58 protein-coding genes are annotated in these 52,493 nt (G+C 64.3%); 19 read left to right on the top strand and 39 right to left on the bottom strand.

Annotation, left to right across the window (positions count from 1 at the left end):
• The 4 genes from IVB47_RS18130 to hemH form a co-directional block, all read right to left on the bottom strand.
• Positions 1–699 (bottom strand): SPFH domain-containing protein (locus tag IVB47_RS18130; RefSeq protein ID WP_247462952.1); only part of this gene is annotated, 699 nt, incomplete at its 3' end.
• A gap of 187 nt (positions 700–886) precedes the next feature.
• Complete coding sequence (locus IVB47_RS18125) at positions 887–1,336, bottom strand: hypothetical protein (RefSeq protein ID WP_247427927.1); 450 nt, start codon at positions 1,334–1,336, stop codon at positions 887–889.
• Between the two features lie 194 nt (positions 1,337–1,530).
• Positions 1,531–2,505: an ABC transporter substrate-binding protein gene (locus IVB47_RS18120; protein ID WP_247427923.1), complete on the bottom strand. Its 975-nt coding sequence runs from the start codon at positions 2,503–2,505 to the stop codon at positions 1,531–1,533.
• A 25-nt stretch (positions 2,506–2,530) separates the two neighbouring features.
• Positions 2,531–3,568, bottom strand: a complete 1,038-nt coding sequence (gene hemH, locus IVB47_RS18115; protein ID WP_247462950.1) for a ferrochelatase — start codon at positions 3,566–3,568, stop codon at positions 2,531–2,533.
• A gap of 79 nt (positions 3,569–3,647) precedes the next feature.
• Between hemH and IVB47_RS18110 the strand changes: the two genes are divergently transcribed.
• Positions 3,648–4,046 carry an MAPEG family protein gene (locus IVB47_RS18110; protein ID WP_027565541.1) on the top strand — a complete coding sequence of 133 codons (399 nt, stop codon included), beginning with the start codon at positions 3,648–3,650 and terminating at the stop codon, positions 4,044–4,046.
• Between the two features lie 46 nt (positions 4,047–4,092).
• Here the strand turns inward: IVB47_RS18110 and IVB47_RS18105 are convergent, their stop codons facing one another.
• Genes IVB47_RS18105 through IVB47_RS18095 form a run of 3 tightly spaced genes read right to left on the bottom strand, consistent with a single transcriptional unit; the run spans position 4,093 to position 7,908 of the window.
• A complete protein-coding gene (locus IVB47_RS18105) occupies positions 4,093–5,193 on the bottom strand; it encodes a nickel/cobalt transporter (RefSeq protein WP_247462948.1) in 1,101 nt (366 codons plus the stop codon).
• Positions 5,190–5,822, bottom strand: a complete 633-nt coding sequence (locus IVB47_RS18100; protein WP_027565543.1) for a DUF1007 family protein — start codon at positions 5,820–5,822, stop codon at positions 5,190–5,192. The genes IVB47_RS18105 and IVB47_RS18100 overlap by 4 nt, the downstream gene beginning before the upstream one ends.
• Before the next feature lie 4 nt (positions 5,823–5,826).
• Positions 5,827–7,908, bottom strand: a complete 2,082-nt coding sequence (locus IVB47_RS18095) for a M3 family metallopeptidase (protein ID WP_247462946.1) — start codon at positions 7,906–7,908, stop codon at positions 5,827–5,829.
• Positions 7,909–8,042: 134 nt separating this feature from the next.
• Between IVB47_RS18095 and IVB47_RS18090 the strand changes: the two genes are divergently transcribed.
• From IVB47_RS18090 to IVB47_RS18070, 5 genes are all read left to right on the top strand, one after another.
• On the top strand, positions 8,043–8,297 hold the full coding sequence (locus IVB47_RS18090) for a hypothetical protein (protein ID WP_007597166.1): 255 nt from the start codon (positions 8,043–8,045) through the stop codon (positions 8,295–8,297).
• Positions 8,298–8,966: 669 nt separating this feature from the next.
• Complete coding sequence (locus IVB47_RS18085) at positions 8,967–10,109, top strand: type III PLP-dependent enzyme (protein WP_027565545.1); 1,143 nt, start codon at positions 8,967–8,969, stop codon at positions 10,107–10,109.
• Positions 10,110–10,241: 132 nt separating this feature from the next.
• Entirely contained in the window at positions 10,242–10,829 is a 588-nt protein-coding gene (locus IVB47_RS18080; protein ID WP_247462944.1) for an N-acetyltransferase, read from the top strand.
• A gap of 149 nt (positions 10,830–10,978) precedes the next feature.
• Entirely contained in the window at positions 10,979–11,368 is a 390-nt protein-coding gene (locus IVB47_RS18075; RefSeq protein ID WP_027565547.1) for a RidA family protein, read from the top strand.
• A 48-nt stretch (positions 11,369–11,416) separates the two neighbouring features.
• A complete protein-coding gene (locus IVB47_RS18070; protein ID WP_247404200.1) occupies positions 11,417–12,859 on the top strand; it encodes a homospermidine synthase in 1,443 nt (480 codons plus the stop codon).
• Positions 12,860–12,971: 112 nt separating this feature from the next.
• Here the strand turns inward: IVB47_RS18070 and IVB47_RS18065 are convergent, their stop codons facing one another.
• From IVB47_RS18065 to IVB47_RS18015, 11 genes are all read right to left on the bottom strand, one after another.
• Entirely contained in the window at positions 12,972–13,307 is a 336-nt protein-coding gene (locus tag IVB47_RS18065) for a hypothetical protein (protein ID WP_007597175.1), read from the bottom strand.
• A gap of 101 nt (positions 13,308–13,408) precedes the next feature.
• A complete protein-coding gene (locus IVB47_RS18060) occupies positions 13,409–14,125 on the bottom strand; it encodes an MgtC/SapB family protein (protein WP_247462942.1) in 717 nt (238 codons plus the stop codon).
• A 30-nt stretch (positions 14,126–14,155) separates the two neighbouring features.
• Positions 14,156–15,175: a WD40 repeat domain-containing protein gene (locus tag IVB47_RS18055; RefSeq protein WP_247463211.1), complete on the bottom strand. Its 1,020-nt coding sequence runs from the start codon at positions 15,173–15,175 to the stop codon at positions 14,156–14,158.
• Positions 15,175–16,224 (bottom strand): GTP-binding protein, encoded by a 1,050-nt coding sequence (locus IVB47_RS18050; RefSeq protein ID WP_007615189.1) that lies wholly within the window; start codon positions 16,222–16,224, stop codon positions 15,175–15,177. The genes IVB47_RS18055 and IVB47_RS18050 overlap by 1 nt, the downstream gene beginning before the upstream one ends.
• Positions 16,225–16,278: 54 nt before the next feature.
• Complete coding sequence (locus tag IVB47_RS18045; RefSeq protein WP_247462941.1) at positions 16,279–17,142, bottom strand: metal ABC transporter substrate-binding protein; 864 nt, start codon at positions 17,140–17,142, stop codon at positions 16,279–16,281.
• A gap of 5 nt (positions 17,143–17,147) precedes the next feature.
• Positions 17,148–18,017 (bottom strand): metal ABC transporter permease, encoded by an 870-nt coding sequence (locus tag IVB47_RS18040; RefSeq protein WP_007597190.1) that lies wholly within the window; start codon positions 18,015–18,017, stop codon positions 17,148–17,150.
• A gap of 6 nt (positions 18,018–18,023) precedes the next feature.
• On the bottom strand, positions 18,024–18,779 hold the full coding sequence (locus IVB47_RS18035; RefSeq protein ID WP_247284733.1) for an ABC transporter ATP-binding protein: 756 nt from the start codon (positions 18,777–18,779) through the stop codon (positions 18,024–18,026).
• Positions 18,780–18,781: 2 nt separating this feature from the next.
• Positions 18,782–19,033 carry a hypothetical protein gene (locus IVB47_RS18030; protein WP_247462939.1) on the bottom strand — a complete coding sequence of 84 codons (252 nt, stop codon included), beginning with the start codon at positions 19,031–19,033 and terminating at the stop codon, positions 18,782–18,784.
• 43 nt (positions 19,034–19,076) lie between these two features.
• The gene (locus IVB47_RS18025; RefSeq protein WP_027514082.1) at positions 19,077–19,577 is read right to left on the bottom strand and encodes a hypothetical protein; all 501 of its coding nucleotides are present in this window, start codon (positions 19,575–19,577) and stop codon (positions 19,077–19,079) included.
• The gene (locus IVB47_RS18020; protein WP_247462937.1) at positions 19,574–20,185 is read right to left on the bottom strand and encodes a permease; all 612 of its coding nucleotides are present in this window, start codon (positions 20,183–20,185) and stop codon (positions 19,574–19,576) included. Before IVB47_RS18020 ends, IVB47_RS18025 begins: the two co-directional genes overlap by 4 nt.
• A gap of 229 nt (positions 20,186–20,414) precedes the next feature.
• Positions 20,415–21,011 (bottom strand): superoxide dismutase, encoded by a 597-nt coding sequence (locus IVB47_RS18015; RefSeq protein WP_007615200.1) that lies wholly within the window; start codon positions 21,009–21,011, stop codon positions 20,415–20,417.
• A 237-nt stretch (positions 21,012–21,248) separates the two neighbouring features.
• Here IVB47_RS18015 and IVB47_RS18010 point away from each other — a divergent pair, with 237 nt between their 5' ends.
• From IVB47_RS18010 to IVB47_RS18000, 3 genes are all read left to right on the top strand, one after another.
• The gene (locus IVB47_RS18010; RefSeq protein WP_247284736.1) at positions 21,249–21,776 is read left to right on the top strand and encodes a GNAT family N-acetyltransferase; all 528 of its coding nucleotides are present in this window, start codon (positions 21,249–21,251) and stop codon (positions 21,774–21,776) included.
• A gap of 82 nt (positions 21,777–21,858) precedes the next feature.
• Positions 21,859–23,244, top strand: a complete 1,386-nt coding sequence (locus tag IVB47_RS18005) for an MATE family efflux transporter (protein ID WP_247462935.1) — start codon at positions 21,859–21,861, stop codon at positions 23,242–23,244.
• Between the two features lie 105 nt (positions 23,245–23,349).
• Positions 23,350–23,784 carry a DUF2147 domain-containing protein gene (locus IVB47_RS18000; protein WP_247462933.1) on the top strand — a complete coding sequence of 145 codons (435 nt, stop codon included), beginning with the start codon at positions 23,350–23,352 and terminating at the stop codon, positions 23,782–23,784.
• A 4-nt stretch (positions 23,785–23,788) separates the two neighbouring features.
• Here the strand turns inward: IVB47_RS18000 and IVB47_RS17995 are convergent, their stop codons facing one another.
• Positions 23,789–24,928 carry a DUF3095 domain-containing protein gene (locus tag IVB47_RS17995; protein WP_247462931.1) on the bottom strand — a complete coding sequence of 380 codons (1,140 nt, stop codon included), beginning with the start codon at positions 24,926–24,928 and terminating at the stop codon, positions 23,789–23,791.
• Positions 24,929–25,153: 225 nt separating this feature from the next.
• Between IVB47_RS17995 and IVB47_RS17990 the strand changes: the two genes are divergently transcribed.
• Positions 25,154–25,531: a ribbon-helix-helix domain-containing protein gene (locus tag IVB47_RS17990; protein WP_247462929.1), complete on the top strand. Its 378-nt coding sequence runs from the start codon at positions 25,154–25,156 to the stop codon at positions 25,529–25,531.
• Between the two features lie 4 nt (positions 25,532–25,535).
• Here the strand turns inward: IVB47_RS17990 and IVB47_RS17985 are convergent, their stop codons facing one another.
• The 5 genes from IVB47_RS17985 to IVB47_RS17965 form a co-directional block, all read right to left on the bottom strand.
• Positions 25,536–25,751 (bottom strand): hypothetical protein, encoded by a 216-nt coding sequence (locus IVB47_RS17985; RefSeq protein WP_247290104.1) that lies wholly within the window; start codon positions 25,749–25,751, stop codon positions 25,536–25,538.
• Positions 25,752–25,876: 125 nt separating this feature from the next.
• Positions 25,877–26,599: an SDR family NAD(P)-dependent oxidoreductase gene (locus IVB47_RS17980; protein ID WP_247462927.1), complete on the bottom strand. Its 723-nt coding sequence runs from the start codon at positions 26,597–26,599 to the stop codon at positions 25,877–25,879.
• Positions 26,592–27,974 (bottom strand): fatty acid--CoA ligase family protein, encoded by a 1,383-nt coding sequence (locus IVB47_RS17975; protein WP_247462925.1) that lies wholly within the window; start codon positions 27,972–27,974, stop codon positions 26,592–26,594. The genes IVB47_RS17980 and IVB47_RS17975 overlap by 8 nt, the downstream gene beginning before the upstream one ends.
• Positions 27,961–28,206 (bottom strand): acyl carrier protein, encoded by a 246-nt coding sequence (locus tag IVB47_RS17970; RefSeq protein WP_007597226.1) that lies wholly within the window; start codon positions 28,204–28,206, stop codon positions 27,961–27,963. Before IVB47_RS17970 ends, IVB47_RS17975 begins: the two co-directional genes overlap by 14 nt.
• Before the next feature lie 140 nt (positions 28,207–28,346).
• Complete coding sequence (locus IVB47_RS17965) at positions 28,347–30,161, bottom strand: long-chain-acyl-CoA synthetase (RefSeq protein ID WP_247462923.1); 1,815 nt, start codon at positions 30,159–30,161, stop codon at positions 28,347–28,349.
• 261 nt (positions 30,162–30,422) lie between these two features.
• Here IVB47_RS17965 and IVB47_RS17960 point away from each other — a divergent pair, with 261 nt between their 5' ends.
• Both IVB47_RS17960 and IVB47_RS17955 read left to right on the top strand, forming a co-directional pair.
• Positions 30,423–30,671 (top strand): hypothetical protein, encoded by a 249-nt coding sequence (locus IVB47_RS17960; RefSeq protein ID WP_247462921.1) that lies wholly within the window; start codon positions 30,423–30,425, stop codon positions 30,669–30,671.
• Positions 30,605–31,129: an SGNH/GDSL hydrolase family protein gene (locus IVB47_RS17955; protein WP_247463209.1), complete on the top strand. Its 525-nt coding sequence runs from the start codon at positions 30,605–30,607 to the stop codon at positions 31,127–31,129. Before IVB47_RS17960 ends, IVB47_RS17955 begins: the two co-directional genes overlap by 67 nt.
• A 44-nt stretch (positions 31,130–31,173) precedes the next feature.
• Here IVB47_RS17955 and IVB47_RS17950 read toward each other — a convergent pair whose 3' ends face one another.
• The 6 genes from IVB47_RS17950 to IVB47_RS17925 form a co-directional block, all read right to left on the bottom strand.
• Positions 31,174–31,443 carry a DUF3551 domain-containing protein gene (locus IVB47_RS17950; protein WP_247404245.1) on the bottom strand — a complete coding sequence of 90 codons (270 nt, stop codon included), beginning with the start codon at positions 31,441–31,443 and terminating at the stop codon, positions 31,174–31,176.
• Between the two features lie 33 nt (positions 31,444–31,476).
• Positions 31,477–31,758 carry a DUF3551 domain-containing protein gene (locus tag IVB47_RS17945; protein WP_247462919.1) on the bottom strand — a complete coding sequence of 94 codons (282 nt, stop codon included), beginning with the start codon at positions 31,756–31,758 and terminating at the stop codon, positions 31,477–31,479.
• 128 nt (positions 31,759–31,886) lie between these two features.
• A complete protein-coding gene (htpG, locus tag IVB47_RS17940) occupies positions 31,887–33,764 on the bottom strand; it encodes a molecular chaperone HtpG (protein WP_247462917.1) in 1,878 nt (625 codons plus the stop codon).
• A gap of 122 nt (positions 33,765–33,886) precedes the next feature.
• Entirely contained in the window at positions 33,887–34,300 is a 414-nt protein-coding gene (locus IVB47_RS17935; protein ID WP_027514096.1) for a hypothetical protein, read from the bottom strand.
• Between the two features lie 262 nt (positions 34,301–34,562).
• Positions 34,563–35,162, bottom strand: a complete 600-nt coding sequence (locus IVB47_RS17930; protein WP_247462915.1) for a nuclear transport factor 2 family protein — start codon at positions 35,160–35,162, stop codon at positions 34,563–34,565.
• 163 nt (positions 35,163–35,325) lie between these two features.
• The gene (locus IVB47_RS17925) at positions 35,326–36,132 is read right to left on the bottom strand and encodes a response regulator (protein ID WP_027565571.1); all 807 of its coding nucleotides are present in this window, start codon (positions 36,130–36,132) and stop codon (positions 35,326–35,328) included.
• Positions 36,133–36,353: 221 nt separating this feature from the next.
• Between IVB47_RS17925 and IVB47_RS17920 the strand changes: the two genes are divergently transcribed.
• Together IVB47_RS17920 and IVB47_RS17915 are read left to right on the top strand one after the other, a co-directional pair.
• The gene (locus tag IVB47_RS17920; protein ID WP_027565572.1) at positions 36,354–36,584 is read left to right on the top strand and encodes a NepR family anti-sigma factor; all 231 of its coding nucleotides are present in this window, start codon (positions 36,354–36,356) and stop codon (positions 36,582–36,584) included.
• Positions 36,584–37,132, top strand: coding sequence for a sigma-70 family RNA polymerase sigma factor (locus IVB47_RS17915; protein WP_007597240.1), 549 nt, complete (start codon positions 36,584–36,586; stop codon positions 37,130–37,132). The genes IVB47_RS17920 and IVB47_RS17915 overlap by 1 nt, the downstream gene beginning before the upstream one ends.
• A 118-nt stretch (positions 37,133–37,250) precedes the next feature.
• Here the strand turns inward: IVB47_RS17915 and IVB47_RS17910 are convergent, their stop codons facing one another.
• The 8 genes from IVB47_RS17910 to IVB47_RS17875 all read right to left on the bottom strand — a co-directional run bounded on the left by IVB47_RS17910 (position 37,251) and on the right by IVB47_RS17875 (position 46,220).
• Positions 37,251–37,949 carry a nitroreductase gene (locus IVB47_RS17910; RefSeq protein WP_247462913.1) on the bottom strand — a complete coding sequence of 233 codons (699 nt, stop codon included), beginning with the start codon at positions 37,947–37,949 and terminating at the stop codon, positions 37,251–37,253.
• 139 nt (positions 37,950–38,088) lie between these two features.
• Positions 38,089–39,333 (bottom strand): acyl-CoA dehydrogenase, encoded by a 1,245-nt coding sequence (locus IVB47_RS17905; RefSeq protein ID WP_247462911.1) that lies wholly within the window; start codon positions 39,331–39,333, stop codon positions 38,089–38,091.
• Between the two features lie 137 nt (positions 39,334–39,470).
• Positions 39,471–40,715, bottom strand: a complete 1,245-nt coding sequence (locus IVB47_RS17900; RefSeq protein ID WP_027565575.1) for an acyl-CoA dehydrogenase — start codon at positions 40,713–40,715, stop codon at positions 39,471–39,473.
• 14 nt (positions 40,716–40,729) lie between these two features.
• Positions 40,730–41,857: an acyl-CoA dehydrogenase family protein gene (locus tag IVB47_RS17895; protein ID WP_027565576.1), complete on the bottom strand. Its 1,128-nt coding sequence runs from the start codon at positions 41,855–41,857 to the stop codon at positions 40,730–40,732.
• 27 nt (positions 41,858–41,884) lie between these two features.
• Positions 41,885–43,756, bottom strand: a complete 1,872-nt coding sequence (locus IVB47_RS17890) for an AMP-binding protein (RefSeq protein WP_027565577.1) — start codon at positions 43,754–43,756, stop codon at positions 41,885–41,887.
• Between the two features lie 43 nt (positions 43,757–43,799).
• Positions 43,800–44,606 carry an enoyl-CoA hydratase/isomerase family protein gene (locus tag IVB47_RS17885; RefSeq protein ID WP_027565578.1) on the bottom strand — a complete coding sequence of 269 codons (807 nt, stop codon included), beginning with the start codon at positions 44,604–44,606 and terminating at the stop codon, positions 43,800–43,802.
• 186 nt (positions 44,607–44,792) lie between these two features.
• On the bottom strand, positions 44,793–45,551 hold the full coding sequence (locus IVB47_RS17880) for an SDR family NAD(P)-dependent oxidoreductase (protein WP_007615252.1): 759 nt from the start codon (positions 45,549–45,551) through the stop codon (positions 44,793–44,795).
• A 66-nt stretch (positions 45,552–45,617) separates the two neighbouring features.
• A complete protein-coding gene (locus IVB47_RS17875) occupies positions 45,618–46,220 on the bottom strand; it encodes a TetR family transcriptional regulator (protein WP_018453285.1) in 603 nt (200 codons plus the stop codon).
• Between the two features lie 208 nt (positions 46,221–46,428).
• On the opposite strand from IVB47_RS17875, the gene IVB47_RS17870 reads away from it, so the two are divergent.
• Positions 46,429–47,601 carry an acetyl-CoA C-acetyltransferase gene (locus IVB47_RS17870; RefSeq protein ID WP_247290133.1) on the top strand — a complete coding sequence of 391 codons (1,173 nt, stop codon included), beginning with the start codon at positions 46,429–46,431 and terminating at the stop codon, positions 47,599–47,601.
• 147 nt (positions 47,602–47,748) lie between these two features.
• Positions 47,749–49,293 (top strand): acyl-CoA synthetase, encoded by a 1,545-nt coding sequence (locus IVB47_RS17865; protein ID WP_247462909.1) that lies wholly within the window; start codon positions 47,749–47,751, stop codon positions 49,291–49,293.
• Between the two features lie 17 nt (positions 49,294–49,310).
• Here the strand turns inward: IVB47_RS17865 and IVB47_RS17860 are convergent, their stop codons facing one another.
• A complete protein-coding gene (locus tag IVB47_RS17860) occupies positions 49,311–49,853 on the bottom strand; it encodes a methylated-DNA--[protein]-cysteine S-methyltransferase (protein ID WP_247462906.1) in 543 nt (180 codons plus the stop codon).
• 137 nt (positions 49,854–49,990) lie between these two features.
• Here IVB47_RS17860 and IVB47_RS17855 point away from each other — a divergent pair, with 137 nt between their 5' ends.
• From IVB47_RS17855 to IVB47_RS17845, 3 genes are all read left to right on the top strand, one after another.
• A complete protein-coding gene (locus IVB47_RS17855; protein ID WP_247462904.1) occupies positions 49,991–50,809 on the top strand; it encodes an alpha/beta hydrolase in 819 nt (272 codons plus the stop codon).
• A gap of 2 nt (positions 50,810–50,811) precedes the next feature.
• Positions 50,812–51,624, top strand: coding sequence for an alpha/beta hydrolase (locus tag IVB47_RS17850; protein WP_247462902.1), 813 nt, complete (start codon positions 50,812–50,814; stop codon positions 51,622–51,624).
• 190 nt (positions 51,625–51,814) lie between these two features.
• On the top strand, positions 51,815–52,492 hold the full coding sequence (locus tag IVB47_RS17845; protein WP_027565584.1) for a GntR family transcriptional regulator: 678 nt from the start codon (positions 51,815–51,817) through the stop codon (positions 52,490–52,492).
• Position 52,493: the final 1 nt, after the last annotated feature.

The raw sequence follows: 52,493 nt of genomic DNA, 5'->3' as shown, positions 1-52,493 counted from the left end.
TTCCGCCGACCGCTCACGCGCTTCGGCGTCGCGGAAGGCGGCCTCGCGGCGACCTTCCGCCTGGAGGATCTGGCCCTGCTTGGCACCCTCTGCGCGCAGGATCTCGGACTGGCGCGCACCTTCAGCCTGAAGGATGTCGGCGCGTTTGACGCGCTCGGCCTTCATCTGTCGGCCCATGGCCTCGACGAGGTCTGCCGGCGGCACGATGTCCTTGATCTCGATACGATTGACCTTGAGGCCCCAGGGCGAGACAGCGGCATCGACCACACGCAGCAGGCGCTCGTTGATTTCGTCACGGTGCGACAACACCTGGTCGAGATCCATCGAACCCATCACCGAACGGATGTTGGTCATGGTCAGCACGGTAACGGCCTGCGTCAGGTTGGAAACCTCGTAGCTCGCCTTGGCGGCATCGAACACCTGAAAGAAGGCGACGCCGTCGACCGTCACGGTGGCGTTGTCCTTGGTGATCACCTCCTGCTCGGGGATGTCGATCACCTGCTCCATCATGTTGATCTTGCGCCCGACGCGATCGAAATAGGGCACGATCAGATTGAGCCCGGGGCTCAGCGTCTGGGTGTATTTGCCGAATCGCTCGATGGTCCAGTCATAGCCCTGCGGTACCGTTTTCACGCCGGCAATCAGCGTGACGATGACCAGCAAAACCAGCACAATCGCGAAAATGTCGAAACCGCTCATATTTCCTCCAAGGCGGGAAAAAGCCCTTTCCCGCGCTGTCATTGGTCGGGATCACGACCCTACCGGTTCAGCGGTCGCGATTCACGTCGGTATGTTGCTATAGTTCCGCAAGGAGAACGGCGAGTGTATTTATTTGGCCCGGCCGGAATCCGGCCATTGAAGAACGACGCAGACTCACCAGCGGCGACTAGTTGGACCAGCCGAAATTGACCGGCTTCAGCCCGGCGAGCTCCGGGCGCTCCTTTCGCAGCTTCGCCAGTTGGACGGCCGTCGGCCTTGTCTCGAAACTACGTTGCTGCCCCGGAAAGACGGTCGCCACATAATACAGCCCAGGCGAGGTGATATCGACCTTGGGCGTATGCACCGGAACGAATCCCATCGACGCCCCATTCGGCAGATAGGTACCCGGGCGCCCCGTCGTCGTGTAGTTTTGCAGCTCGAGCCCAGTCGTTCCGACAGCAACGGGGATGGCGACAAACCCGTCCGGGGCAAGGCTGATCCCACGCGCATTGATCGCAGGAAATCCGCTGTGAACGAACTGGAGGTAATTGATGGTTTCGCTGCCGCCGTTTCCGACCAGCACGATGGCCGCATCGCCCTTGACGGCGCTGCCGGCCCGCACCGCGTCCGGATACATCGTGGACGCAACATCCGCGGTCGTGTTGCAGCCCGCGAGCGCACAGGCCGCCACAATGACAAATACCCAAGCACGCATAGACTGAAGCCCGCCACTTGATGCCGCCCGTCGCCATCAACCTAGGGCGACAGACCCCGCCAGCATTATGTCAGACCATTGCGAACTTCTCCAGAAGGAGGGTAGCGCCGGCGATATTATTCAACCACCGAGTTGGCGATCGCCAGCAACGCCGGCGAAATCACCAGATCGAGCGCCTTGGCCGTCTTGAGGTTGATCGTGAGCTCGAAACTGGTGGGGTTCTGGACCGGCAAATCGGCCGCTCGCGCACCCTTCAGGATGCGATCGATATAGGAGGCGGCGCGGCGGAGCTGCTCGGCGCTGTCGGTGCTGTAGGACATCAAGCCACCCTCGTCGACGAAGGTGCGGCTCCAGAACACCGCCGGCACGCGCGCTTCATTGATCGCCGCCAGCAGAAGCGCACGGTTGGACATGGTGAAGAAGTCCGGCAGCACCAGTAGGCCGCCGTCTTTCCGTAGGGCTAGGGCGGCGATCGAGGCGGTGTCATGGACCGGCACGGGCTCCACCGTCACATCGAGCGCGTGGCCAGCGTCCTCGATCGTACGCAGCATCAGCGGCGCGAACGGCGCGGTGGCGGGATTGTATACGACCAAGACACGGGACGGTTTTGGCGTGACCTGCGTCAGCATCTCCAGCCATTTGCCGGCCAGCGGGCCGTCGTAATCGGTGAAGCCGGTGAGATTGCCGCCGGGATGGGCGAGATTCTGGACAAAGCCCTGGCTGACGGGATCGGTGACGACGGCGAAAACGATCGGGATGGTCGTCGTGCGCCGGCGCAGCTCCTCGACCGAGGGCGTGCCGACCGCAAGCAGGATGTCGGGCTTGAGCGCCACGAGTTCGTCGGCGAATTGCGCGATCCGTGCGCGGTCGCCGCCGCCGTTGCGCCAATCAATCTTGAGGCCGTCGTGCTCCTTCCAGCCATGGCCGGCAAGCGCCTCGACCAGGACCGCGCTACGCGTCTGACCGATCGCATCGTCGGCCGCAGTGACCGAGAGCACGCCGAGCCGGCGCGTCGCATTCGTTTGCGCCAGCACCGAGGCCGGCAGCGCCGCAGTCACCCCAAGAAGCGCCAGAACCTCGCGGCGGTTCATGGGGCGCTCCTCGGATCCAGGCTCACTATATCCAGCCCTGGAGCTCGCGCAGCACCAGCGTTCGGATCACATCCATGCCCGGGTCGCTGTCGTTGAGGCAGGGGATCGCGGAAAACTGCTCGCCGCCATTGTGCTCGAAGATCTCGGCATTCTCCTGCGCGATCTCCTCCAGCGTCTCGAGGCAGTCGGCGGAAAAACCCGGCGTGATCACCGCGATGCGGCGCACGCCCTCTTTCGCCAGACGCTCCATGGTCTTGTCCGTGTAGGGCTGCAGCCACTCGTCGAATCCGAACCGCGACTGGAACGTCAGCAGCAGCTTTGTCTCGTCCATGCCGAGCCGGCGGCGCAGCGCCTCTGTGGTCGCGACGCATTGGCCCTGATAGGGATCGCCCTTGTCGACATAGGCCTTCGGCATGCCGTGGAATGAGGCGACGATCAGCTCCGGCTTGAAGGGCAGGCTCGCCAGATGCGTCTCGATCGAGGTGGCGAGCGCCTCGATATAGGCTTCATCCTCGTAGTAAGGCGGCGTCACCCGCAGCGTCGGCTGCGCGCGCATGCGGGCAAGCACGCGGAACACCTCGTCGCAGACGGTGGCGGATGTCGCAGCCGAATATTGCGGATAGAGCGGTACGGCAAGGATGCGATCGCAGCCCTTCGCAATCAGGGCATCGATGCCCGACTTGATCGAAGGATTACCATAGCGCATCGCCCACTCCACCGTGACCTGGTCGCGGTCCGAAAGCATGGCCGCGAGCCTGTCGCTCTGCGAGCGCGTGATGGTCTTGAGCGGCGACTCGTTCTTCTCGGTGTTCCAGATCTTGAGATAGTCGCGCGCCTTGGCGCGGGGGCGGGTGCGCAGGATGATGCCGTTCAGCACCACCTTCCAGATCAAGCCTTGATTCTCGATGACGCGGGCGTCCGAGAGGAACTCCTTCAGATAGACCCGCACGCCGCGCGCGTCGGCGGTATCGGGCGTGCCGAGATTGACCAGGAGCACACCGACGCGCGAGGGGACGGGCTGCGTGGCCGGCATCGCGGCCTGGCTGGGGGCGATTGTCATCATGATCCGTTGCGTCGCGCGTTGTTCCGAACTTGTCAAGATTGGGGCGGTTTCGCTAGGGTCAGTACACAGGGGGAGAACCATGACGCTGGCGGAATGGTGCGTTTTCGGGGCGCTACTGCTCTATCTCTTAACGATCGTCTCGATCAAATGGATCAGATTTCGCGGCTTCGACAATTCGCGGCCGCGCGATCCAGCTTTCTTCGAGGACGCCATCGCTCAGCGCGCGCTCGGCGCGCATCAGAACGGGATCGAGACCTTTCCGTTCTTCGCCTTTGCGGTGCTGCTCGCCGAATACAGGGATTCGCCGCAGCGCCTGATCGACGAGCTCGCGGTGCTGTTCCTGATCGTACGGATCGCCTATGTGCTGACCTATCTCGGCAACCGCCCGACGCTGCGCTCCATTCTCTGGAGCATCGGCTTTGCGATCAATCTCGGGATCTTCTTCATGCCAGCGTTGAAGCAGTTCTTGCCGGTGTGACACCTTTCCTTCCTTCTCCCCTTGCGGGAGAAGGTGAGGGAAAAACTCAGAAACACGTCGTCCGTTCGGCCGCGACGTAGCCCAACAACAGACCCGCGCCGAACAGCAGCACGACGCCGGCGGCGGCGAATTCGATGCCGCGCATGAACAGTGCGCCGCCGCCGTCGCGTCCGGCGCTCAGGCGGGCGGCGATGTCCTTGGCGGAGACGGCGACCACAGCGATGGCCGCGACCGTGATCGCGGTGCCGAGCCCCATCAGCAGGGTCGCGGCAATGCCGGCCCAGAACAGGCCCTGGGCCAGCGCGAACACCAGCACCAGGATCGCGCCCGAACAGGGGCGGATGCCGACGGTCAGGATCGCGGCAAAGCCGCGTCCCCAGCCACCGGGGCCGGCGAGTTCGCTCGGCGTGGGGCCGTGGGAATGGCCGCAATGCTCGTCGTGAACGTGGTCATGCTGGTGGTGATGATGGGCCTGGGCGTGATCGTGGCCATGATGATCGTGCGCATCGTGATGGTGGTGACCGAGATCATGATGGTCATGCGGCACGCCCGCGATCGCCGGCACCGCCTGAACCGCCTGCAGCGCGCGGATGAAGGTGCGTCCCTTGACCCAGACCAGCCGCAGGCCGAACAGCGCGATCAGCGCGTAGCTTGCGATCTCGATCGCGCCTTCCGCCTTGCACATGGTCTTGGCGGTCGCATTCAGCACCCAGGCCGAGATGCCGACGATCAGGATGGCCACCAGCGACTGCATCAACGCGGAGGCAAACGACAGCATGATGCCGCGCCGGGCGGTCTCGCGATTGGCGACGAGATAGGAGGCGATCACCGCCTTGCCGTGCCCGGGACCAGCCGCGTGGAAGATGCCATAGGCAAACGAGATGAAGAGCAGCGTCCACACCGCGGAGCCATCGGACTTCGCGGCGCGGATGGTCGCCGACATCTGCCGATAGAATTCCGACTGTTTTGCCAACAGCCAGCCGATCAAGCCGCCGGCCTCGGGCTGGGCAGCTTGTGTCGAACGCGGCGCGCCGAACGGGTTCTGCGCGAGGAGATCGTGGAGCGCCGCATCGGTCACGCCCACGACGAGAAGAACGCCGGCGCAGACAGCGAGCCCGCGCGCCATGGGCGTGAGTTGCGGCTTCAAGGGCAATCCACCGTGATCTTGTTGGCGAACATCATGCCGAAACTGGAATTCTCGCCGTTCATAAAAGTCTGCTCATTGAGCTTCTGCGCGGTCGCGGTGCCGTCGCTCGGCCGGTCAAGTTTCATCTGGCAGCCGGCGGGCGCGCCGACCAGCTTGACCGGATTGTCCTTGGCCATCTGGAAGTCGATGAAGAAGGAGCGGTCGAACACTTCGAGCACCAATTGCCTGGGCTTGACCGGGTTCTTCAGGGGCAGCGTGAAGTGCAGGGTCAGGACCGTATCCTTGTAGTCGAGGAAGTAGTCGACCGGCTCCTGGAATCGCTCCTTCTTGCCGTCGGCTCGCGCGAAGGTGAAGTAGGCATATTCCTTCAGCGACTCGACATTGGTCTGCGCCAGTGAACTCAGCTCCTCGCGCGTATAGGCACCCTTGGCCTTGCTCTCCAACCCCTGCACGGCATAGGCCGAGAACATGTCGTCAAACGTCCAGGCGTGGCGCACGCCGGTGATGGTGCCGTCCTCGGCGTAGAGCAGTTCACTGGTCGCGGTGATCCAGACATGCGGATGCGCCTGCGCCGCGCCTGCCGCGAGCGACAGGGCGACAGCGAGCAGCAGCCCGAACAGGGCGCGCATGCCCTCAGGCCGCCTTCGGAGCGTCGAGCAGGCCGCGGCGGCGCAGCAGCGCGTCCGGCTCCGGCGGCCGGCCGCGGAAGGCCTCATAGGCGGCTTCCGGATCAACCGATCCACCGCTCGAGTAGATGTCGTCGTGCAGACGTTTTGCGACGGCGGGATCGAAGATGTCGCCGGCTTCCTCGAATGCACCGAAGGCGTCGGCGTCCATCACCTCAGACCACATGTAGCTGTAATAGCCGGCGGCATAATGATCGCCGGTGAAGATGTGACCGAATTGCGTCGGCCGATGACGCAGCGAGATCTCCTCGGGCATGCCGATCTTTTCCAGCTCGCGTCTCTCGAAGGCGCGGACATCCTGCGCGGCGGAGGCCGGCTGGGTGTGGAATTCGAGATCGATCAGCGCCGAGGAGACGAACTCGACGGTGGCGAAACCCTGGTTGAATTTTCGCGCGGCCAGGAACCGTTGCAGCAGATCGTCCGGCAGCGGCTCGCCGGTCTGGTAGTGGCGGGCGAACTGCTGCAGCACCTCCGGTCGCTCCTGCCAGTGCTCGTAGAGCTGCGAGGGCAATTCGACGAAGTCGGTGAATACGGAGGTGCCCGACAGCGACGGATAGGTCACGTTGGAGAGCATGCCGTGCAGGCCGTGGCCGAACTCGTGGAACAGGGTGCGGGCGTCGTCGGGCGATAGCAGCGAGGGTTCCCCATCCGCGCCCTTAGAGAAGTTGCAGATGTTGAGGATCAGCGGCGCGACCTCGCCGTCGAGCTTCTGCTGGTCGCGCAACGAGGTCATCCACGCGCCAGAGCGTTTCGACGGCCGGGCGAAGTAGTCGCCATAGAACAGCGCTTTGTGCTTGCCGTCCCGCCCCTTCATCTCCCAAACCCGGACGTCCGGATGCCAGACCGGCACATCCTTGCGCTCCTCGAAGGTGACGCCGAACAGGCGCGTGGCGCAGTCGAAGGCGGCGGCGATCATGTGGTCGAGCGCGAGATACGGCTTGATCGCGGCGTCGTCGAAATTGGCGCGCTGAAGGCGCAGCTTTTCGGCATAGAAGCGCCAGTCCCAGGGGGCGAGCTTGAAATTGCCGCCCTCCTCGGTGATCAGCGCCTGCATGTCGTCGCGGTCGGCGAGCGCCCGCGCCCGGGCGGGCTTCCAGACCCGCTCCAGAAGGCCGCGCACCGCTTCGGGCGTCTTGGCCATGGAATCCTCGAGCCGGTAGGCCGCGAAGGTCGGGTAACCCAGGAGATTGGCGCTTTCCTCGCGCAGCTTCAGGACCTCGACGATGGTCGCGTTGTTGTCGTTGGAATTGCCGTTGTCGCCGCGCGCGGTGAAGGCCTTGTAGACCTTCTCGCGCAGGTCACGCCGGGCCGAGCTCTTCAGGAACTGTTCGACCGAGGAGCGCGACAGAGTGACGATGGCCTTGCCGGCCATGCCGCGTTCTTCTGCCGCAGCCTTGGCGCTGGCGACAAAACTCTCCGGCAGGCCCTGGCGGTCGGCTTCGCCGAGCTCCATGAACCATTCCTGCTCGTCGCCGAGCAGATGATGACTGAAGCTGGTCCCGAGCTGGGCGAGTCTCTCGTTGATCTCCGCCATCCGCGTCTTGGCCTCCTCGGAGAGGCCGGCGCCGGAGCGGTGGAAGCGGGTGTAGGTGCGCTCGAGCAGGCGGAGCTGTTCCGGCGTCAGACCGAGATTGGCGCGGTTCTCGTGCAGCTGGGCGATGCGGCCAAACAGCACGGCGTTCATCATGATCGGATTCCAGTGCCGCGCCATCCGCAAGGAAACCTCCTTGTCGATCTCCAGGATGGCCGGGTTGGAATCCGCCGAGACGAGGTCGTAGAAGACCGACGCGACCTTGCTGAGCAGCTTGCCCGAGCGCTCCAGCGCCGTGATGGTGTTGGCGAAGTCGGCCGCGGTCGGGTCGTTGGTGATCGCTGCGATCTCGGCGGAGTGGTCGGCGAAGGCCTGCTCGAAGGCCGGGAGGAAGTGCTCCGGCTTGATCTCGTCGAAGGGCGGGGTCGCAAACGGCGTCACCCACGCCTTCAGCAGCGGGTTGGTCTCGGAGTCCGTAGTTTGGCGGGGTTCTGACATTACAAGTCCCGATTTGTGCTCGATTGTTGCGGCCAGCTATAGCACGCGATGGGGCTTTTTTGGGCCATTTGCCCTTGCTCCCGGCTGCCTTTTCGGGGAGATTGCGGCCCTCCAAGCCTAGGACCCCTGAGCTCATGAACGCGACCTCCTCGTCTTCCCGTCGGATCGTCTGGCCGAGCGTCATCACCGTCATCAGCGCCGCCATCCTGATCGGCGCCGAGGTGTTCGGCGCGGCGTTTGCCGGCGGCTGGGCGCTCGCGATCCTGTTCGGGCTGGGCGAGCAGGGCACGCACATCCTTCAGGCCGCGCTGTTTGCACTCGGCGTGCTCGTGATGACTGCCTTCATCCGCGCCGCTCAGCGCGTCGAGCCATTCACGAAGCGCGGCTGACACTTCCTCGCGTGCGAGAGACACGCGCGCAGAAAACTTAACGCGCGTTCATCTTCCGCGTCGCTCGCGCAACACTGCGCAAGCAGATGTTAGGCAATTCTGTTCGCAGTCTAAAAAATCTCTTGCGAAGCAGAGTCAAAACACTTATGTGCGGATTGCCCAATTTCGCACGTGCCTGTGGTCGTGTGTCAGTCGGTAGGTATCCGGACAAGAGGCCGGACAGCCGCCAAGGGGTGAAGAAGCCGAGGGGCTCTTCGGAAGTGTGGAAGTCGGAAGGCTCATAGCCGGAAGACGAAAGCAAACCCGGAGCGTCCAGCATCTCTCTCAAAGAGATGCCTTGTCGAAGGTGACTTTGCTCTTTGCAACCGTGACTGGCAGCCGGAGGCGAACCGGCGCACCCCGCTCTCAACGGGGGACGCGACTTAAAGCAACGACGGATCGGGCTTTTTTGGTCTCTACCGGCAGTCCAACGCCGGCGCGGGCTACTGAAAAGGCTTGTCCTTCATTGCCAGGTGTGCGGGCGGGAACATTCCCAACCAATCCACGGCAGCACAGTCTGATGTGAGTCTTTGGCTCGTCGCGCCTCCATCGCGCGATCTGGCCGGAGCGCTCTTATCCGACGTCATTTTTTGAACGGATCCCCGTCGCTGGGCCGTTTGGGAGAGTGCTATGACCGACCGTATCCAGGAATTCCTGCGCAACCGCCGCAGCGAGGGCCTCGACACCGAACCGTGCCTCGTCGTCGACCTCGAAGTCGTGCGCGACAATTACCAGACCTTTGCCAAGGCGCTGCCCGACAGCCGCGTGTTCTATGCCGTCAAGGCGAACCCGGCGCCGGAAGTGCTGACTTTGCTCGCCTCCATGGGCTCCTGCTTCGACACCGCGACGGTCGCCGAGATCGAGATGGCGCTGGCCGCCGGTGCGACGCCCGACCGCATCTCCTTCGGCAACACGATCAAGAAGGAGCGCGACATCGCTCGCGCCTTCGCGCTCGGCATTCGGCTGTTCGCGGTCGATTGCACCGCCGAGGTCGAGAAGATCGCCCGTGCCGCGCCCGGCGCAAAGGTGTTCTGCCGCATCCTCTACGACTGCGCCGGCGCCGAATGGCCGCTGTCGCGCAAGTTCGGCTGCGACCCGGAGATGGCCGTCGACGTACTCGACGTTGCCAAGCGTCTGGGCCTGGAGCCGTGCGGCATCTCCTTCCATGTCGGCTCGCAGCAGCGCAAGGTGAAGGCGTGGGACCGTGCGCTGGCGATGGCCTCGCAGGTGTTCCGCGACTGCGCCGAGCGCGGCATCAACCTGACCATGGTCAACATGGGCGGCGGTTTCCCGACCAAATACCTGAAGGACGTGCCGCCGGTGGTGACCTACGGGCGCTCGATCTTCCGCGCGCTGCGCAAGCACTTCGGCAACCAGATTCCGGAGACCATCATCGAGCCGGGCCGCGGCATGGTGGGCAACGCCGGCATCATCGAGTCCGAAGTCGTGCTCATCTCGAAGAAGAGCGACGAAGACGAGGTGCGCTGGGTCTATCTGGACATCGGCAAGTTCGGCGGTCTCGCCGAGACCATGGACGAGTCGATCCGTTACGCCATCCGCACCCCGCATGACGGTGCGGACATGACGCCGTGCGTGCTCGCTGGGCCAACCTGCGATAGCGCCGACGTGCTGTACGAGAAGAACCCGTATCCGCTTCCGGTGACGCTCGAGATCGGCGACAAGCTGCTGATCGAAGGCACCGGGGCCTATACGTCGACCTACTCGGCGGTGGCGTTCAACGGCATCCCGCCGCTGAAGACCTACCATATCTGATCGCCTCTCTTTCCGAGGCCTGACGAACCCGGGAGCCGGCTTGCCGGCTCCCTCCCTGACATTTCGATTTCTGACGACGCCTTGGACCGGCGTGCTTTGGGCACGTCCGTTTCAAGCGGGGACTGACGCGCCATGACTGCTCTTCGGAAGACACAGGTTGATCCCACCTCGAAAGCCGCTCCGTTCGCGATCCGTGCGGAGCGTGCGGCCGACGTTGCGATGCGTGAAGCGCTGCTCGATGCGTCCTTTGGCGAGAACCGCCATGGCCGCACCTGCCAGCGCCTGCGTGACGGACGCGCACCCGCAGCCGGCCTCGCGCTGACCGCGATGCGCGAGGGGAAGCTCGTGGGAACCGTGCGGCTGTGGCACGTCAGCGCCGGAGGCAGGCCCGCTCTGGTCCTCGGACCGCTGGCGGTGGACCCTGCCTGCCGCGAGCTCGGGATCGGCGCCGCGCTGATGCAACAAGCGCTGGCTGCCGCCCGGGCGCGCGGGCATGCCGCCGTGATCCTGCTCGGCGATGCCCCTTATTACGCCCGCTTCGGCTTCTCCGCGGCCAACACCGGCGAGCTGTCGCTGCCCGGTCCGTTCGAACGCGACCGCCTGCTGGCGATCGAATTCACGACAGGCGCGCTGGAGGGCGCCGCCGGGATGATCGTCCCGACTGGGACGGCCTTGCCCAAACGGAGGGTGGTTCGCGCCCTCCAGGCGCGCGCGGCCTAAGGATCGCCATGATGGCGACGACCCCGCCGCGTTAAGCGGCAACGACCGGCTGTGCCTGCGTTAGGCTCCGTTCCTTTGGGGTTGCGCAGGCCGGCAAATTGCCCGTAAACCCCACGAAATTCCTCCTCTTCAGTCGAGGCCCACGACCAATGTCCCGCCGCCTGATTTCCACCGGCTCCCCGTTCGAGAAGACCGCCGGCTACAGCCGCGCCGTGATCGACGGCGAGTTCGCCTTCGTCGCGGGGACCACCGGTTACGACTACACCACGATGACAATGCCGGCCGATGTCACGAACCAGTCACGCAACTGCTTCAAGACCATCGAAGCTGCCCTGAAGGAGGGTGGCTTCGAGATGGCCGACATCGTCCGCGTGACCTACTACCTCACCGACATCAAGGATGCGGACGCGCATTTCGCGGTCTGCGGCGAAGTCCTCGGCGAGATCCGCCCGGCCGCCACGCTTCTCGTCGTCTCGGCGCTCTACAAGCCCGAGATGAAGGTCGAAATCGAAGCCACTGCCAAGCGCCGCAGCGCCTGAGCCATCCCTCACCATTTGTTCGCCAGCACGTTCCGGAGAAACCATCCCATGAGCCCCGCCTCGCAGATCTACGCGAAGATCACTGGTCCCATCGTCATGGTCGGCTTCGGCTCCATCGGCAAAGGCACGTTGCCGCTGATCGAGCGGCATCTCGATTACGACAAGTCGCGCGTTACAGTGATCGATCCGAAGGACGAGGGTCGCAAGGCTCATTGCGAGAAGCACAATGTGCGCTTCATCCAGAAGGGCGTGACCAAGGACAATTATCGGGAGTTGCTGACCCCGCTGCTCACTGAGGGCGGCGGCCAGGGCTTTTGCGTCAATCTCTCGGTCGACACCGGCTCCACCGACATCATGGAGCTCTGCAACGAGCTCGGCGCGCTCTACATCGACACCGTCAACGAGCCCTGGCTCGGCTTCTATTTCGATTCGTCGAAGGGCCCGGAGGCGCGCTCCAACTACGCCCTTCGCGAAGCGACGCTGGCTGCCAAGAAGGCGCGCCCCGCGGGCTCGACCACGGCCGTCTCCTGCTGTGGCGCCAATCCCGGCATGGTCTCGTTTTTCGTCAAGCAGGCGCTGCTCAACGTCGCCGCTGACCTGAAGCTCAATGCGCCCAAGCCGAAGACCAAAGCCGAATGGGCGGACTTGATGCGACAGGCCGGCATCAAGGGCATCCACATCGCCGAACGCGACACCCAGCGCTCCAAGAAGCCGAAAGAGCCCGATGTCTTCGTCAACACCTGGTCGGTGGAAGGTTTCCTGTCGGAAGGCGTGCAGCCATCAGAACTCGGCTGGGGCACCCACGAAAAATGGATGCCCGAGAATGCGCGCACCCACGAATCCGGCTGCGGCGCCGCCATCTATCTGATGCAGCCCGGCGCCAATACCCGCGTGCGCACCTGGTGCCCGACCCGCGGCGCGCAGTATGGCTTCCTTGTCACCCACAACGAGTCGATCTCGATCGCGGACTATTTCACCGTGCGCGACGCATCGGGCACGGCGGTCTACCGGCCGACCTGCCACTATGCCTATCATCCGGCTGACGATGCCGTGCTGTCGCTGCATGAAATGTTCGGCCGCGCCGCGAAGATGCAGGAAAAGCACCACATCCTCGACGAGAACGAAATCGTCGACGGCATCGACGAACTCGGCGTGCTGCTGTTCGGCCATGACAACAATGCCTATTGGTTCGGCTCGCAGCTCTCCATCGAGGAGACCCGCAAGCTCGCGCCCTATCAGAACGCCACCGGCCTGCAGGTGACCTCCGCCGTGCTCGGCGGCATGGTGTGGGCGCTGGAAAACCCGAACGAGGGCATCGTCGAAGCCGACGAGATGGATTTCGACCGTCTGCTGGAAATCCAGCTGCCCTATCTCGGCCCGGTGAAGGGTTTTTATACCGACTGGACGCCGCTGACGGATCGTCCGGGACTGTTTCCGGAAGACATCGACACCAGCGATCCCTGGCAGTTCCGGAACGTTCTGGTGCGGTGATTATGTCGTCATGCCAGGACTTGTCCCGGGCATCCACGCACTTTCTTTCTCGCGACTCCAAGAACGTGGATGGCCGGGACAAGCCCGGCCATGACGCCACAACTGCAGTGAGCTACTTCCTCTCGATCGGAGGCGCGATCTTCTCGGCTGGCGCCGGCGGCAATGCTGGTTTAGCCGCGCCCGCAGCGCCCTGCGTCTGCGGGTCGGGCCGCGCGGGCTCTGGGGCGGGCGTGGTCGGCCGGTCGCCGCCGGGCTTGGCCTCCGCAGGCTTGTTCTGATCGTCGGACGGCGTGCCCTGAAGGGGTTGCGTCGCCTGGGCCGTCTGCATCCGGGTCTCAGCGCGGATTTGCGCCAGCGACATGCCTGAGACCACAACTCCTGCTGCGAACAGCGAGCAGGCAACCATCAGGTCGAGCTTCAGTCTGCGCTTGTCATATTGGCCGGGCATGTCGATCACCGCCTTTGTCCGTGGGATCAACGAAATCGCCGGTCCGCGGTTCCCTGCCCGCGGTGGCGGGAACTCGGCGGCTGCGCGCCCAATTGCCGCGCTCAGTCCGTGGTGCTGACTTCCCAGGTGGCGTGGCGGACGCCGGGCAGGTGCTGGAGATCGGTCGCCACTGCATTCAGCTCGTTTGGATCGACGGCGCTCGCGACCAGCTTTGCCACGATCTCGATCAGATCATCCCCGGTTTCGACCATTTCGATATCGGCCACCAGATATTTTGCGCCCTCGAGCTTCTCGACGAGCCGGTCGCGCATGTCGGGCAAGGCGTCCGGTGCGACCGCGAGTTTGAAGTAATAGGTCGCCTCGGAGGTCTTCTCGTTGAGAGGGATGCGGTTGATGGCGTTGACCAGCGGCCGCAGCATGGTGTTGCCGGCAATGACGAAGACGGTGAGCGCCGCGGCCTGCGCGACCATGTCGGCGCCGGCGCAGGAGCCGACCGCGGCCGAAGCCCACAGCGTCGCCGCGGTATTGAGCCCGCGCACGTCCATGCCCTGCTTCATGATGACGCCGGCGCCGAGGAAGCCGATGCCCGAGACAACGTAGGAGATCACCCGCACCGCGCCGTCGGCGCCGGTCAGGTGCATGGCGAGATCGACGAAGGCGGCGGCGCCGACCGCGACCAGCACGTTGGTACGCAGGCCCGCGGTGCGCTGCCGGTATTGCCGCTCGGCACCGATCAGCGTGCCCAGCACGAAGGCCGTGAACAGGCTGACCAGCGTGTCCGCGAAGTCAGCGAGCTGGAAGGTCGTCAGAAACCGCATGGCCCCATCTACGGTCGGAACGATGACAGATTAAAGCTCGAGCAGGCCGCCGTCGCCATTTTCGTCGGCAAACGCCAGCAGCGTCCCCTTGGCATTCCAGGCGAGCGCGGCCACCGACGGGGTGCCATTGCGGCGGACGAGGATCTCGGCGCCGTCCTCCAGACGCACCATGAGCACGGTGCCGTCGCTGTAGCCGGCGGCGAAGATATCGTTCCTGGGATGGCAGGCAACGACCGACACGCGCGCCTGGAGCGGCGCGAGCATCGCAGGCTCCTTGCCCATCGGGCCGTCCTTGCTGGCGAACGGCCATATGATGACGGTGTCGGCGCCCGAAGTCGCGAGCCCCTTGCCGCCCGCGCTCCACGACATCGAGCGGACGCGGCCGGGATAGCCGGTCATGCGCATGTGCCTGTTGTCGGCAAGCCGCCAGCCGTGCAGCGCCGATTCGTGCATCGTGGTGACCAGAAATTTGTTGTCCGGGCTGAAGGTGACGCCGAGATGCGAGCCGGCCCAGGGCAGGAATTCCGCCGATCCCGCCATGTTGGGAAACCACAGCGTCGCGCCGTTGTAATGAGCAATCGCGAGACGCTGGCCCTTCGGCGCAAACGCGAGGCCGCCGACGGTCGAGGGCACCTCGAGCGACTTCTCCTCGCTCTTGCCGCTCTTGAAGAAAGCAGTCTTGCCGGCCGACCAGGCGTAGGCACCGTCCGGATGCAGCGCTACCGCATCGATCCAGCGCCGCTTCGGGTCGGTGGCAAGCAGCGTCACTTCGCCCTTGGCGTCGAGCGATACGACTTTTCCAACGTCGCCGCCCATCATGAGGCGCTTGCCGTCGGAGGCGGCCGAGAGAATGCCGCCGCTGTGCACGGCGACCTTGCTGATCTCGCCCTGGCCATCCACGAACGCGACGTTCTCCTCGCCGCCGACGAAGGCAGCGCGGGGCCCAAGGAAATGCACGGAGGTCACGACCATCCCGAGCGCGAGCGGTTTGACGCGCTCGGTGACGGAGACGATCGAGGCGGAATCGGCGGGCGGCGTAAACTCTTTCATCACGAGACGATGCAGCTCTCAAAACCCTGGCGAATGAGATCTTGCGGCAATTCGCGGCCGATGAAGACGAGGCGGCTCTCGCGCGGTTCGCCGTCCTTCCACTTCCGCTGGTGGTTGCCCTCCAGCATCATGTGGACGCCCTGGAAGACGTAGCGGTCGTCGTCGTCGTGGAAAGCGAGGATGCCCTTGGAGCGCAGGATCTTGCCGCCCTCGACCTGCACCAGGTTCTGGAGCCAGGGCATGAACACGTTCGGATCAAGCGGCTTGTCGGTCTTGAGCGACAGCGATTGCATGTCCTCGTCGTGATAGTGCTTCAGGCCGTGGCCGTGATCATGATCGTGATGATGGTCGTGACCGTGGTGATGATGATCATGGTCGTGGTCGTGATCCTCGGCATTCAGGAAGTCCGGCTCGATGTCGAGGATGCGGTCGAGATCGAAGGCGCCGCGGTCGAGCACGTCCGCCAAAGCCACCGAGCAGCGCTCGGTGCGGTGCAGCTTCGCATAGGGGTTGATGGCGCGGATGCGGGCCTCGACCTCGGCAAGCTCGCCCTTGGTGACGAGATCGGTCTTGTTCAGCACGATGACGTCGGCAAAGGCGATCTGGTTCTTGGCCTCGGGCGCGTCCTTGAGACGGTCGGACAGCCACTTGGCATCCGCGACCGTGACGACCGCGTCAAGGCGCGCGTTCTTCTGCACGTCCTCGTCGACGAAGAAGGTCTGGGCCACCGGTGCCGGATCGGCAAGACCGGTGGTCTCGACGATGATGGCGTCGAACTTGCCCTTGCGCTTCATCAGGCCTTCCATGATGCGCACGAGATCGCCGCGCACGGTGCAGCAGATGCAGCCGTTGTTCATCTCGAACACTTCCTCATCGGCGCCGATGATGAGGTCGTTGTCGATGCCGATCTCGCCGAACTCGTTGACGATGACGGCGTACTTCTTGCCGTGGTTTTCCGACAGGATGCGGTTCAACAGCGTGGTCTTGCCGGCACCGAGATAGCCGGTCAGGACGGTCACGGGAATTTTTGGGGCGGTCGCTTCAGACATAACAACTCCGGACTTCGGGCTTTTCGCGCGACGCGAGGCGGGGTGGCCCCTGCCCTAGTGGTCAAGCGCGCTGGTCAGGGCCTTTATATTGTGCCTGACCATATCAATGTAAGTGGGTGCAGGCCCCTTTTCGCCGGTCAAACCGTCCGAAATCAGGGTCCCACCGACTTTTGAGCCGGTCTCCGCCGCGATCCGCCGGATCAGCCGGTCGTCGCTGATATTTTCCAGGAACACGGCCGGGATTTTTTGGGCCTTGATCTGGCCGATGATGGTGGCGATGTCCCGCGCGCTGGGCTCGGTTTCCGTCGAGACGCCCAAGGGCGCGATGAACCTGACGCCGTATTCGGCGGCGAAATACCCGAAGGCGTCATGGGTCGAGATCACCTTGCGCCGCTCCTGCGGGATTTTGGCCACGGCTTCGCGGACCTCGCGGTCGAGCGTTTCGAGCTTTTCCAGATAGGCCTTGGCCTGGGCGCGGAAGAACTCCGCATCATCTGGGTCGGCCGTAGCCAGCGCATCGGCGATGTCGGTGACGTAGATTTTGGCGTTGGGGACGGACTGCCAGCCATGCGGGTCTGCGGCAGAGCCGAGCTTGAGCGGCGCGATGCCCGCGCTCGCGGTGACCACCTGCGCCTTGCTTCCCGAGGACTGCACGAGGCGCGACAGCCAACCCTCGAGACCAAGCCCGTTGACGACGACGAGCTTTGCGTCCGCGATCCGCTTCGCATCGCTTGGCGCGGGCGTGTAGACGTGGACGTCGCTGTCGGCCCCGACCAGCGTCGTCAGATTGATCCGGTCGCCGCCGACATTGCGGACGAAATCGGCGAGGATCGAGAAGCTCGCGACGACCTTCAGTTGCTCCGCGGCGTGCAGCGGCGAGGCAATCAGCAAAAGCACACAAAGCAGGATGCGCCGCATCGCTATCACGCTTCCAGATGCCGGCCGGGAAACAGCTGCCTGACGACGCCGCCGACCCGGCCGAACAGGACGGAGACGGTGTAAAGCGCGCTCGCCACCAGAATGATCGCAGGGCCCGAGGGCACACGGGTCTGGAACGACAGCACGAGACCTGCATAGCCGGAGACTGCGGCAGCGACGACCGCGATGCAGATCATGACGGTGAGATCGCGCGACCAGAACCGCGCGATGCCGGCCGGCAGGATCATCAGACCGACCGCGAGCAGCGTGCCGAGCGCCTGAAAGCCGTTGACGAGGTTGATCACGACCAGCGCGAGGAAAGCGAGATGCGCAGGCCCGCCAGCCCGGCTCACTGTGCGCAAGAACAAGGGGTCGACACTTTCGATCACCAGCGGCCGGTAGATCACCGCGAGCACCAGCAGCGTCACCGTGGCGTTGAAGGCGACGACCAGCAGCGTCTGGTCGTCCATCGCGAGAATATTGCCGAACAGCACGTGCAGCAGGTCGATATTGGTGCCCTTGATCGAGACGATCGTCACGCCCAGCGCCAGCGATGCCAGATAGAAGGTCGCGAGCGAGGCATCTTCCTTCAACCCGGTCGACCGCGCGACGAGGCCTGCGAGGATCGCGACGGCAAAACCTGCGATCAGGCCTCCGGCCGTCATCGCGAACAGATTGAGACCTGAGAGCAGAAAACCGACAGCGGCGCCGGGAAGTATTGCATGTGCCATGGCGTCGCCGACCAGGCTCATCCGCCGCAACATCAGGAACACGCCGATCGGCGCACCCGCGAGCGACAGCGCGATGACGGCCGCAAGCGCACGTCGCATGAACTCGAATTCGGTGAACGGGCCGATCAGCGCGTCATAGAGCATCGAATATCAAGCCGCCCGTGAGCGGGCATCATCGGCCGAGCAGGCGGCGGCGCTGTCGTCGAAGGCTTCGCACATCCGCATCGCGACCATCAGGTTTTCCGGCGTCAGCACCTCCGCCGTCGGCCCCCACGCCACGGGACCGCGCGCCAGCACCAGCGTCTCGCTGAAATGGGTGCGCACCATCTCCATGTCGTGCAGCGCGGCGAGTACTGTGCGGCCCTCGCCATGCCAGTGCTTCACCAGCGTCAGCAGATCAGCCGTGGTCTTGCTGTCGATGGCGTTGAAGGGCTCGTCCAGCACGATCAGCCGCGCGTCCTGGAGCAGTACGCGCGCGAACAGCACGCGCTGCATCTGGCCGCCCGAGAGTGTGCCGATCGGGCGGTTTTCGAAGCCGTTGAGGCCAACGGAAGCGATGGCGCGGAGGATCTTTTCCCGCGCCGCCTTGCCGATGCCGCCGAACAGCCCGGTCCCACGCCACAGCCCGGTGGCAACGAAGTCCAGCACCGAGATCGGGAAGCTGCGGTCGATCTCCGCGCTCTGCGGCAGATAGGCGATATCGCGGCTGTCGAGCCCGCCGAGATGGATGCTGCCGTCGAGCGGCCTGAGGATGCCGACGATGCCGCGCAGCAGCGTCGACTTGCCGGCGCCGTTCGGGCCGATCACGGCCAGCAACGCACCCGGCGCGACCTCACCATTGAGATGGTGCACGGCCGGATGGCGGTCATAGCCGAGCGTAACGTTGTGAAAATGCAGCGCCGCCATGGTCACCTCATTGCCAGGAAGACCACGCCCCAGAGCACGGCGCAGACCGCGAGCGCGGCCGCGAGGCGGGCGGCCATCGTCATGCGCAGGATCGACCAGTGCGCCGCCTGAGCCGGATGCGGAGAGGCCGCATCGTGGACATGGGCGTGGGTGTTAAGCGGGCGGCTGTGATCGTGTCCGTGCGAATGCCCGTGATCATGGGAATTGCCATGAGCATGGTCGTGATGATGGGCTGGGGACGCGGCGGGAACCATGCCGAAACGTTATATTATAACATTACTCCTGTCCACGCCGGGCTCAGGGCTTGCCGATCACCATGGCGATGGCGGCGGCGACGAACGGGAACGGCAGCGAGACCGCACAGCGGAACCAGACGAAACGGGCCGGCATGAACGGAATTTCCCACAAAATCACCCGCTGGAAGGCAAACAGCGCCCAGGCGACGACATAGGCCACCACCTGCGGCACCCCACCGCCCGATTTCAGCGCCACCGTACCGATAGAGAACCCGATCACCGGGCCGCCGGGCGTCGCGGCCCCGGCGACCACGGCAGTCGCGACCCCGAGCCAGCCGCTGTCCGGGCCGAGCCAGCCGCTGATCACTTCCTGCGGGATGATGGCGGCGATGTAGCCGGAGCCGATCACCCCCAGCGCGATCCGCGGCACGATGTTGATGAAGTCCATCGAGCCTTCGCGCAGCGAGGCCTTAAACACCGGTGGGCCGCGGCGAAAGGCGATCAGGCCAACGCCGAACACCGAGCCCCACAACAGGATGTCGATCAGGAGCGCGGCGCTCAATTCTCATCGTCCTTCAGGACCGGCTTCGGATAGAGCCGGACATAGACGAAGCGGCCGAGCGCGCCTGCGAGCACCGGCAACGGCAGCGAGATGACAATGCGCCACAGCGTGAAGTCGGTGCCCATGATCGGGATTTCCCAGGCCACCGCCCGGCCATAGCCGATCAAGGTCCAGCTCACGACCATGGCGATGGTGGCACCGAAATCGGCGCCGACCGCGAGCAGCGCACTCGCCACGGGATAGGCGGTGAAGGGACCGCCGGGCAGAATCGCGCCGAAGGCGGTGCCGATCAGAAGGCCTTTCAGGCCCGATTTCGGCCCGAGCGCGCGCGAGACTTTTTCGTGCGGCAGGATCTCGGAGATGAACGCGCCGAGCAGGCAGCCGGCGAGCACGCGCGGCAGGATGCCGCCGAACAGCGAGAGATCATGGATCAGTATGTCGAGAACACCGTCGGTGCCGTCGCGCCGCCAGACCAGACCCGCGCTCACCGCCACCAGCGCTGCGATGATGATGGTCGACCAGCCGATCGGCTTGCGCACGCGACCCGGCCGCGGCTCGGATTCCGCGTCCTCGGCGGGCGCCGGGTCTTTCGGGGAGGGTTCTGACAACGGGCGCGTTCGGCTCGAGGGTGATGCCCGTCCTGATTAAGGGCGCCGCGGATGCGATGCAAACAGTACGATGACGGGAGCGATGCGCACCTCGCGCAGAGCCATGCGAGGCGAAGTGCGAATTCCGCACAGCAAAAAGGCGGCCGCGCCTGCGACCGCCTTTTCGATTCCGTCATTCCGGAGCGGCAAAGCCGACCCCGGAATGCGTGAAGCCCAGGCCTTGTCGAGCTCAGGCCTTGTCGAACAGGGACTCGACGTATTCCCAGTTCACGAGGTTCTCGACAAACGCCTTCAGATAATCGGGACGGCGGTTGCGATAGTCGATGTAGTAGGAGTGCTCCCAGACGTCGCAGCCGAGGATCGGGGTGGCGCCGTGCACCAGCGGATTCTCGCCGTTCGGGGTCTTGGCAATCTCGAGCTTGCCGTTCTTGACCTGGAGCCAGCACCAGCCGGAGCCGAACTGGCCGACGCCGGCCGCCTGGAAGTCCGTCTTGAACTTCTCGAAGCCGCCGAGGTCCTCGTTGATCTTCTTCTCGATCTTGCCCGGCAGCTTGGTGCCGCCGCCATTGGGCTTCATCCAGCTCCAGAAATGGATGTGGTTGTAGTGCTGGCCGGCATTGTTGAAGACCGCGGGATTCTTGCCGAACGAGCCCTTGACGATCTCCTCAAGGGACTTGCCTTCCCATTCGGTGCCCTTGAGCGCGTTGTTGCCGTTGGTGACATAGGCCTGATGATGCTTGTCGTGGTGGAATTCGAGCGTTTCCTTCGACATGAATTGTCCGAGGGCGTCATAGGCGTAGGGGAGTGGGGGCAGCGTAAAGGTCATGGGTGTTGTCCGCGACTGATGGGGGAACGAGACTTAACGGTCACCCCTTATAGAAGGTTCCGTGGCCGTTAAATACCGCGAATTTTTCCAAAAGGCGTGGTGCGGCGGCTTGGCCGGATTGCATAAAATCGTCGCAAGGATGTCGGCGTTTCAACCAGGCGTAAAATATCATTGCCTTTGAGGTGCTTATGGCAGAACGAAACGCACCGGCGGCGCGGAGATGCGAAAGAGAGAGCAATGAGCATCGAGATCGACATTTTGAACGGCGACGCCTCCTGGCGGATGGCGGAGCCGCTGCATCGGGCGGTCTTCGGGCCTGATATCGTCGGGAAGCAGCCTTGGGCTCACGTCAAATGGGCCAATGCTGACCTGCGCGTGCTGATCGAGACGCCCGAGGATGGTCTCGTCTGCCACGTCGGCATCTACTTCCGCACCGTCACCTGGAATGGGCAGAAGGTTCACATCGGCGGCATCGGCGGCGTCTGCACGCGGGAGGACCGGCGCGGCCGCGGCTATGCGACCATGGCGATCGACGCCGCGCTGCACACCATGCGCGCCAACGAGGCGGTCCGCTTCGCGCTGCTGTTCTGCGAGCCGCACAATGTCGGCTTCTACGAGGCCCGCAGCTGGCTCCCCTTCAAGGGCGAGGTCTATTGCGAGCAGCCGGAGGGGCGGATCCGCTTCACTCACATGGCGCCCTATGTCTGCAACATCGTCAGCGCGCCGACACTCGGCACTATCGACCTCTGCGGCCTGCCCTGGTGAGCCCTGCGTGAGGCGCGGCTGGTGCCGGGGGTGCGCGCCATATAATATGTCGATCATCATCTAATATTCCGCGCGGTGACACATGACGATCGACGCCTCCCTGGACGCCGTGCCGCCGCCTGCCCCGGCCGCCTCCCCCATCGCCAGTCTTTTGACGGCACCGATCCTGCCGACGCTGCTGCGGCTTGCGATCCCCAACATGATCGCGATGGTCGGCAGCACGCTGGTTGCGATCGCCGAGACCTCCTATATCGGCCGGCTCGGCACCATCCCGCTCGCAGCGATCGCGCTAGTGTTTCCGTTCGCCATGCTGACGCAGATGATGAGCGCGGGCGCGATGGGCGGCGGCGTCTCGTCTGCGATCAGCCGCGCGCTCGGCGCAGGCGATCGGACCCGTGCGGCGACACTGGCGCTGCATGCCGCCATCATCGGCCTCTGCGGCGGACTTTTCTTCACGGTGACGATGCTCGTCTTCGGGCGCTCGTTCTTCACGCTGCTGGGCGGGCGCGAGCGCGTGCTCGAGGAAGCCAGCGGCTATTCGCAAATGCTGTTCTCCGGCGCGGTCGCGATCTGGCTCGTCAACACGCTGGCATCGGTGATCCGCGGCACTGGCGACATGCGTCTGCCCTCGATGGCGCTGATCGGGACGAGCGTGCTCCAGATCGCGCTCGGCGGCACGCTGGGGCTCGGCCTGTTCGGTGTGCCGCAATTCGGCATGCCCGGTGTCGCCGCCGGTCAGTTGATCGCATTCACCTGTGCTGCGATCTTTCTCCTCTGGTATCTCTGGTCCGGCCGCAGCCGGCTGCCGCTGGATTTCCGTGCCTTCCATTTCGATCGCGCGTTGTTCTTCGACATCCTCAAGGTCGGCGCGGTGGCCTGCCTGTCGCCGCTCCAGACGGTACTCACCATTTTGATCTTCACCAAGATCCTGGCGACCTTCGGCACCGAGATGCTGGCCGGTTATGGCATCGGCTCGCGACTGGAATTCTTGCTGATCCCGATCACCTTCGCCTTCGGCATCGCCTCGGTGCCGATGGTCGGCATGGCGATGGGCGCCGGACAGGTGAAGCGCGCGCGGCGCGTGGCCTGGACCGCGGCCGCGGCCTCGGGAATCACGGTCGGCCTGATCGGTGTCGTCATCGCGCTCGATCCGTCACTGTGGGTTTCGCTCTTCACCAGGGATCCCGGCGTTGCCGCCGCCGCGCACAGCTATTTCCATTGGGCCGGCCCGACCTTCGTGTTCTTCGGCATGGGCGTGTCGCTTTATTTCTCCTCGCAAGGCGCGGCGCGCGTCGGCGGTCCCGTGCTCGCCTCCACCGCGCGGCTTCTGATCGTTGCGATCGGTGGCGGCGGCCTCATGATGGCGCAGGCTCCGGCCTGGACCCTGTTCGCGCTGGTTGGCGGCGCCATGGCGGTGTTCGGGCTATCGACCGCGGCCTCGGTCGCCTTGGTGCGCTGGGGCAAATGAGCACAGGTCAATGCACGCAGGCAAATAAACGCGGGAATGTGATTCCATCCAGCGTTGCACTATCCTGCTAGGCTGCTATGGAGGCGCTCCACTTTGGGGCTCTCCATGACTTCCAGATTCGCTGCTCTCATCGTCCTTCTGGCTGCGCTCCTTGGCGCGACTGCCGCCCATGCGCAGAGCGCCGACGGGACCTGGCTGACCCAGGCCGGCGACGCCCGCGTCAAGATCAGCAAATGCGGCGGCGGCATCTGCGGCAATGTCGTCTGGCTGCGCGAACCCCACGACACCGCGACCGGCCAGCCCGCCACCGACAGCAAGAATCCCAATCCCGCCCTCGCCAGGCGCCCGATGATCGGCTTGCCCTTGTTCAGCGGCATGCAGCCTTCCGGGCCGAACAAATGGTCGGGCCAGATCTACAATGCCGACGACGGCAGCACCTATGCGAGCAGCGTTACCGTGACCTCAGCGGATTCGCTGCGGGTTGAGGGTTGCGTTGGCGCGCTCTGCGGCGGCGAAACGTGGACGCGCGCGGGGCGCTAGCGCTTCACGCCGTCATCGCCTTCAGCGCCGTCGCCGCCGAAGCGTAGCCGCCCCGCGCACCGTCGATAAAATGGACGTGGTCACTGCGCAGCGCGGACGGGGTGAAGCAGGTCATCATCGCTGCGTCCTGCTGGTGCAGGCCGTAACGCACGATGCCGTCGCGCGCGGCAGTCGCGAGGCGATCGCTGAGGGCGCGTTCGAGCTCCGGCGTACAGTCGAGGATCATGCGCAGGCCGTCGTCATATTTGCGGAAGTCGGAGTTCTCCACGACCTGCCGCTTATAAAGCTTCGGCACGAAGCCGCCGACCTTGAGATTGAAGCGCATGATCAGATAGACGAAAAGCGTATAGGCCAGCACGCTGGCGCGGCGTGCGAGCAACGGACCTCCGCGCTTGGTGCGCGCCTCATAGTCCAGCCCCTGCGGCGGCCATGTCAGCGGCGGACCTTGCGGCGGCACGGGCCGACCGGCATCCGGACTGAGCTCGACGAGATGGATGATGTCCTCGATCACCTTGCGGAATGCCGAGGGATCGGCGCCCTGGGTCGGCATCACCAGCACGGACAGGATCAGGCCGCGCGCCGCCGGAATGACCTCGAAGCGGCAGGACAGGCCGGAGAGATCGGGCTGCGCGCCCGCGGGCGCTTCGGTGATCGCAAATTCGCCGCGCTTCATCGCGGCGTCGGCCCAGGCGAGCCCGCCGCCCGAGAACATCGCATAGGACAAATTGGCCGAGGGACCAAAGCGCGCGACGCGCACGTCGAGGCCCTGCGCGCGGATGGCGCTCACCGGCACCAGCGCGACGCGCATCCCCAAATCGAGATCTTCCCGCACCCAGGTCGCGGTCGCAGCCAAAGCCTCGCGGGCCGGCTCGAGATCGCGGGGCGCGACCGCAAAACTCGCGCCGTCGCCGCCGAACACGAAGGGAAATTCGCGTCCCTCCAATGCGTTCGTCACCGCCGCGATCACGGCGGCACCGGCCATGTTCACCGCCTTGTAACGCTGCGCCGCGATGGCCTTGGTCGAATCCACGATGTCGGCAACGCCGACGCTCCAGTCGTCGGGCAGCGGCGAATACAAAGCGGGGTCCATCAGGCTGGTGAAGCCGCGAAAGACCGGAATGCCGCTATAAAAGGCTGATGTCATCGGATGATGCCGGATGGTTGGGACGCGCGTCCAAAAGACATACGTGGCAGGATCGATCCGGGTTCGCCGGGGGGCGCGCCCTTGCAACCATTGGCCGAAATGGACCCGGACAACAAGATGAGGGCGCGCTGCAATGCCACAGAAGGTCATTGATCGGCATCAAACAGCGGGCCGCAAATGGCGTCTAGTCTCGATGATCTGACATGATTGCGCGGGAACATCGACGTGTCCGACTTCAACGAGAAGGACTCCATCGCTCCGGTACGCCGGCGCACCGGGCGTGATCCCATCAGCGCGGTGAAGATGCCGGAAAGCCTGACCGCGGCCGTCGATAATTGGGCCGAAGCCCATCACCTGTCGCGCTCGGATGCTATCCGCACGCTGATCGAACTGGGCCTGAAGGTCGCGCCCCCGGCACTCCCGCCAAGGCACCCGCTCGCCTCGGATGCCACCAGGATCGAAGAGCTCGCAGTGCATGAACTCGAGGGGTTGCTCGATCCTGCCCTCTCTGAGGACGAACGCGAGCGCCGGATCCGCCGTCTGACCGATGGCCCGCCGGAGTTCTCACACGAACGGATTGACCTGCCGAAGCACCGGACCTGAATGTCTAGTGCAGCTTCTCGTCCTGACGCTTGCGCAGCACAGAGGCGGGAACGTCATGGCAGCCGACAAGGCGCACGAATTTCTGCGGATACATTTCGTAACCGTGATCACCGGAATTCTGATGAGACATCGGCTCGCAGTGAACGGGCTGGCCGTGAACGTCGCTTTGCTGTGCGGAAGATAGCTTTGCCGACGCCTTGCCCGGGTTCGAAGCGGTCATGGACTGCTCCCTATCGATTAGGGCAGATCGATTGACGTAACCCAATCGATTGCGCGGCATCTTACGACCAAATCCGGATGATGTCATTGCGCCGGATCAATGCAATTGTGGCGATGGAGTTCCGCCTACGCCGTGTTGCCCGCGTCGACCGTGAACACGCTACCCGTCACATTGCGACCGCCCTCGCCCAGCAGATATTCCACCATGCGCGCGACGTCGTCGGTCTCCGGCAGGCGCCGCAGCGCGCTGCGGCCGGCGATGCGCTTGCGGCTATCGTCGGAGAGATTGTGCGTCAGCTCGGTGTCGATGAAACCGGGCGCGATCGCGTTCACGGTGATGCCGAGCTTGCCGACCTCGCGCGCGAGCGAACGGGTGAAGCCGGTGGCGGCGGCCTTGGTCGCACCGTAAACCGAGAGGCCGTTATAGCCGGTGGTCGCGATGATTGAGGAGATGTTGATGATACGGCCGGCACCGTCGGCCATCATCTGGCGCGCGACATATTTGGTGAGAATGATCGGCGACAGCACGTTGAGCTGCACCAGCGCCTCGATCTCGGAATTGTGCATGGTCGCCAGCAGGCCTCGGCACCGAAGGCCGGCATTGTTGACGAGGCCGTAGATCGGGCCGAATTCATCGCGCACGAGTTTGGCATAGGCCGGGATCACGTCGATCACGGCGAGGTCACAGGCGCGGAAATGCAGGCGCCCTTCCGACCCGGCGATCGCCGCCGTGAGCTCGTCGCTCTCGCGCCGCGCGGCCGCGATCACGTTGTAGCCGGCATCGACAAGCCGCTTGCCGATCGCAAGGCCGATACCGCGGCTACCACCCGTGACGAGAACATTATGCATCGGAGCGCGCCAGTTTGCCGGCCGGGGTGACGTCGAGCGCCTCGACGAAGCGGATCACCGCCGGCACCTTATGGGACGCGAGCTGCGCGCGGCACTGATCCAGGATCTGGGCGCGGATCTCTTTCGCGCGCGCCGGATCGGTGCCGTCGGCGAGGATCACATCGGCAACGACGATACCGCCGGTGATCGGGCTCTTGCGTGACTTCGCCCGCGACATCCGCACGTCGGGATGACGGTTGATCACCGCCTCGATCTCTTCGGGGTGAACCTTCAGCCCACCGATATTGATGATGCCGCCGCGGCGGCCGACGAAATAGTAGCGGTCGCCACGCAATTCGACGATATCGCCGCTGTCGACAAATCCGTCTACATCGGTGAGCGCAGCCGCGTCGCGGCCGATGTAGGCGTGCGCCGTGCGCGTCGAGCGGATGCGTAGCGAGCCGTCGATGACCTTCATTTCGACGCCGTTGCGGTTGCCGAGATAGTCCGCCGGAAAGCCTTCCAGCCCGTCATTGACGGCAAAGCCGACGCCCGCCTCGGTCGATGCATAGGCATGGCCGACGGAGGAATTCGGGAACGCCGCTTTCAGGCCGTCCAGCACCGCCTGGTCGGCGATCTCGCCGGAGAGGCGGACATAGCGCGGCGCAAACTGCGCGGCCGAGCCGCTCATCAACAGCTTGCGCCAATGCGAGGGCGTGCCGGAGATGTGGGAGACGCCGCGCGCGTTCAGCCGCGTGACGTGATCGCCGAGCGCCTCATGCGGATCGGACAGCACCATCGAACCGCCGGAGAGGACGGCGCGGAGGAATATCTGCAGGCCGCCATAGCGGCGGATATCGTAGAAGGTCGCCCATACCGGCGCGGGTCCACGCGCCGGGCCTTCGGCGACGATGGCGCCGGTGAGTGCTTCCAGCGTGTGGCCGACGATTTTCGGCACGCCCGACGTGCCCGAAGTGAGCATCAGCCATTCCGTGGCGCGTTCGGTCCTGGCCGGCGTGGTAGCCTGAGGCGGCAGTTGTGCGGTGACGACGAGCGGCACGCCGGTCTCGGCCCAGCGATCGGGCTCGTCGGTGACGACGGCATCGATCCCGGCATCCGCCATCAGCGCATCGAGATGCGCGGGATTGAGATCGGGCGGGCACAGCAGCATGCGGCGGGCAATACCGTCGAGCTCGATCATGGCAAGGCCCGATCGGAGCTGGTCGGATACTTTCAGCAGCACCGCGCGCCCGGACAGTTCGCCCAGGCGGCCACCCAGGACCGTCTGCGACAGGATATCGGTCAGCGACACGACGTCGTGCGCATCCGACAGCCTGCGGCCCGTCAGCTCCGCGCCGAGATGGTCGCGAAGCGCAAAGATCTCACGCGGGGACATTTTCGTAGGCCCGCACGAAATCGCCCACGGTGGCGGGGAACGCTGCGTCCTCGGAGATGGTGAAGGGGTCGACGCCGGTCTCGTCCTCGAGGCGCGCCACCAGGATGGCGAAGGCGAGCGAGTCGAAGCCCGTCTCGTGCAGGGACAGATCGTCAGAGAGTGCGGGAAGCGCGACGTGCTGCTCTTTGGCGATCTGCTGGATCGCTTCGATGACCTTAGACCGTACCGACATGGCTGGCTCGCTTCTGTTGTCGTTCGTGTTGCGGCGGTTCTTGATGACCGCCTCCCTGGGCCGCTTGTTTACCGGATAGAAGTAAATGGCTTCTTGGACAATTCGGATAAAATTGGACCTATCTTCGAACTTTCGTGCGATTAGAGCCGGATCGTGCCCTCGTTGATTTGCGCATATGTCTCCGCGTCCAGCGCGACATAGGTTCCGGCCTTCGGGTCCAGCATGAACAGCGGATCGGAGACCACGCCCGGATCAAATCCCTCGCGCGCGAGCTCGCCCTTCTTCTGCTTGAACGTCTCGGTCGCATCGAGCTCGCGCGAGATGCGTATGAAGACAGGGAGGGCATAGGCCGGCAAGCGCTGAGCAAGACGGGCAGGCAGCGCCTCGAGGACGAAGCCTTCGTTTACCACGATCGCGCTCATGCCGGCGCGGCCGTCGGTGCCGAGGATGCTGACGCCGTAGGTGGTGGCGTCGACCACGCCGGTGAAATCGCGCACGGCGTCGTTGACCTCCGAAGTCGCGACGTTCTCGCCCTTCCAGCGAAAGGTGTCGCCGAGGCGGTCGACGAAGTGGAAGAAGCCCTTCTCGTCGAGCCGCATCAGATCGCCGGTGCGGAACCAGGAATCGCCCTTGGCAAAGACATCGCGCAGGATCTTCTTCTCGGTCTCGCTCGCCTCGGTGTAGCCCTCGAAGCGGCCGCCGCCCTCATCCGCCGTGCCGATGCGGCCTATGGCTTCGCCGGGCTCGCCGCGCGCGCAGGCGATGCAAAATCCCTCTGCATCGCGCAGCGGCGCACTATTATCGGGGTCGAGCTTGACGAGACCGGCAGGGAAACGATGCGCGAGCAACGGTGGAACGCGGCCGATCGCGCCGGGCTGGCCCTCGACGTTGAACAGCGAGAAATTGCCTTCCGTCGCCGCGTAGAATTCGAGGATACGCGGAATGGCGAAACGCGCCTGGAAATCGTCCCAGATGTCACCGCGCAGGCCGTTGCCGCAGACGAGCCGCAGGCGATGCCGGTTCTCGTATTCCGACGGCGGCGCCTTGAGCAGGTAGCGGCAGAGCTCGCCGATATACTGAAACAGCGTACAGTCGTGGCGCACGATGTCGGGCCAGAAATTCGAGGCTGAGAATTTTTCCGCGATCACCACCGAACCGCCGGCGGCGAGCATGCTGCATGGCGCGACGATGCCGCCGACCGAGTGGAACAGCGGAAGGCAATCGTAGAGCCGATCCTGCGGCGTCGCGCCGGTGAGGCCGGCGAACCAAAAGCCCCAGTTGAGGATGCGGCGGTGGCTGATGCTGGCGGCTTTCGGCAGACCGGTCGTGCCGGAGGTGTAGATCAGCAGGGCCCGGTCGTCGATGGTGACGTCGCCTCGCTCGTCCGGCGAAAGCGGCCCGTCATCGAGGACGGCAAGCGCGACATCGATCGCACCCTCGCTGCGGGCATCGCCATGGGTCCAGACCTTTGCTTGTGTCTTCAGGTGCGTCGACGCGCCGTCCAGCGCGTCCTTGAGCTCGTGCGCGACGATGATCTGGGCGGGCCTTGCGACACCGATGCAATGCGCGAGCGACCGGCCGACGAGCTTGGTATTGATCAACGCGACCACGCCGCCGACCCGGCTGATGCCGAGCCAGGCCGCGACATAGTCGATGCCGTTCGGCATGATCAGCGCGACAGTGTCGCCCTTGGCCACACCGGCCGAGCGTGCCCACCGCGCATAGCGATTGATGCGTTTCGAAAGCCCCTCATAGTCGAGGCTCGCGTCATCGGTGGCCAGCGCAATGCGATCGGGCTGGCGCTGCGCCCAATCATCGACGACGTCGGCGAACAGCCTGCCCGGCAACGTCTCGATCCGTGCGGTGAGCTCGATCGCCTTCAGCCAGATTTTCGAAGCCGAAGGTGCGCGCGCGGCTTTCGGTTGCTCGATGACGCCGGTTGTCATGCCGTTCATTCTTTCGGAACGTGTCTGCTGGTGCCCGGCAGCTTAGCTCGCACGCCCTGCCCAGGTGTTAAGAGACAGGGTAAAACCGGGTTAGTGCGCGATTAACTCTAGTCATCCTTTACCAAACCGGATGCGATCGACGTGCGCGCGGCCTGGCAATTCTTACGACAGCAGAGCCGGGGCGCGCTGCGCGGAAGGCTATGCGGCTCCGGGCAAACGGGTTAGGCTTTTTGACCCTGCATTGTCCGGATTGCGAAAGGGAGACGACCTGTGGCTCTCGACTCGTCTGAGTTTCCTGTCCAGGTCGCGCCGTTCAAGCAGCCGCTGACCCATTTTGCCAGTCGCCTGAAGGACAGGCAGGTCAAGGTGGTCGCGATCGGCTCGTCGAGCACGGCGGGCGAAGGAGGCATCGCTCCCTATCCGCAGCGGCTGCTGGCCGACCTTCGGATACGATTTCCAAATGCCATGATCGAAGTGGTCAACCGGGGCGTTGGCGGCGAAGAGCCCCATTGGAGCTGAAGCGGTTCGACCATGACGTCTTCGATCTCAACCCCGATCTCGTCATCTGGCAGGTCGGAACCAATTCAGTGTGGCAATCCACCGATCCGCCCTCGTTCAAGGACACGACGCACGCCATCCGTGAGGGCATTGACCGGCTGCTCGGCGCTAAGCGGATCGACGTGATCCTGATGGACCTGCAATATGTGCCGGCGCTGCTGACACCGGCCAAGGCCGACAAGGCGGACGCGATGGTCGCAGCGATCAGCGAGATCGCACATGCAAAAGGGGTCAACGTCTTTCGTCGCTTCGCGCTGATGAAGGGCTGGCACGATGTTGCAAGAATTTCGTTCGACCGCATGGTCGACCCGGGCGACGATAGCAGGCTGCACGTAAGCGACTGGACCACGGACAAGATGACCTGGCAGTTGACCGACGCGATCGTCACCGCGGCCAACAAGGCGCCTCACGGCAGCTAGTCCTGCATGCTCCGTCGGATTGATGGCCGAACGGGCGGTGAGCGCTAGCCGCCTCGCTTATGTCGCAAGCGCGGCGGCGGTGCATTGAACGGATAATACGGATTGAGATCGCAGCTGGCGGAGCGGCCTGAAGCGGTAGCTTGGCACTGCGGCACTGAGGTGAAGGAGCAATCGTACCACTCCCCGCCACCGCCGTTCGCACCGGAATAGACGTGCATGCAGACGGGATAGCGCGGATCGAAGGTCTGCGCATGCGACGGCGCGGCCGTGAGCAGGGCACCGACGGTCATGATCAGGCCGAATAAGCGACGCATAAGAATTCCCCCTGAAAGCCGCATTGCGGATCGCTAGTGCACGTTCTTGTGGCGCCGGCGCGGCGGCTGCGGGGGTTGGTCGAACGCATAGTAGGGATTGACGTCGCAGCTTGCAGAGCGGCCCGAGGCCGTGGCGCGGCACTGCGGCAGCGAGGTGAAGGAGCAATCGAAATAATCGCCGCCGCCCCCGCCGAAGCCGCCGGGCGTATAGACGTGCATGCACACCGGATAACGCGGATCATAGGTCTGGGCGTTGGCATCTGCCGCCACGAACAGCATGACAATTGCGGTGAGGGTCAGGATCGGCAAACGCATGGAGAAATCCTCGAATCTGTCATGTCGGCGGCCCGGATGCCGGCCACCTCGTATGGCATAACACCACAGCAGAGGCGACCGTTCCTGCGCGTAAATGACGGCAAGGTGAGTGCGGTGCACTGCGCCCGCTACCCGCCGAGCCCTTGCAACACCAGCCGGTTCAATCTTGCCGCAAACGCCGCAGGGTCTTCCGGCAGTTCGCCGTCCAGGATCTGCGCCTGTTCGAGCAGGAGCAGGCTGAGATCGTCGACCGCCTTCGAGCCGGCCTGAGCCTTCGTGATCGCCGTGACCAGCGGATGGCGCAGATTGATCTCGAGGATCGGCTTGGTGCGCAGGCCACGGTTCTGCTGGGACAGGATGCGCTCGAGCTCGCGGCTCGGGCCCTGGCTGTCGGCAACGAGGCAGGAAGCGGAGCTGGTAAGGCGCGTCGAGGCCTTAACGTCGCTGACGCGCCCGCCGAGCGCGGCCTTGATCACCGCAATGGTGGCGGCCTCGTCGGCGGCCGGCTCGTCCTTTGTCGTCTCGTCCGCCTCGTCGACGCGTGGGATCAGGTCGAGGTTGAGATCGCCCTGGCTCAGCGACTTCAGCGGCTTGCCGTCGAATTCCGATGGCATCGACGTCCAGAAGGCGTCGACGGGATCGGACAGCAGCAGCACTTCGATGCCGCGCGCAGTCGCCGCCTCGAGCCGGGGGTTCGACTTCAGCCGATCGATGCTGTCGCCGACCAGATAATAGATCTCGGTCTGGTTCGGCTTGAAATCGGCGATGACGTCCTTGAGCGAACGCTTCTCGCCCGAGGTCGTGGTGAAACGCGACAGCGCGAGCAGCTTTTCGCGGCGTTCGAAATCTTCGTAGATGCCTTCCTTCAGCACCGCGCCGAAGGCCTCCCAGATCTTGGCGAAGTTCTCCGGATCCTTCTCCGCAAGGCTTTCGAGCTCGGACAATACGCGGGTCGCCACGGCCTTGCGGATCTGTGCGAGCTGCGGATTGTTCTGAAGCATCTCGCGCGAGATGTTGAGCGGGAGATCCTCGCTGTCGACGACGCCGCGGATGAAGCGGAGGTAGCCCGGCAGAAGATCGGCATCGTCGGTGATGAAGACGCGGCGGACATAGAGCTTGACGCGTCCCTTGCGGTTCGGCTCGAACAGATCGAACGGCTTGGTCGAGGGCGCGAACAGCAGCACGGCGTAGGAGTAACGCCCCTCCGCGCGATAATGCAGCGTCATCGCGGGATCGTCGAAGGCGGAGGCGATCTGCTGATAGGCCTTCTTGTAGTCTTCCGGCGTGAGCTCGGATTTCGAGCGCTGCCACAGCGCGCTTGCAGAATTGATCTGGCGCGGTTCGCCCTCTTCAGGCACGAGCTCGATCGGGAAGAGGATGTTGTCGGAATACGCGCCGACGATACGTTCGATCTCGTAGGCTTCGAGATATTTCTTCGCATCATCCTTGAGGTGCAGGACGATCTCGGTGCCGCGCTGCACGCGGCCCGCGTCCTCCTCGCTGGCACGCGCGATCTCGAAGCCCGACCCGCCTGTGGACGTCCAGGTCCAGACGTCGCTCTCGCCGGCGCGGCGGCTGACCACGACGATCTTGTCGGCGACCATGAAGGCGGAATAGAAGCCGACGCCGAACTGGCCAATCAGGCCGAGACCATCCTTGGCCTCCTTGAGCTTCGACACAAAGGCCTTGGTGCCCGAGCGGGCGATTGTGCCGAGGTGGTCGATCAGCTCCTGCCGCTCCATGCCGATGCCATTGTCAGCGATCGCAAGCGTTCCGGCCGTCTTGTTCGGAATGATCCGGATCTTGGGCGCGTCGCCCTCGCCCAGCAGCGCCGGACTCGCGATCGCCTCATAGCGCAGCTTGTCGCAGGCGTCCGATGCGTTGGAGACGAGCTCGCGCAGGAAGATATCCGTCTCGGAATAGACGGAGTGCACCATCAGGTGCAGAAGCTCGGAAACCTCGGCCTGGAAGGGCTGCGTATGCACAGCCGTGTCTGACGTCGTCATGCGTTTACCCGGTCAATCGAAAGGGAAAGAAACCCGGGATATAACGCGAGGGGGCAGGGGATCAAGTGACGTCAGCAACCGCCCCCCGGGGCGGAGGCCGACGTGTCCGTGGCAAATGCCGATCAGGTCACACAGCGACCGGGTTGGAGCAGCTTTGCGACCTCGGTCAGGGAGCTGACCATCGGCTCGCAGGCGATGGTCGGCTTTTTGCGGCTCTGCTTCTGGTCCGGGAGCAACACCGGCGGCTTGGCGTTACCGGTCTCGATCACCGCGGGGACCCGCAGCAGCACCGACGTGTCGGCGAGATCGTTCAGCCGCATCGACACGGTACGGGTTGGAACCTCCGCTTGCTTGATATCGGCCAACCGGTCGGCTTTGCTGGAGCGATTCACGTTGTGGCCCGGCTTGTCAGCGACCGCCTGCCAGCGGTCGGCCAGATCATGGCCGGAGGCCAGCTGCACGGCGCCCACCTGAACGGCGCCGAGCGTCGCGGCGAGCGCGACGGCGCCTAAAAATACCTTTTGGATCTGTGACATGGCTGTCGGTCCCTCGCCCCATGGCGATCGCGGGAACAACGCGAGGAGAGGACCGGGAGTTCTCAGTCGTTAAGATCACTTAACCGTGTGCGAAAAAGGCGCGCCCTCGCGAAAAATTCCCACGAAAAATTTCGCAACCGCCTGGAACGACTTTCACGGACGGGAGTCGTCTCAACAGCCGGCTATTCCCCCCTGCCCCATAAGCCGGCGACGTAGGGCGCGACTGTGGTGATGCCAGTCGCGCCTTACTTTTGTCTGGCGTTCAGTTCGCCTTTCCCGCGAGCCACTCCCGCCCCTCCCCATAGAGCTTCTCGACCTCGGGCCCGGTCAAGCCCGGCATGTCGCGCTTGACCTTGTAGCCGATCAGCTCCTGCATGTAGGCGAGGTGGCGGTAGCCTTCCGGGAGCGCGGCAAGGGCTTTCTGGTCGAGCTGAAGTGTCGCGGCGGGATCGACCGGGTCGATCCGGTCCTTCTCGTAGATCGGCTGGCGGCGGACGATGCCCCATTTTCCCTGCCGCTTCTCCAGGAAATCGTAGAAGCGCCCGGTGCAGACGACGTCGCAGGGCACGTCGTGCACCGGCGCGCGCTGCGAGATCGTCATCTTGGTCTGCGCGATGGCGCGCGCCCCCTCGAGATCGATACTGCAGCCGCCGAGGAAATGCAGGATGCGCACACCCTTGGCGAACCCCTCCTGGCTGACCCGCATGAAATCCCGCGCCGGCCCCTGAAACCAAGTGGCGGACATCCAGCCTTCCTCGTGCCAGACGGTGGCAAAGCGCTCCCAGTCGCCGGCATCGCGCCACACCGCCCAGTTCTCGACGAGGTCGCGAATGGCGAGGCGGTCGAGGAGTTGCTGGTCCATGAACACGTCTCCGATGGCACCGCGGCTGCAACGCGGCCGCTGCAGCAGGTATGAGCGGCGAATTCGATGGCCGTCAAGCGTGGCAACCTGGTCAATAAAAATCCGGCGCACCTTGCGGCACGCCGGATCAGATTTCGTCAAATGCCGGGCGCTGGCGCCTTCCTTACGCCGCCGGCACCTTCGGCGCGCGGTTGCGGGAGTTGCGCTGGAAGAACAGAGCCTGGCTCGCCACCGCCGACACCATCGCCGGCTGGAACGGTTTTGAGATCAGGAACGCCGGCTCGGGGCGCTCTCCGGTAAGGAAGCGTTCCGGATACGCGGTGATGAACACCACCGGCACCTCGAAGGTGCGGAGCAGCTCGTTGACGGCGTCGAGGCCCGACGAGCCGTCGGCGAGCTGGATGTCGGCCAGGATCAAGCCGGGCCGCCTGTTCTTTGCCAAGGCGACCGCATCGGCGTGGGTACGGGCGACGCCGACGACATTGTGGCCGAGATTCTTCACCAGGCTTTCGAGGTCCATGGCGATGAAGGTCTCATCCTCGATGATCAGCACGTCGGTGGCGATCTCGGCGGCCATCTCACGGCCTGCGGCATCCGCGAGCCGGCGCGTCTCGCCGACGTCGGTGCCAAGAATGTAGCCGACCTCTTCCTCCGAAAATCCCTCGAGCGAGAGCAGCAGGAAGGCTTGCCGCGGCAACGGCGTGATGTTCGAGAGCCGCCGCTCCGGCGGCATCGGCAGGTTCGTCACCTCGGAATCGTCGTTGACGGAAACGGAATTCCAGATCTGGGTGAACAGCCGGAACAGGCCGGCGCGCGGCCCGTGGCTCTCGTCGAGCACCGACGGATCTCCCAGCATGGCTTCCAACATGGCTGCGACATAGGCGTCACCGGAGGACTGGCTGCCCGTCAGGGCGCGTGCGTACCGGCGCAACAACGGCAAGTGTTCAGCAACAAGCTGTGAACGGGACATCCCCACTCCATATCATCATCGGGCCGACCTTGACGTGCAGGCGTTAGGCGGGGGGCCCGGGTTCCCCTGCTGGGCTGATTACGCCTCAGCCTGAGAAAAGTTCCGCATGGGGGCGGAACTTTTTCTCGCAGCTCGCATTGAGCCTATCCAGGGAACGGCTCCCGGTTGAGAGAACTTCTCGATTTTACAGTCACTTAACTCGGGGAAACGTGGAACAGGTCATGAAAGATCTCAAGTCTCAAGCCAGCAAAAGCACGACCCCCGGCAAGGGAGGGCTCACTCCGGAGATACAGTCGCGGATCGGGCACCAGCTGCGCGCCATGTACGACGACGTGGTGCGGCAGGGGGTTCCGGACCGGTTCGCGGAACTGATCAAGAAACTTGATGCGCCGGGAGCGGCACCCCAAGTGGAAAATGGTGGCGGCTCTAACGACAACAATGGGAGGGATTGATGCCTCTCACGGACTCCCTGCGTAACGACATCCTGGCGGCCGTGCCCAGTCTGCGCGCGTTCGCCATCTCGCTCAGCGGCAATGCCGATCGCGCCGACGATCTGGTCCAGGAGACGCTGTTGCGCGCGCTCGCCAACATCGATTCGTTCCAGCCCGGCTCCAATCTGCCGGCGTGGCTGTTCACGATCCTGCGCAACCTGTTCCGCTCCGACTATCGCAAGCGGCGGCGGGAAGTCGAGGATGCCGAAGGCAACTATGCCAAGACGCTGAAGACGCAGCCCTCGCAGAACGCCCATCTCGAGTTCGAGGAATTCCGCACGGCGCTCGACAAGCTTCCGCAGGACCAGCGTGAAGCGCTGATCCTCGTCGGCGCCTCCGGCTTCTCCTACGAGGATGCGGCTTCGATCTGCGGCTGCGCAGTCGGCACGATCAAGAGCCGCGTCAACCGTGCGCGCTCCAAGCTCGCGGCGCTGCTCTATGTCGACGGCGCCGAGGATTTCGGGCCCGACGAGACCATTCGCGCCGTCATCGGCGGCAGCGGCGGCTGACCGCCGGCGTCAATCGGACCGAGACCGCGATGAAGGCGGCCGCTTCCGCGGCCGTCTTCGCATGTCTGAAGTGATCATGTCTGAAGCGTGAAACTTGATGCGCGCCTGCGTCGCTCGATCACTCGTCCACGAAGGTCACGGTCTCGGCCACGCTCGCACGCGACGTGCGGTAGCTGTTGACCTTGTGGGCGCTGTCGGCATAGCCGAACGAGATACCGCAAACGATGCGGCGATCATCAGGCAGATTGAAATGGCGGCGGATCAGGCCGGAGTGACGCGCGAGCGCCGCCTGTGGAATCGTGCCGAGCCCGAGCGCCTGCGCGGCCAGCATGAAGTTCGAGACATAGGCGCCGCAATCGATCGCACCGTAGATGCCGAGCGGCTCGTCGGTGTGGATGATGGCCACATGCGGCGCGCCGAAGAAATTGTAGTTCTCCAGCGCCTGCTTGGCATAGGCCATCTTGTCTCCGCGCGCGATGCCGAGCGTGTTGTAGAGCTGAAAACCGCTCTCGCGACGGCGATCGAGATAGGCGCCGAGATATTCGCGCGGCGGCGGGAAATCATAGTCGTCCCCGAGACCGCCCGAAGCCTCCTTGTAGATCAGCTTGCGGAAACGCTCCTTGGCCTCGCCGCTGGCGATGACGACCTGCCAGGGCTGGCTGTTGCACCAGGACGCCGTGCGCTGCGCGATCGTCAGCAAATGTTCGATCGTCGCGCGATCGACCTCCTTGGCCAGGAAGGCCCGCACCGAGTAGCGCTCATTGAGTAGCTCTTCGAGTACGCCGATGCGGTCGTTTTGCTTTACTTGTGCGTCCATGGATCAACTCGCGCCTTCTCTTCGTAAGGTGGGCAAAGGCGCATAGCGCCGTGCCCACCGACAGACTTACCTCGGCGCATCTGCGCATGGTGGGCACGCTTGGCTTTGCCCACCCTACAAGATACAGCGAGAGACTAGATCACCGTCCCTTGGTCGGGATCTTGTTGTACGGCACGTCCTTGTCGACGCGGATGTCGCCCGGCAGTCCCAGCACGCGCTCGGCGATGATGTTGCGCAAAATCTCGTCTGTGCCGCCCGCGATGCGCATCGCGGGCGAGGACAGGAGCATCTGCTGAAACTGGCCCTGAACGGTTTCCTCGTCGCTGCCTGTGAGAACGCCGGCCGCGCCCTGGAGGTCCATGGCGTAGGTTGCGATGTCCTGCAGCATCATGCCGGACACGAGCTTGCCGATCGAATTCTCCGGCCCCGGCCGTTCACCCTTGGACAGTGCCGAGATCGCCCGGTAGCTGGTGTATTTCAGCCCGCTCGACTTCACCGCCCAGCTCGCGAGTTTTGAGCGCACGGCGGGATCGTCGATGGCGAGGCCATCCTCCAGCATCAGATTGGAGCAGAACTCGAACATCTCGGGGACGCCGGTCGCAAGCCGCGAGCCGATCGACATCCGCTCGTTCATCAACGTGGTCAGCGACACGCTCCAGCCCTCGCCCACGGCACCGAGGCGCTGGCTGTCGGGAATGACGACGTCGGTGAAATAGACCTCGTTGAACTCCTGCATGCCGTTGGCCTGCTTGATCGGACGCACCTCGACGCCGGGGCTCTTCATGTCCAGGAAGAACATGGTGAGCCCCTTGTGCTTCGGCACATTGGGATCGGTGCGCGCGATCAAAAGACCGTAGTCGGAATAGTGCGCGCCAGAGGTCCAGATCTTCTGGCCGTTGACGACCCAATTGTCGCCCTTCTTCTCCGCGCGCATGCGCAAGCCCGCGACGTCAGAGCCCGCCGACGGCTCGGAGAAGAGCTGGCACCAAATCTCCTCGCCCGCGGCCAGCCTCGGCAAATGGCGCCGCTTGGCGTCCTCGCTGCCAAAAGCCATCACGGTTGGGCCGCACATGCCCTCGCCGATCTGGAACGGCTGCGTCAGCTTGCCATAGACGCCTTCCTCCTGCTGCCAGATCACCCGCTCGATCGGCGTCGCACCCCGGCCGCCATATTCCTTGGGCCAATGCAGGCAGGCCCAGTTGCCTTCGGCCTTCTTCTTCTGCCAGGCCTTGCCGACATCGACGATGTCGTGGTTGGCGAGCCGGATGCGGCCGAGCGAGGATTTTGACAGCTCGGCCAAAAACTCCTTCGGCGCGTTGGCCTCGACCCATTTGCGCGCGGTCTCGCGGAATGCGGCTTCCTGCGGGGTGTCGTCGAAATTCATGGCGGACCTCTTCGTTCTTGCTCTGTCTTAGTCCCTCATGGTGAGGAGGCGCGCAGCGCCGTCTCGAACCATGTGGCGTCAGTCGGGCCTGCATCCTTCGAGACGCCGCGTTCCGCGGCTCCTCAGGATGAGGATCATCAGCCTCTTCCCTTCGTCGGGATCTTGTTGAACGGCACGTCCTTGTCGACCCTGATGTCGCCGGGCAGGCCCAACACCCGCTCGGCGATGATGTTGCGCATGATCTCGTCGGTGCCGCCTTCGACACGGGTGCCCGGCGCGCGCAGCAGCATCGCCTGGAAGCGGCCGGCGAGTTCGGCATCCTCGCCGCTGACCACTCCGCCCGCGCCCTGCAAGTCCAAGGCATAAGTCGCGACATCCTGGATCATCGAGCCCGCCACCAGCTTTCCGATGGAATTTTCCGGTCCCGGGCGCTCGCCCTTCGACAGCGCGGAGATCGCGCGCATGCTGGTGTATTTCAGCCCGCTCGCCTTCACTGCCCAGTTCGCCAGCTTCGCGCGCACCGCACGATCCTCGATGGCAGGGCCGTCGTCCAGCATCAGGTCCGAGCAATAATCGAACAGCTCGGGGAAGCCGGTCGAGACGGCCGCGCCGATCGCGCTGCGCTCGTTCATCAGCGTGGTCAGCGAGACGTTCCAGCCGTCGCCGACCTCGCCGAGGCGCTGGTGATCGGGAATGCGGACGTTCGTGAAATAGACCTCGTTGAAGTCGGAAGCGCCGCTCGCCTGCTTGATCGGCCGCACCTCGACGCCCGGGCTCTTCATGTCCAGGAAGAACATGGTCAGGCCCTTGTGCTTGGGCACGGTCGGATCGGTGCGGGTGAGCAAAATTCCGTAGTCGGAATAGTGCGCGCCCGACGTCCAAATCTTCTGGCCGTTGATCACCCAGTCGTCGCCGTCCTTTTCCGCGCGGGTTCGCAACCCAGCGACGTCGGAGCCGCCGGCCGGCTCGGAGAACAGCTGGCACCAGACCTTTTCGCCGGAGGCGAGCGGCGGCAGATAGGCGCGCTTATGCTCCTCGCGCGCGAACGCCATCATGGTCGGCCCGCACATGCCGTGGCCGATGATGAACATGCGGGATAGCTGGCCGAACGGCCCCTCTTCCTGCTGCCAGATCACACGTTCGATCGGCGACGAGCCGCGGCCACCATACTCCTTCGGCCAATGCAGACAGGCCCAGCCGGCATCGGCCTTCTTCTTCTGCCAGGCCTTTGCAACGTCGAGGATGTTGGCGTTCTTCAATTGCGTGCGGCCGAGGGAGGATTTGCGGAGCTCGTCCTCGTATTGCTTCGGTGCATTCGCACCGATCCAGGCGCGCGCGGTGGCGCGGAATTCGGCTTCCTGCGGGGTATCGTCGAAGTTCATGACGTTGCCTTTGCCTACGCCGCGTTCTTCTTGCGCATGCGGTCGATCAACTGGTCTTCCCAATAGGACAGACTGCCGAGCCCGAGCGCCATGGCGTTGGCGCGGCGGTAGTACATGTGGCAGTCGAACTCCCAGGTGAAACCCATGCCGCCGTGAACCTGGATGTTGTTCTTGGCGCAGTGCTGAAACGCCTGCGTTGCACTGATGCGCGCGGCTGCAGCCGCTTCCGGCAATTCGCCTGCATTGGTCGAGAGCGCCCAGGCGCCGTAATAGCTGTTGGAACGCGCCAGCGTCGCCGACACGTACATGTCCGCCAGCATGTGCTTGACGGCCTGGAACGAACCGATCTGTCGGCCGAAGGCGATGCGGTCGAGCGCATAGTCGCGGCCCATCTCCAGCGCGCGGTCGGAGCCGCCGACCTGCTCGAACGCGCAGAGCACCGCGGCGCGATCGAGCACTTGAGTCAAGATGCTCCAGCCTTCGCCGGCCGCACCCAGCGGCTCGGCCTTGCAATCCCTAAAAGTAATCTCGGCCTGCCCGCGGGTCGGATCGAGATTGGTCAGGCTTTTCACCTCGACGCCGCCGTCCCTGAGATCGACGATAAACAAGGAGATGTCGCCGTCGCGTCCGCTCGATCCCGTGCGTGCCGCGACCACCGCGAAGTCGGCGATCGCGCCATCGGCGACCGGCTTCTTGACACCGTTGAGCATACCATTGGCAGCCGTGAGCTTGACGTTCTTCGGTGACGGATTGCCTTTTCCCTCGAACAGCGCCAGCGTTCCGATCGCCTCGCCCGAGGCAATCGCCGGCAACCATTTCTTCTTCTGCGCGTCGCTGCCCGCGATCAGCAGCGCTTCGGCTGCGAGATAGACGGTGGAGGAAAACGGCACCGGCGCGTTCGCCCGGCCCATCTCTTCAGCGATCACGCAAAGTTCGAGATGACCGGCGCCGGCGCCACCAAAGTCCTCTGGGATTGCAACACCGAGAAAACCCATCTCGGCGAGCCCCTTCCACAGCTCCTTGTCATACGGCGCCTTGCCGTCGAGAACTGCGCGCACCGCCTTTGGCGAGCATTTCTCAGTGAGGAATTTGCGCGCCTGATCGCGGAGCTGCTTCTGGTCGTCGGAGAAGTCGAAGTTCATGGCGCGTATCCGTGTTGATGATGTCGATTACTTGAGAATGATGACGTCCTGGTCGGGCTTGTCCGCATAAAGCCGCTCGACCAGCGCGGCACGACGTTCCAGGCCGGCGCGCTGGTTGATGTAGCCCTTGTCGGTGAGCTCGTTGCCGTCGATCGAGGGCGGCTCCGCCATCAGCATGGCGCGGGCGATGATGCGACTGCTGGCGCCTTCGCACTCCTTGTTGTGGGCCTCCAGTCCGCGCCTGAAGCAAGCGATCACCTCGGGATGCTTCACTGCATCATCGAAGCTGAGATCGGGATTGCCGACGAGCTGGCGGCAGGCGTGCAGGTTCGGCCAGGCCAGCAGGCCGATGAAAGCGCGATCCTGCCCCGCGACCAGCGCATCATGCACGACCGGCGTCGCGGCTGCGATCGCATCCGTACGGAGCGAGCCGACATGGACGAAGGTGCCGGTGGTCAGCTTGAAGTCCTCGACCACGCGCCCCGCAAAGATGATACCCTTCACCGGATCGGAATCGTCGACGAAGATGCCGGCGTCACCGATGCAATAAAAACCTTCCTCGTCGAACATCTTCTTCGTCAGGTCAGGCTGGCCGAAATAGCCCGGGGTGACGTTGACGCCGCGCAGACGCAGCTCGTATTTCGAGCCGCAGGGCACCATCTTCAACTCGACGCCGGGAAACGGCAGGCCGATCAGGCCGACGCGCTCGGTGTCCCAATAGGTGCCGGTCGAGGTCGGCGCGGTCTCGGTCGAACCCCAGCCGGTGTAGAACACGATGCGCTCGCCGGTGGTCTTCACGGCGAGAGCCTGCATGCGATCGTAGAGATCATCCGGCAGTCGCGCGCCGCCATAGGCCATGATCGAGAGGTTCTTGAAGAAGGATCGGCACAGCCCGTCGTCCTTCTCCATGGCGGCGGCGAGCGCGGCATAGCCCGCGGGGACGTTGGCGTAATAGGTCGGCGATATCTCGCGCAGATTGCGCAGCGTCTCATCGAACTGGCCCGGCATCGGCCGCCCGTCATCGATATAGAGCGTGCCGCCGTCGACCAGGATCGGGTGGAACGCCGCATTGCCGCCCATGGTGTGGTTCCAGGGCATCCAGTCCAGCATGGTCGAGATCGGACCGCCGGGATCGCGCGGTCGCACCTGCATCATCATCGCCGCATTGGCGCACATCATCGCTTGCGTGTTGATGACGGCCTTGGGCATGCCGGTCGAGCCTGACGTGAACAGCAGCTTGCCGACGGTCTCAGGCGCGATCTTCGCGATCGACGCTTCGACATCGGCCGTCACGACTGTCGCCGCGAGCTCGGCAAAGCTGACGCTCGCGATACCCTCGCAGGGCCGCAAGACGTGAACCACGGTGACGCCTGTGAGATCGAGCGCTTTCAGCGCCTTCTCGAAGGTCGGGCCGTCCTGCACCATCACCGCGCCCGGCTTGATCAGGTCGAACAAATATTTCAGCTTGACGTGATCATGGCTCATCAAGGAGTAGGCCGGCGAGACCGGCGCGGCCGGGACGCGCGCCTGCATCGCCGCCTGCGTCATCAGCGCGTGCTCGATCGAATTGCCGGAGAGGATCGTGACCGGGCGACCGTCAAGCGCGAGATTGAGCAGGCCTTGCGTCAGCGCATCCACGGTGCGCTTGGCCTCCCCGTAGGACACCTTACGCCATTCGCGGTTAGGGCCGCCGCGCTGGGCAAGCCAGATCCGCTCGGGCGCTTCCTTCGCCCATTTTGCCAGCGAAGCCGGGATATGCTTCTCGTAGGTCTGCAGCGGGATGCGCGACTTCAGCACCACCGTGCCGTCGTCGCGGCGCTCGACATCGATGTCGCGCGCCAGCCACTCGACCTTGCGAAAGGCGGGCTTCGTCATCACCGCCGCCGCGCTTCCACTCATTTTGCGTCTCCCGGAATTTTTCGTCCTTTACGGATCTTCATTGTCAGCGCCTGATATAGACAGGCTTTCGCTTCTCAAGGAAGGCCCTGATGCCTTCCGAAAATTCCTCGGAGCGGCTGCACAGAACCTGGTTGCGATCCTCCATCGCGATCACGGCTTCCAGCGATCCGGCATCGACGCTCATGTTGAGACATTCTTTGGACAGGCGTAGGCCCACGGGCGAGGCCGCGATCATCGCGTCGACATAGGGTTCGGCGGCCTCATCGAGCTTGTCCTCGTCGACGACCTCGGAGACCAGCCCGACCGCGAGCGCCCGCTCGGCGCCGATGAAGCGTCCCGTGAGGATCAGCTCCGAGGCAACGGAGACACCGACAAGGCGTGGCAGGAAATAACTGGTGCCGATGTCGCAGCCGCCAAGGCCGAGCTTGATGAAGGCGCAGTTCATCCGCGCCGATCTCGTCGCGATGCGGATGTCGGAGGCGAGCGCCAGCGCAAAGCCGCCGCCGGCCGCCGCGCCCTGCACCAGCGCGAGGATCGGCTGCGGACAGCGCCGCATCAGCATCACGATGTCGGCGATGCGCCGCTGCGAATCCAGCGACTCGGTGACATCAGGCGGCTCCTGCTGGCCGGCACGGCGCGCCATCGCCGCCTTGAGATCGAGTCCTGCGCAGAAGTTCTTGCCGGCGCCCTTCAGCACCACGACGCGCGTATCCCGGTTGCGCTGGAGGCCCTGGAAATAGACGTTGAGCGCGTCGATCAACGCACGATCGAGCGCGTTGAGGTGTTCGGGACGATTGAGCGTCACTGTGTCGACGCCGTCATTTTGCTCGATCAGCAGCGGTTGGGACATGAGGCGCCTCGTGCTTGCCGCCATTCGCGGTGCCGATTGCTGCGCCCTCTCCCCTTGTGGGAGAGGGCATGTACGCTGCGAACCCGGAATTCACTTGGGTGAGGGGTCTGTCTCCGTGGACAGAGACCCCTCATCCGGCGCGCTACGCGCGCCACCTTCTCCCACAAGGGGCGAAGGGAGGAAGAGCTACCGCGGCGCCATGCGGATCGCGCCGTCGAGACGGATGGTCTCGCCATTGAGCATCGGGTTCTCAACGATGTGCACGGCCAGCGAGCCGTATTCATTGGCGTCGCCGAGACGCGCGGGATGCGGCACCTGGGCACCGAGGCTCTTGCGGGCCTCTTCGTTCAAACCCATCAGCAGCGGCGTCAGGAACAGGCCGGGGGCGATGGTGTTGACGCGGATCTTCTGGCTCGCGAGATCGCGCGCCGCCGGCAGCGTGAGACCGACGACGCCGCCCTTCGACGCCGCATAAGCGATCTGACCGATCTGCCCTTCGTAAGCCGCGACCGACGCCGTGTTGACGATGACGCCGCGCTCTTCACCGACCGGCTCGATCGTGACGAGGCGCTCGGCGAACAGACGCAGGCAGTTGAAGGTGCCGATCAAATTGACATTGATGATGCGCGCGAACTTTTCCAGCGGGTAGACGCCATCGCGGCCGACGATGCGCTGCGAGCCGCCGATACCGGCGCAGTTCATCAGCACGCGCGCGACGCCGTGCGCGGCTTCCGCCTTGGCGATCGCCGCCTTGATCTGCTCCTCGCTGGTGACATCGGCGTGAAGCGCGATGCCCTTCACTTCGGCGGCAACCTTCTCGGCGTTTTCCTTGCTCTGGTCGATCACGCCGATCTTGGCGCCCTTGGCGGCCATCGCGCGGGCGGTCGCGGCACCAAGGCCCGACCCGCCGCCCGTGATGAGAACGGCTACGTCTTTCAACTGCATCGCTTGTACCTTTCCTCGAACCTTTTCCTTGGGCGTTTCTTCTCTAGACTTCTGCGTTCTGGCCGGTCATCCGGCCGCGGCAGCTTCCTCGATATTCGTGAGAATGCCGCCGCAGATCAGCGTTTCCATATGCTTGATGTATTGCCGGCAAACGTCGTCGGTGACCGGGCCGACGCCGGTCGCGCGTGACATCGCGTGCCGGCCGAAGAACAAATGATCGCAGGCGCCGATCAGGCTGGTGTAGAACAGCACCGGATCGGTGGCGCGGAATTCGCCCTGACTGACGCCTTCGGCGAGCAGGCGGCGATGGAAATCCAGCAGCGGTGCCACGAAGAATTTCGAGACTTCGTCCGCGGAGCCCGCGACGCTCTCGTGCAGCAGATAGTGGATCAGCCGGTTCATATACGGAAACCGGTGATAGGCGCGGATGATGCCGCCGATATGCAGCTTCAACTTGGCGGTCGGCGTGATCGGCTGCGCCAGCAGATACTCGAGATTGGACAGTTCCGTCCCCGCGTCGCGCTCGAGCAGCGCCAGCAGCAGGCCGTCCTTGTTGCCGAAGTGATATTTGACCAGCGCGGCGTTGGCACCGGACTTCTGGGCGATGTCGCTCAGCGAAATCTCGATCGAGGAGCGTTCGATCATCAACTCGCTCGCGGCCACGAGCAATTTCTCTGCTGTGGAATTCTTTCCGCTGGGGAGCCGGTTCGGTACGCTGGTAGTCACGGAGATCCCTGATTTTGGCGCGAGAGCGGCCGCAGATAAGCCCAAGCAGCGCCTCTCCACAAGAGTTAATTGATCGATTGACTAAACGACCAGTCGCCCCTTAAATCCGCCCGACAAGCAACCGTTCAAAATAATCCAGGGAGAAACCGACATGGCCGAGGCTTATATCGTCGCCGCCGCGCGTACCGCCGGCGGGCGCAAGGGGGGCCGCCTCGCCGGATGGCATCCGGCCGATCTCGCCGCGAAGGTACTTGACGAGCTGGTTGACCGCACCAAGGTCGATCCCGCGCTGGTCGAGGATGTGATCATGGGCTGCGTCATGCAGGTCGGCGAGCAGTCCAACAACGTCGCGCGCAACGCGATCATGGCCTCGAAACTGCCGGAGAGCGTGCCGGGTACCTCGATCGACCGCCAATGCGGCTCCTCGCAGCAGGCGCTGCACTTCGCAGCCCAGGCCGTGATGTCCGGCGCGATGGACGTGGTGATCGCCGCCGGCGTGGAATCGATGACACGCGTGCCGATGGGCCTGTCGTCGCAGCTTCCCGCCAAGAACGGCTTTGGCAATTACAAGAGCCCGGGTATCGAGCACCGTTATCCAAACATCGTGTTCAGCCAGTTCACCGGCGCCGAAATGATGGCCGAGAAGTACGGCCTGTCGAAGGATGAGCTCGACGAGTACTCCTACAACAGCCATCAGCGCGCGATCGCGGCAACCCAGGCCGGCCACTTCAAAAAGGAGATCGTGCCGCTCGAGATCACCCGCGCCGACGGCTCCAAGGACACCCACCACATCGACGAGGGTATCCGCTTCGACGCCACGCTCGACGGCATCAAGGGCGTCAAGCTGATCGCCGAGAACGGCAAGCTCTCCGCGGCCAGCGCCAGCCAGATCTGCGACGGCGCCTCCGGCGTGATGGTGGTGAACGAGCGTGGCCTGAAGCAGCTTGGCGTGAAGCCGCTGGCGCGCGTCCATCACATGACCATGATGGGCGGCGATCCCGTGATCATGCTCGACGCTCCGCTGCACGCCACCAAGCGCGCGCTGGAGAAGGCCGGCATGACGATCGACGACATCGACCTGTTCGAGGTCAACGAGGCCTTTGCCTCGGTGCCGACGGGGTGGCTCAAGACCACTGGCGCCGATCCGGAACGTCTCAACGTCAATGGCGGCGCCATCGCGCTCGGCCATCCGCTCGGCGGCTCCGGCACCAAGCTGATGACGACGCTGGTGCATGCCCTGCATCAGCGCGGCAAGCGCTACGGGCTCCAGACCATGTGCGAGGGCGGCGGCATGGCCAACGTGACGATCGTGGAGCGGCTGTAAGCTCTCACGTGTCCCGGACGCGCTGCAGCGTGAAACGCTGCGGCGCAGAGCCGGGACCCATGCCTCACAATGGACCTCGGATCTGCAGCGCACCGCTACGCGCTGCGTTGCGTCCGGGGAACATCACTCCTAGCCGTAAACAGAGACATGACTCACCCCTCCATTCACGCCCGCGCCACACCCGACAAGATCGCCTATCAGATGGCCGGGACCGGCAAGGCGATTACCTATCGCGAGCTCGACGAGCTTTCGAACCAGGGCGCGCACCTGTTCCGCTCGCTCGGGCTGAAGGCCGGCGACCACATCGCGCTGCTGATGGAGAACCGCCTCGCCTTCATGGAGATCTGCTGGGCTGCGCAACGCAGCGGGCTCTATTATACCGCGATCAGCCGCTATTTGAAGCAGGACGAGATCGACTACATCATCGCCGATTGCGGCGCCAAGGTCGTGATCACGACGCCGAAATGCGCCGACCAAATCAAGGCCCTGATCAAGGGTGCGGCCGGGGAGCCGGTCTTCTACATGATGGACGAGCCGCAAGCCGGCTTCCGCTCCTACGACAAGGAAGCCGCCGCGCAGCCGACAACGCCGATCGCCGACGAGGTCGCCGGCTATGACATGCTGTATTCGTCGGGCACCACCGGCCGACCCAAGGGCATCAAGAAGGCGTTCGAGGGCAAGCCGATCGACGAGCCGAACGCGTTTCTGCGCGTCCTCTGCGCCAGCATGTGCGGCATGAACGACGAGACCACCTACCTCTCACCGGCGCCGCTCTATCACGCGGCTCCCTTGCGCTTCAACATGATGGCGATCCTGCTCGGCGGCACTTCCATCATCATGGAGCAGTTTGACGCCGAAGATTTCCTGAAGCTGGTCGAAAAATACAAGGTGACCCACGCGCAGCTCGTGCCGACCATGTTCGTGCGCATGCTGAAGCTGCCGGACGAGGCCCGCAACCGCTACGACGTCTCGACGCTGAAGGGCGCGATCCACGCCGCCGCGCCCTGCCCGGTCGAGGTCAAGGCCAAGATGATCGAATGGTGGGGGCCGATCCTGATCGAGTATTACGCCGGCTCCGAAGGCAACGGCGTCACCGTCTGCAACTCGAAAGAATGGCTGGAGCACCGCGGCAGCGTCGGCCGCGCCGTGGTCGGCAAGATCAAGATTCTGGACGAGAACGACGAGGAACAGCCGACGGGCGAGATCGGCACGGTCTATTTCGCCGATGCGCCGGTTTTCACCTATCACAACGATCCCGAGAAGACGAAGAAGGCCTACAACGCAAAAGGCTGGTCGACGCTCGGCGACGTCGGCTATCTCGACAGTGACGGCTTTCTCTTTCTCACCGACCGCAAGTCCTACATGATCATCTCGGGTGGCGTGAACATCTACCCGCAGGAGACCGAGGACGTGCTCATCACCCACCCCGAAGTCGCCGACGTCGCCGTGTTCGGTGTACCGAACGAGGAGATGGGCGAAGAGGTCAAGGCGGTGGTGCAGCCGCACGATCCCAAGCGCGCCGGCAAGGAGCTCGAGGCCGACCTGATCGCCTACTGCAAGAGCCGCCTCTCGACGATCAAATGCCCGCGCTCGATCGATTTCGAAGCCGAGCTGCCGCGCACGCCGACCGGCAAGCTGGTGAAGCGGCATTTACGCGACAAATATTGGCCGAAGGCGACGGCGAAGATCTAGCCCGCGGCGTCATCGCCTCAGTCGAACAAGCTCGGCGTGTGGTTCACCAGCGCGCCTTCGATCTCCAGCATCTTCAGCTTCGTCACCACGCCGCCATTCGCGGAGAAACCGCCGGGCTTGTTGCCGGCCGCCAGCACGCGATGGCAGGGCACGACGATCGGGCACGGGTTGCGGCCGAGCGCCTGGCCGACGTCGCGCGACAGCTCGACACCGCCGAGTCGCTTGGCGATGTCGCCATAGGTGACGGTCTTGCCCGGCGGAATGGTGCGGGCGATCGCGTAGACGCCACGGTTGAAGTCGGGCACGCCGTCGAGGTCGAGCGGGATGTCGGTGAGGTCATCCGGCTCGCCGGCGAGCAGCTTTGTGATGCGATCGATCGCCTGCTGCACTTCGACGGTCGGTTCGGCTTCGCTGGCGTCGGCATGGCGCTGGCTGATGCGGGTGCGGATCTTCGCCTCGCCGCCCATCGGCAGTTGCGTGCCGTTGATGCCGCGCGGACCCCATGCGATGGCGCACAGGCCGATCTTGCTATCGAACAGGGCAAAATGCTGGTCGGTCATGGTTTGGTCCCTGGCTTGCGTTCCCTCGCATGCCCCCAATGTGAACTGAGCTCAAATCTAGGCTTGGAAATAGTTGCGATCCACCCGGTTTCCGGGAATCTTGCACAGGAGTTCCGCCCCCTGTTCGCGAGCCCAGAATGCAAAGCCTCCACGTCAACGGATACGACATGCCCTATCTCGACGTGGGCGAAGACCGAGGCCGGCCGCCGCTGGTCTGCGTGCATGGTTCGCTCAACGATTTCCGTGTCTGGGGCTGCGTGCTCGGGCCGCTGTCGCAGCGGCACCGGGTGATTGCTGTCAGCTTGCGGCACTTCTTCCCGGCGCAATGGGATGGCGTCGGCGACACCTATTCGATCGCCCAGCATGTCGACGACGTCATGGCCTTCCTTGAAAAGCTCGACCTCGGCCCGGTTGATTTGATGGGCCATTCCCGCGGCGGGCACATCTGCTTCCGCGTGGCGCAGCGGCGGCCGGAGCTGCTCCGGCGGCTGGTGCTGGCCGAGCCCGGCGGCGAACTCGATGCGAGCCTCGACCCCGATTATGCCGGCGGTCCCTCGCCGCTGCTGGCGCGGTTCACGGCCTCGGCCGAGAAGATCGCGGCCGGCGACATTGACGGCGGCCTTGCCGTCTTCGTCGACACGCTTGAAGGCGCCGGCACCTGGCCGCGGCTGCCGGCGCTGGTGAAGCAGAATCTGCGCGACAACGCTTTCACGCTGATCGGCCAGGTCCGCGACAACCGCCCGCCATTCTCGAAGGCGGACGCGGAGTCCATTACGATGCCGACGCTGTTCATCCTGGGCGCACGGACCAAGGGCCTGCTGCCGAAAGTGCTGCATGCGCTCGCCGCGCATGTGCCGTATTCCAGGACGGCGGTCATCCCGAACGCAACGCACCCGATGTTCGAGCAGGCACCGCAGAAATACTCCCAAGTGGTGCTGGATTTTCTGGCGGGCTGATCATGCAGACATTTCGCGTCAACGGTTACGACATGGCCTATCTCGAAGTGGGACGAGGCCCGCCGTTGGTCTGCGTGCACGGCACGCTCGGCGACTTTCGCACCTGGTATTCAGTACTCGGTCCGCTGTCGAAGTCGCATCGCGTGATCTCGGTCAGCCTGCGGCATTTCTTTCCCGAACATTGGGATGCCGTCGGCGACGACTACAAGATGGCCCAGCACGTCGCTGACGTAGTCGCTTTCATCGAGCAGGTCGAACCCGCGCCGGTCGATCTGATGGGCCATTCGCGCGGCGGCCACATCGCGTTTCGCGTGGCGCAGTCGCGGCCGGATCTGTTGCGCAAGCTGGTGCTGGCCGAGCCCGGCGGCGATCTCGATGCAAGCCTGCCGGTGCCTGCGGGCACGCCCGCGCTCCCGCCGCTGGCCGCGCGCACGGCGCGCTCGGTCGAGATGATCCGCGCCGGCGACATCGAGAGCGCGCTGCAGAACTTCTACGAAGGCATCGAAGGCGACGGCTCGTGGCGGCGCGTGCCGGCGGCGGCGAAGCAGCAATTGCGCGACAATGTGATCACCTTCCTCGGCCAGATCAACGAGCAGCGCAGGCCCTACACGCTCGCGGACGCGCAGGCGATCAGGACCCCGACTCTCCTGATCGGCGGCGGCGCGACGACGGGGAGCCTGTCGGTGATGTGGCGCGTGCTGGCCGAGCACATCGCGGGGGCCAAGACGGCCGTGATCCCCAATGCCGGGCACTGGATGTTCGAGCAGGCGCCGCTGGAGTTCGGCGAGGCGGTGAACGCGTTCCTCGCGGAGTAGGCGACCTCACATCTCTTTTCCTTGAAAACAACCCCATGCACAGTAGCCGAGCCCAGCAATATCAATGGCTTGGCGAAGCGCCAAAACAGGGTCGGACGAGGCATTGGCCGCGCTTGACGCCCCTATACTCTCGCCGTACCTTCGAATACGGAATTCTGTATTCCCTGTCATCATCCTCGGAGCTGCCGGCGTGATCCCTCTCGACCCGCTTCCGAACTTGATCGACCAGGTCTATGCGCGGATCCTGGAGGCGATCTCCGACCGCACGCTGCAGCCCGGCCAGCGCATCCGGCAGAACGAGCTCGCCGACAGGCTCGGGGTGTCGCGCCAGCCGGTGTCGCATGCGCTGCACCTATTGCACCGGCAGGGACTCGTCGCCGAAAGCGGCCGGCGCGGCTTTGAAGTCACCCAGCTCGATCCCGCACGCATCCGCCAGCTCTACGAGGTGCGCGGCGCGATCGATGCGCTGGCGGCGCGGCTTGCCGGCGAACGCGCCGCAAGCGATGCGGCGGGACGCGCGCGGCTGGAGGCGGCGCTCGCCGCCGGGCGCGGGATCGATGGCAAGACCACGCTCGCCGAGCTGATCGCGCTCGACGTCGAGTTTCATCGCGCGATCTATCGGCTCTCCGGCAATCCCGTGATTGAGGAGACGATTACTCCGCAATGGCCGCATATGCGCCGCTCGATGGCGACGGTGCTGTCCGAGCTCGATTATCGCGGCAGTGCCTGGGCCGAGCATGCCGACATTGCCGGACACATTCTCGCGGGCGATGCGAAGGCGGCCGAACGTGCGGCGCTTGCGCACGCGCAGACGGCTGGACGGATGACCGAGGAGAGATTGAGGGCGACGGAAGAGGCGGCGGCGTAGC

Source organism: Bradyrhizobium sp. 62 (assembly GCF_023073035.1).
Taxonomy (GTDB): Bacteria; Pseudomonadota; Alphaproteobacteria; order Rhizobiales; family Xanthobacteraceae; genus Bradyrhizobium.
The sequence above is the reverse complement of the archived record's forward strand: the minus strand, read 5'-3'. Positions and strand labels throughout refer to the sequence as shown.

Excerpts from the sequence above, each read along its gene's own strand:
- IVB47_RS17905 (WP_247462911.1), bottom strand. The coding sequence starts at position 39,333 with ATGAATTTCGACGACACCCCGCAGGAAGCCGCATTCCGCGAGACCGCG.
- IVB47_RS17890 (WP_027565577.1), bottom strand. The coding sequence starts at position 43,756 with ATGAGTGGAAGCGCGGCGGCGGTGATGACGAAGCCCGCCTTTCGCAAG.
- IVB47_RS17935 (WP_027514096.1), bottom strand. The coding sequence starts at position 34,300 with ATGTCACAGATCCAAAAGGTATTTTTAGGCGCCGTCGCGCTCGCCGCG.
- IVB47_RS17945 (WP_247462919.1), bottom strand. The coding sequence starts at position 31,758 with ATGCGTTTGCCGATCCTGACCCTCACCGCAATTGTCATGCTGTTCGTG.
- IVB47_RS17920 (WP_027565572.1), top strand. The coding sequence starts at position 36,354 with ATGAAAGATCTCAAGTCTCAAGCCAGCAAAAGCACGACCCCCGGCAAG.
- IVB47_RS18060 (WP_247462942.1), bottom strand. The coding sequence starts at position 14,125 with ATGCGGTTTCTGACGACCTTCCAGCTCGCTGACTTCGCGGACACGCTG.
- IVB47_RS18045 (WP_247462941.1), bottom strand. The coding sequence starts at position 17,142 with ATGCGGCGCATCCTGCTTTGTGTGCTTTTGCTGATTGCCTCGCCGCTG.
- IVB47_RS17980 (WP_247462927.1), bottom strand. The coding sequence starts at position 26,599 with ATGCATAATGTTCTCGTCACGGGTGGTAGCCGCGGTATCGGCCTTGCG.
- IVB47_RS18005 (WP_247462935.1), top strand. The coding sequence starts at position 21,859 with ATGACGATCGACGCCTCCCTGGACGCCGTGCCGCCGCCTGCCCCGGCC.
- IVB47_RS17865 (WP_247462909.1), top strand. The coding sequence starts at position 47,749 with ATGACTCACCCCTCCATTCACGCCCGCGCCACACCCGACAAGATCGCC.
- IVB47_RS17965 (WP_247462923.1), bottom strand. The coding sequence starts at position 30,161 with ATGAACGGCATGACAACCGGCGTCATCGAGCAACCGAAAGCCGCGCGC.
- IVB47_RS18080 (WP_247462944.1), top strand. The coding sequence starts at position 10,242 with ATGACTGCTCTTCGGAAGACACAGGTTGATCCCACCTCGAAAGCCGCT.
- IVB47_RS17895 (WP_027565576.1), bottom strand. The coding sequence starts at position 41,857 with ATGAACTTCGACTTCTCCGACGACCAGAAGCAGCTCCGCGATCAGGCG.
- IVB47_RS18065 (WP_007597175.1), bottom strand. The coding sequence starts at position 13,307 with ATGCCCGGCCAATATGACAAGCGCAGACTGAAGCTCGACCTGATGGTT.
- IVB47_RS17900 (WP_027565575.1), bottom strand. The coding sequence starts at position 40,715 with ATGAACTTCGACGATACCCCGCAGGAAGCCGAATTCCGCGCCACCGCG.
- IVB47_RS17880 (WP_007615252.1), bottom strand. The coding sequence starts at position 45,551 with ATGCAGTTGAAAGACGTAGCCGTTCTCATCACGGGCGGCGGGTCGGGC.
- IVB47_RS18055 (WP_247463211.1), bottom strand. The coding sequence starts at position 15,175 with ATGAAAGAGTTTACGCCGCCCGCCGATTCCGCCTCGATCGTCTCCGTC.
- IVB47_RS18120 (WP_247427923.1), bottom strand. The coding sequence starts at position 2,505 with ATGAACCGCCGCGAGGTTCTGGCGCTTCTTGGGGTGACTGCGGCGCTG.
- IVB47_RS17995 (WP_247462931.1), bottom strand. The coding sequence starts at position 24,928 with ATGACATCAGCCTTTTATAGCGGCATTCCGGTCTTTCGCGGCTTCACC.
- IVB47_RS17860 (WP_247462906.1), bottom strand. The coding sequence starts at position 49,853 with ATGACCGACCAGCATTTTGCCCTGTTCGATAGCAAGATCGGCCTGTGC.
- IVB47_RS17855 (WP_247462904.1), top strand. The coding sequence starts at position 49,991 with ATGCAAAGCCTCCACGTCAACGGATACGACATGCCCTATCTCGACGTG.
- IVB47_RS17950 (WP_247404245.1), bottom strand. The coding sequence starts at position 31,443 with ATGCGTCGCTTATTCGGCCTGATCATGACCGTCGGTGCCCTGCTCACG.
- IVB47_RS18030 (WP_247462939.1), bottom strand. The coding sequence starts at position 19,033 with ATGGTTCCCGCCGCGTCCCCAGCCCATCATCACGACCATGCTCATGGC.
- hemH (WP_247462950.1), bottom strand. The coding sequence starts at position 3,568 with ATGATGACAATCGCCCCCAGCCAGGCCGCGATGCCGGCCACGCAGCCC.
- IVB47_RS18095 (WP_247462946.1), bottom strand. The coding sequence starts at position 7,908 with ATGTCAGAACCCCGCCAAACTACGGACTCCGAGACCAACCCGCTGCTG.
- IVB47_RS18015 (WP_007615200.1), bottom strand. The coding sequence starts at position 21,011 with ATGACCTTTACGCTGCCCCCACTCCCCTACGCCTATGACGCCCTCGGA.
- IVB47_RS18075 (WP_027565547.1), top strand. The coding sequence starts at position 10,979 with ATGTCCCGCCGCCTGATTTCCACCGGCTCCCCGTTCGAGAAGACCGCC.
- IVB47_RS17985 (WP_247290104.1), bottom strand. The coding sequence starts at position 25,751 with ATGACCGCTTCGAACCCGGGCAAGGCGTCGGCAAAGCTATCTTCCGCA.
- IVB47_RS17925 (WP_027565571.1), bottom strand. The coding sequence starts at position 36,132 with ATGTCCCGTTCACAGCTTGTTGCTGAACACTTGCCGTTGTTGCGCCGG.
- IVB47_RS17975 (WP_247462925.1), bottom strand. The coding sequence starts at position 27,974 with ATGTCCCCGCGTGAGATCTTTGCGCTTCGCGACCATCTCGGCGCGGAG.
- IVB47_RS18035 (WP_247284733.1), bottom strand. The coding sequence starts at position 18,779 with ATGGCGGCGCTGCATTTTCACAACGTTACGCTCGGCTATGACCGCCAT.
- IVB47_RS17885 (WP_027565578.1), bottom strand. The coding sequence starts at position 44,606 with ATGTCCCAACCGCTGCTGATCGAGCAAAATGACGGCGTCGACACAGTG.
- IVB47_RS18085 (WP_027565545.1), top strand. The coding sequence starts at position 8,967 with ATGACCGACCGTATCCAGGAATTCCTGCGCAACCGCCGCAGCGAGGGC.
- IVB47_RS17915 (WP_007597240.1), top strand. The coding sequence starts at position 36,584 with ATGCCTCTCACGGACTCCCTGCGTAACGACATCCTGGCGGCCGTGCCC.
- IVB47_RS17850 (WP_247462902.1), top strand. The coding sequence starts at position 50,812 with ATGCAGACATTTCGCGTCAACGGTTACGACATGGCCTATCTCGAAGTG.
- IVB47_RS18090 (WP_007597166.1), top strand. The coding sequence starts at position 8,043 with ATGAACGCGACCTCCTCGTCTTCCCGTCGGATCGTCTGGCCGAGCGTC.
- IVB47_RS17970 (WP_007597226.1), bottom strand. The coding sequence starts at position 28,206 with ATGTCGGTACGGTCTAAGGTCATCGAAGCGATCCAGCAGATCGCCAAA.
- IVB47_RS18040 (WP_007597190.1), bottom strand. The coding sequence starts at position 18,017 with ATGCTCTATGACGCGCTGATCGGCCCGTTCACCGAATTCGAGTTCATG.
- IVB47_RS18000 (WP_247462933.1), top strand. The coding sequence starts at position 23,350 with ATGACTTCCAGATTCGCTGCTCTCATCGTCCTTCTGGCTGCGCTCCTT.
- IVB47_RS18125 (WP_247427927.1), bottom strand. The coding sequence starts at position 1,336 with ATGTATCCGGACGCGGTGCGGGCCGGCAGCGCCGTCAAGGGCGATGCG.
- IVB47_RS18100 (WP_027565543.1), bottom strand. The coding sequence starts at position 5,822 with ATGCGCGCCCTGTTCGGGCTGCTGCTCGCTGTCGCCCTGTCGCTCGCG.
- IVB47_RS18110 (WP_027565541.1), top strand. The coding sequence starts at position 3,648 with ATGACGCTGGCGGAATGGTGCGTTTTCGGGGCGCTACTGCTCTATCTC.
- IVB47_RS18010 (WP_247284736.1), top strand. The coding sequence starts at position 21,249 with ATGAGCATCGAGATCGACATTTTGAACGGCGACGCCTCCTGGCGGATG.
- IVB47_RS17870 (WP_247290133.1), top strand. The coding sequence starts at position 46,429 with ATGGCCGAGGCTTATATCGTCGCCGCCGCGCGTACCGCCGGCGGGCGC.
- htpG (WP_247462917.1), bottom strand. The coding sequence starts at position 33,764 with ATGACGACGTCAGACACGGCTGTGCATACGCAGCCCTTCCAGGCCGAG.
- IVB47_RS17910 (WP_247462913.1), bottom strand. The coding sequence starts at position 37,949 with ATGGACGCACAAGTAAAGCAAAACGACCGCATCGGCGTACTCGAAGAG.
- IVB47_RS18070 (WP_247404200.1), top strand. The coding sequence starts at position 11,417 with ATGAGCCCCGCCTCGCAGATCTACGCGAAGATCACTGGTCCCATCGTC.
- IVB47_RS18050 (WP_007615189.1), bottom strand. The coding sequence starts at position 16,224 with ATGTCTGAAGCGACCGCCCCAAAAATTCCCGTGACCGTCCTGACCGGC.
- IVB47_RS17930 (WP_247462915.1), bottom strand. The coding sequence starts at position 35,162 with ATGGACCAGCAACTCCTCGACCGCCTCGCCATTCGCGACCTCGTCGAG.